Source organism: Priestia sp. D51 (assembly GCF_053345675.1).
On record NZ_JBLTIR010000003.1, the window covers coordinates 1 to 57,671 of the forward strand.

Annotated in this window: 50 protein-coding genes and 2 tRNA genes (1 of these 52 running past the window's edge); 35 read left to right on the top strand and 17 right to left on the bottom strand. The window is 39.1% G+C overall.

Features of this window, described 5'->3' with window-relative positions; translation table 11 throughout:
• Positions 1-49: 49 nt before the first annotated feature.
• The 4 genes from ACNHOZ_RS11995 (at position 50) to aceA (ending at position 3,345) form a co-directional block, all read left to right on the top strand.
• Positions 50-124 (top strand) — tRNA-Asn (locus ACNHOZ_RS11995).
• Between the two features lie 4 nt (positions 125-128).
• A tRNA-Glu gene (locus ACNHOZ_RS12000) sits at positions 129-200 on the top strand.
• A 209-nt stretch (positions 201-409) separates the two neighbouring features.
• The gene (locus tag ACNHOZ_RS12005; RefSeq protein ID WP_255899104.1) at positions 410-1,669 is read left to right on the top strand and encodes a M48 family metallopeptidase; all 1,260 of its coding nucleotides are present in this window, start codon (positions 410-412) and stop codon (positions 1,667-1,669) included.
• Positions 1,670-2,061: 392 nt separating this feature from the next.
• Positions 2,062-3,345 (top strand): isocitrate lyase, encoded by a 1,284-nt coding sequence (aceA, locus tag ACNHOZ_RS12010; protein WP_028412422.1) that lies wholly within the window; start codon positions 2,062-2,064, stop codon positions 3,343-3,345.
• 195 nt (positions 3,346-3,540) lie between these two features.
• On the opposite strand, the gene ACNHOZ_RS12015 is transcribed toward aceA, so the two are convergent.
• Entirely contained in the window at positions 3,541-3,777 is a 237-nt protein-coding gene (locus ACNHOZ_RS12015) for an IDEAL domain-containing protein (protein ID WP_028412421.1), read from the bottom strand.
• Positions 3,778-3,953: 176 nt separating this feature from the next.
• Between ACNHOZ_RS12015 and ACNHOZ_RS12020 the strand changes: the two genes are divergently transcribed.
• The 8 genes from ACNHOZ_RS12020 (at position 3,954) to ACNHOZ_RS12055 (ending at position 20,477) form a co-directional block, all read left to right on the top strand.
• A complete protein-coding gene (locus ACNHOZ_RS12020; RefSeq protein ID WP_048021925.1) occupies positions 3,954-5,933 on the top strand; it encodes a S9 family peptidase in 1,980 nt (659 codons plus the stop codon).
• 164 nt (positions 5,934-6,097) lie between these two features.
• Positions 6,098-6,715 (top strand): TVP38/TMEM64 family protein, encoded by a 618-nt coding sequence (locus ACNHOZ_RS12025; protein ID WP_028412419.1) that lies wholly within the window; start codon positions 6,098-6,100, stop codon positions 6,713-6,715.
• A 580-nt stretch (positions 6,716-7,295) separates the two neighbouring features.
• Positions 7,296-8,036, top strand: coding sequence for a 3-oxoacyl-ACP reductase FabG (fabG, locus tag ACNHOZ_RS12030; RefSeq protein WP_014461644.1), 741 nt, complete (start codon positions 7,296-7,298; stop codon positions 8,034-8,036).
• 263 nt (positions 8,037-8,299) lie between these two features.
• The gene (gene addB, locus ACNHOZ_RS12035; RefSeq protein ID WP_255899113.1) at positions 8,300-11,800 is read left to right on the top strand and encodes a helicase-exonuclease AddAB subunit AddB; all 3,501 of its coding nucleotides are present in this window, start codon (positions 8,300-8,302) and stop codon (positions 11,798-11,800) included.
• On the top strand, positions 11,793-15,530 hold the full coding sequence (addA, locus tag ACNHOZ_RS12040; protein ID WP_447697132.1) for a helicase-exonuclease AddAB subunit AddA: 3,738 nt from the start codon (positions 11,793-11,795) through the stop codon (positions 15,528-15,530). Before addB ends, addA begins: the two co-directional genes overlap by 8 nt.
• A gap of 53 nt (positions 15,531-15,583) precedes the next feature.
• The gene (locus ACNHOZ_RS12045; protein WP_034263948.1) at positions 15,584-16,768 is read left to right on the top strand and encodes an exonuclease SbcCD subunit D; all 1,185 of its coding nucleotides are present in this window, start codon (positions 15,584-15,586) and stop codon (positions 16,766-16,768) included.
• Entirely contained in the window at positions 16,765-20,157 is a 3,393-nt protein-coding gene (locus ACNHOZ_RS12050) for an SbcC/MukB-like Walker B domain-containing protein (protein ID WP_447697133.1), read from the top strand. Before ACNHOZ_RS12045 ends, ACNHOZ_RS12050 begins: the two co-directional genes overlap by 4 nt.
• A 14-nt stretch (positions 20,158-20,171) precedes the next feature.
• Positions 20,172-20,477: an HNH endonuclease gene (locus ACNHOZ_RS12055; protein ID WP_033578017.1), complete on the top strand. Its 306-nt coding sequence runs from the start codon at positions 20,172-20,174 to the stop codon at positions 20,475-20,477.
• Between the two features lie 46 nt (positions 20,478-20,523).
• On the opposite strand, the gene ACNHOZ_RS12060 is transcribed toward ACNHOZ_RS12055, so the two are convergent.
• The 6 genes from ACNHOZ_RS12060 to ACNHOZ_RS12085 form a co-directional block, all read right to left on the bottom strand.
• The gene (locus ACNHOZ_RS12060) at positions 20,524-20,742 is read right to left on the bottom strand and encodes a spore germination protein (RefSeq protein ID WP_025749935.1); all 219 of its coding nucleotides are present in this window, start codon (positions 20,740-20,742) and stop codon (positions 20,524-20,526) included.
• Between the two features lie 60 nt (positions 20,743-20,802).
• Positions 20,803-21,258, bottom strand: a complete 456-nt coding sequence (locus ACNHOZ_RS12065; RefSeq protein ID WP_255899126.1) for a spore germination protein GerPE — start codon at positions 21,256-21,258, stop codon at positions 20,803-20,805.
• Between the two features lie 12 nt (positions 21,259-21,270).
• Positions 21,271-21,447: a hypothetical protein gene (locus tag ACNHOZ_RS12070; protein ID WP_013055355.1), complete on the bottom strand. Its 177-nt coding sequence runs from the start codon at positions 21,445-21,447 to the stop codon at positions 21,271-21,273.
• Positions 21,444-22,175, bottom strand: coding sequence for a spore germination protein GerPC (gene gerPC / locus ACNHOZ_RS12075; RefSeq protein ID WP_255899129.1), 732 nt, complete (start codon positions 22,173-22,175; stop codon positions 21,444-21,446). Before gerPC ends, ACNHOZ_RS12070 begins: the two co-directional genes overlap by 4 nt.
• A gap of 89 nt (positions 22,176-22,264) precedes the next feature.
• Positions 22,265-22,540, bottom strand: a complete 276-nt coding sequence (locus tag ACNHOZ_RS12080; protein WP_029324687.1) for a spore germination protein GerPB — start codon at positions 22,538-22,540, stop codon at positions 22,265-22,267.
• A gap of 30 nt (positions 22,541-22,570) precedes the next feature.
• A complete protein-coding gene (locus tag ACNHOZ_RS12085) occupies positions 22,571-22,792 on the bottom strand; it encodes a spore germination protein (protein WP_013055358.1) in 222 nt (73 codons plus the stop codon).
• Positions 22,793-22,990: 198 nt separating this feature from the next.
• Between ACNHOZ_RS12085 and ACNHOZ_RS12090 the strand changes: the two genes are divergently transcribed.
• The 3 genes from ACNHOZ_RS12090 (at position 22,991) to ACNHOZ_RS12100 (ending at position 24,858) form a co-directional block, all read left to right on the top strand.
• Positions 22,991-24,163, top strand: coding sequence for a DUF418 domain-containing protein (locus tag ACNHOZ_RS12090; RefSeq protein ID WP_255899134.1), 1,173 nt, complete (start codon positions 22,991-22,993; stop codon positions 24,161-24,163).
• A 78-nt stretch (positions 24,164-24,241) separates the two neighbouring features.
• Positions 24,242-24,589, top strand: a complete 348-nt coding sequence (locus ACNHOZ_RS12095; RefSeq protein WP_013055360.1) for a DUF1516 family protein — start codon at positions 24,242-24,244, stop codon at positions 24,587-24,589.
• 134 nt (positions 24,590-24,723) lie between these two features.
• Entirely contained in the window at positions 24,724-24,858 is a 135-nt protein-coding gene (locus tag ACNHOZ_RS12100; RefSeq protein ID WP_255899137.1) for a hypothetical protein, read from the top strand.
• Positions 24,859-24,943: 85 nt separating this feature from the next.
• On the opposite strand, the gene ACNHOZ_RS12105 is transcribed toward ACNHOZ_RS12100, so the two are convergent.
• Positions 24,944-25,504 (bottom strand): DUF2777 domain-containing protein, encoded by a 561-nt coding sequence (locus tag ACNHOZ_RS12105; protein WP_255899140.1) that lies wholly within the window; start codon positions 25,502-25,504, stop codon positions 24,944-24,946.
• Positions 25,505-25,675: 171 nt separating this feature from the next.
• Here ACNHOZ_RS12105 and asnB point away from each other — a divergent pair, with 171 nt between their 5' ends.
• The 12 genes from asnB (at position 25,676) to ACNHOZ_RS12165 (ending at position 42,800) form a co-directional block, all read left to right on the top strand.
• Positions 25,676-27,523, top strand: a complete 1,848-nt coding sequence (asnB, locus tag ACNHOZ_RS12110) for an asparagine synthase (glutamine-hydrolyzing) (protein WP_028412408.1) — start codon at positions 25,676-25,678, stop codon at positions 27,521-27,523.
• Positions 27,524-27,837: 314 nt separating this feature from the next.
• On the top strand, positions 27,838-29,370 hold the full coding sequence (locus ACNHOZ_RS12115) for a phytoene desaturase family protein (protein WP_047751661.1): 1,533 nt from the start codon (positions 27,838-27,840) through the stop codon (positions 29,368-29,370).
• Complete coding sequence (locus ACNHOZ_RS12120; RefSeq protein WP_255899144.1) at positions 29,367-30,824, top strand: phytoene desaturase family protein; 1,458 nt, start codon at positions 29,367-29,369, stop codon at positions 30,822-30,824. Before ACNHOZ_RS12115 ends, ACNHOZ_RS12120 begins: the two co-directional genes overlap by 4 nt.
• A 59-nt stretch (positions 30,825-30,883) precedes the next feature.
• Positions 30,884-31,732, top strand: coding sequence for a phytoene/squalene synthase family protein (locus ACNHOZ_RS12125; protein ID WP_255899146.1), 849 nt, complete (start codon positions 30,884-30,886; stop codon positions 31,730-31,732).
• Positions 31,733-31,917: 185 nt separating this feature from the next.
• Complete coding sequence (locus ACNHOZ_RS12130) at positions 31,918-32,259, top strand: P-II family nitrogen regulator (protein ID WP_028412404.1); 342 nt, start codon at positions 31,918-31,920, stop codon at positions 32,257-32,259.
• Between the two features lie 37 nt (positions 32,260-32,296).
• On the top strand, positions 32,297-33,697 hold the full coding sequence (locus ACNHOZ_RS12135; RefSeq protein ID WP_034327384.1) for an ammonium transporter: 1,401 nt from the start codon (positions 32,297-32,299) through the stop codon (positions 33,695-33,697).
• Positions 33,698-33,846: 149 nt separating this feature from the next.
• Complete coding sequence (locus ACNHOZ_RS12140; RefSeq protein ID WP_255899151.1) at positions 33,847-35,361, top strand: alpha-amylase family glycosyl hydrolase; 1,515 nt, start codon at positions 33,847-33,849, stop codon at positions 35,359-35,361.
• A 57-nt stretch (positions 35,362-35,418) separates the two neighbouring features.
• The gene (locus tag ACNHOZ_RS12145; protein WP_255899154.1) at positions 35,419-36,453 is read left to right on the top strand and encodes a LacI family DNA-binding transcriptional regulator; all 1,035 of its coding nucleotides are present in this window, start codon (positions 35,419-35,421) and stop codon (positions 36,451-36,453) included.
• Positions 36,454-36,798: 345 nt separating this feature from the next.
• Positions 36,799-38,346, top strand: coding sequence for an L-glutamate gamma-semialdehyde dehydrogenase (pruA, locus tag ACNHOZ_RS12150; protein ID WP_033578027.1), 1,548 nt, complete (start codon positions 36,799-36,801; stop codon positions 38,344-38,346).
• A 23-nt stretch (positions 38,347-38,369) separates the two neighbouring features.
• Positions 38,370-39,575, top strand: coding sequence for an ornithine--oxo-acid transaminase (locus ACNHOZ_RS12155; protein WP_028412399.1), 1,206 nt, complete (start codon positions 38,370-38,372; stop codon positions 39,573-39,575).
• A 103-nt stretch (positions 39,576-39,678) separates the two neighbouring features.
• Positions 39,679-41,358, top strand: a complete 1,680-nt coding sequence (locus ACNHOZ_RS12160) for a M20/M25/M40 family metallo-hydrolase (protein ID WP_255899160.1) — start codon at positions 39,679-39,681, stop codon at positions 41,356-41,358.
• Between the two features lie 23 nt (positions 41,359-41,381).
• Complete coding sequence (locus ACNHOZ_RS12165; protein WP_033578030.1) at positions 41,382-42,800, top strand: amino acid permease; 1,419 nt, start codon at positions 41,382-41,384, stop codon at positions 42,798-42,800.
• Between the two features lie 27 nt (positions 42,801-42,827).
• On the opposite strand, the gene ACNHOZ_RS12170 is transcribed toward ACNHOZ_RS12165, so the two are convergent.
• From ACNHOZ_RS12170 to ACNHOZ_RS12180, 3 genes are all read right to left on the bottom strand, one after another.
• Entirely contained in the window at positions 42,828-44,240 is a 1,413-nt protein-coding gene (locus ACNHOZ_RS12170) for a sigma-54 interaction domain-containing protein (RefSeq protein ID WP_033578031.1), read from the bottom strand.
• Between the two features lie 104 nt (positions 44,241-44,344).
• Positions 44,345-45,208 carry an SDR family oxidoreductase gene (locus ACNHOZ_RS12175; protein ID WP_028412395.1) on the bottom strand — a complete coding sequence of 288 codons (864 nt, stop codon included), beginning with the start codon at positions 45,206-45,208 and terminating at the stop codon, positions 44,345-44,347.
• Between the two features lie 138 nt (positions 45,209-45,346).
• Complete coding sequence (locus tag ACNHOZ_RS12180; protein WP_014461618.1) at positions 45,347-45,838, bottom strand: YajQ family cyclic di-GMP-binding protein; 492 nt, start codon at positions 45,836-45,838, stop codon at positions 45,347-45,349.
• A gap of 255 nt (positions 45,839-46,093) precedes the next feature.
• On the opposite strand from ACNHOZ_RS12180, the gene ACNHOZ_RS12185 reads away from it, so the two are divergent.
• The gene (locus ACNHOZ_RS12185) at positions 46,094-46,957 is read left to right on the top strand and encodes a CvfB family protein (RefSeq protein ID WP_028412394.1); all 864 of its coding nucleotides are present in this window, start codon (positions 46,094-46,096) and stop codon (positions 46,955-46,957) included.
• Positions 46,958-46,991: 34 nt separating this feature from the next.
• Here the strand turns inward: ACNHOZ_RS12185 and ACNHOZ_RS12190 are convergent, their stop codons facing one another.
• Together ACNHOZ_RS12190 and ACNHOZ_RS12195 are read right to left on the bottom strand one after the other, a co-directional pair.
• Positions 46,992-47,123: a DUF3941 domain-containing protein gene (locus tag ACNHOZ_RS12190; protein WP_013055378.1), complete on the bottom strand. Its 132-nt coding sequence runs from the start codon at positions 47,121-47,123 to the stop codon at positions 46,992-46,994.
• 52 nt (positions 47,124-47,175) lie between these two features.
• Positions 47,176-48,036, bottom strand: a complete 861-nt coding sequence (locus tag ACNHOZ_RS12195; protein WP_028412393.1) for a DegV family protein — start codon at positions 48,034-48,036, stop codon at positions 47,176-47,178.
• Between the two features lie 255 nt (positions 48,037-48,291).
• Between ACNHOZ_RS12195 and ACNHOZ_RS12200 the strand changes: the two genes are divergently transcribed.
• On the top strand, positions 48,292-49,131 hold the full coding sequence (locus ACNHOZ_RS12200) for a YitT family protein (RefSeq protein WP_025749916.1): 840 nt from the start codon (positions 48,292-48,294) through the stop codon (positions 49,129-49,131).
• A 37-nt stretch (positions 49,132-49,168) separates the two neighbouring features.
• Here ACNHOZ_RS12200 and ACNHOZ_RS12205 read toward each other — a convergent pair whose 3' ends face one another.
• The 3 genes from ACNHOZ_RS12205 to ACNHOZ_RS12215 all read right to left on the bottom strand — a co-directional run bounded on the left by ACNHOZ_RS12205 (position 49,169) and on the right by ACNHOZ_RS12215 (position 51,017).
• On the bottom strand, positions 49,169-49,930 hold the full coding sequence (locus ACNHOZ_RS12205) for a DUF3813 family protein (RefSeq protein ID WP_255899168.1): 762 nt from the start codon (positions 49,928-49,930) through the stop codon (positions 49,169-49,171).
• Positions 49,931-49,933: 3 nt separating this feature from the next.
• A complete protein-coding gene (locus ACNHOZ_RS12210) occupies positions 49,934-50,083 on the bottom strand; it encodes a hypothetical protein (RefSeq protein ID WP_162200718.1) in 150 nt (49 codons plus the stop codon).
• A 121-nt stretch (positions 50,084-50,204) separates the two neighbouring features.
• Complete coding sequence (locus tag ACNHOZ_RS12215; protein ID WP_338705223.1) at positions 50,205-51,017, bottom strand: Cof-type HAD-IIB family hydrolase; 813 nt, start codon at positions 51,015-51,017, stop codon at positions 50,205-50,207.
• Positions 51,018-51,252: 235 nt separating this feature from the next.
• On the opposite strand from ACNHOZ_RS12215, the gene ACNHOZ_RS12220 reads away from it, so the two are divergent.
• Complete coding sequence (locus ACNHOZ_RS12220) at positions 51,253-51,561, top strand: metal-sulfur cluster assembly factor (protein ID WP_013055384.1); 309 nt, start codon at positions 51,253-51,255, stop codon at positions 51,559-51,561.
• Positions 51,562-51,592: 31 nt separating this feature from the next.
• On the opposite strand, the gene ACNHOZ_RS12225 is transcribed toward ACNHOZ_RS12220, so the two are convergent.
• Positions 51,593-52,291: a Crp/Fnr family transcriptional regulator gene (locus ACNHOZ_RS12225; RefSeq protein WP_372497415.1), complete on the bottom strand. Its 699-nt coding sequence runs from the start codon at positions 52,289-52,291 to the stop codon at positions 51,593-51,595.
• A gap of 352 nt (positions 52,292-52,643) precedes the next feature.
• On the opposite strand from ACNHOZ_RS12225, the gene argC reads away from it, so the two are divergent.
• From argC to ACNHOZ_RS12250, 5 genes are all read left to right on the top strand, one after another.
• Positions 52,644-53,687, top strand: a complete 1,044-nt coding sequence (gene argC / locus ACNHOZ_RS12230; RefSeq protein ID WP_048021955.1) for an N-acetyl-gamma-glutamyl-phosphate reductase — start codon at positions 52,644-52,646, stop codon at positions 53,685-53,687.
• Between the two features lie 45 nt (positions 53,688-53,732).
• Positions 53,733-54,968 (top strand): bifunctional ornithine acetyltransferase/N-acetylglutamate synthase, encoded by a 1,236-nt coding sequence (argJ, locus tag ACNHOZ_RS12235; RefSeq protein ID WP_255899177.1) that lies wholly within the window; start codon positions 53,733-53,735, stop codon positions 54,966-54,968.
• Between the two features lie 12 nt (positions 54,969-54,980).
• Positions 54,981-55,805, top strand: a complete 825-nt coding sequence (gene argB / locus ACNHOZ_RS12240) for an acetylglutamate kinase (protein WP_033578035.1) — start codon at positions 54,981-54,983, stop codon at positions 55,803-55,805.
• Positions 55,771-56,925 (top strand): acetylornithine transaminase, encoded by a 1,155-nt coding sequence (locus ACNHOZ_RS12245; RefSeq protein WP_028412386.1) that lies wholly within the window; start codon positions 55,771-55,773, stop codon positions 56,923-56,925. The genes argB and ACNHOZ_RS12245 overlap by 35 nt, the downstream gene beginning before the upstream one ends.
• Before the next feature lie 70 nt (positions 56,926-56,995).
• Positions 56,996-57,671, top strand: the 5' portion of a protein-coding gene (locus ACNHOZ_RS12250; protein ID WP_028412385.1) for a carbamoyl phosphate synthase small subunit. It continues 398 nt past the right edge of the window; the window shows 676 of its 1,074 coding nt (coding positions 1-676); the start codon lies at positions 56,996-56,998; its stop codon lies beyond the right edge, outside the window.

Below are 57,671 nucleotides of genomic sequence, written 5' to 3' on the forward strand. Positions count from 1 at the left end.
CCTGATAAGCGTGAGGTCGGTGGTTCGAGTCCACTTAGGCCCACCATATTCCACAGTAGCTCAGTGGTAGAGCTATCGGCTGTTAACCGATCGGTCGTAGGTTCGAGTCCTACCTGTGGAGCCATACTGGCCCGTTGGTCAAGCGGTTAAGACACCGCCCTTTCACGGCGGTAACACGGGTTCGAATCCCGTACGGGTCATCTCAAAAGCAGTTTGCATATGCAAACTGCTTTTTTTGTTTGTAAACAGAATTTAGACAAAAGAATAAACTCTATTTTTCGTTTTTCTATGATTTTCTCTTCACAATTTGCATTTCCTATAGCACATCTCTAAACGCTTGTTCTAAATTTCGAAAAAAAACCTACAATAGTAATAACAGAATACTGTTTGTACAAAAGGAGGGGAATGCGTGAAAAAAATTGTTTTGTGGTCCATCGGAGTTTTTCTTGTGTATGCAGCTTGTATATGGGTGTATTTATTTTATATAAGTGACACCTCTATTCCACAATCATTAAAAGGTACCAGCGTGGATCCGGCTACGTTTATGAATGCAAGAGAACTTATGTTAACCGAAAAATATTCAAAGATTAGAGATGCGCTCTTTTTTATCCGAATTCCATATGAGTGGTTAGGGTTTATTTTAATTTTAGTGTTAGGTGTGTCTAAGAAAGTGAATAAGTGGTCTAAAGACGTCAGCCGTTTCAGTCTTCTCCAAACTGCTATTTATGTATTTTGGTTATCTGTTCTGCTGCTGATCTACTCTTTTCCTATGGACTGGATTAGCTATAAGCTTTCAACGGCTTACCATATTACGACGCAACCTTTCCAAGGATGGATGAAAGATCTTTTTACAGATTTTTGGGTGAACTATGCCACGATGTTTTTAGTGATTGCTGTGTTATATGCATTCATTCGTAAGTTTTCAAAAAGATGGTGGCTGTATGCGTGGCTAGTATCTATTCCATTTACGCTATTTTTGACGTTTATTCAACCAGTGGTTATCGATCCGTTATATAACGATTTTTATCCATTAAAGAATAAAGAGCTGGAGACGAAAATTTTGCATTTAGCCGATGAAGCTCATATACCTGCTAAGCATGTATATGAAGTAAACATGTCTGAAAAAACGAACTCTCTCAATGCATATGTAACGGGAATAGGTTCTAATTCAAGAATTGTGTTATGGGATACTACTCTTAATAAATTGACGGAACGTGAAATTTTGTTTATCATGGCGCACGAAATGGGTCACTATGTGAAGAAACATATTTATGTAGGGATTGCTTCAGCCTTAGTTTTATCGATTGTAGGTTTATGGCTAACGAAACATTTAGCTAGCTTTGTGATTAAGAGATGGGGGAAAGCATTAAAAATCACTTCTCTTAGTGATTTAAATTCATTACCGCTTATTCTACTTATTTTTTCTGCGCTCACATTTGCTGTAAGTCCTTTAACAAATATGCAGTCGCGTCATCATGAACTTCAATCTGACACGTACGCCATGGACTTAACAGGAGATAAACAAGCTGCTATTAAAACATTTCAGGATTTAACAAAATCAGGACTGTCCCAGGTGAATCCGCCGTATTTAGTGAAAATTTTTCGATATGGTCATCCAACAATATTGGAAAGAATTTCATTTGTTGAGAAGTATGAAAGAAATGAATAAGTGATATAAGAAAAAGTAAAGGATATATGAAGCCTTTTATACGTAGGTATTAATAGAAAAGCCTCCTTGCGAGTAGGAAAAAAATTCTAAAAGGAGGTTTCATTTTCGAAAGTACTGTTATATAATAACGTATGTAAAATAAAAACTGTTTTATAACAATAGGGAGGAATAGTTATTTGTGATTGAAAAAATAGCAGTCAAACTTATCAGCGTATATTCACCTCAGCAAAGTCTTACTACATGTCCTTCAACTATTTACTTATTTCATCTACGTTCTTACTAAAACTATGGCAAACTGCTAATTTACTTCATCATGAAACAGACATATTCTCACTGCTGCGTTTTATATTTTTATGAATATAGAATTTTAAATTCATTAGGGGGTATAAAGAATGAAAGAGATTCGTGTAAAAAACCTTGAAGAGAACTGGAAAAGCGATGAGCGTTGGAAAGGAATTGAACGTCCATATTCTGCAGAAAAAGTCATTGGACTGAGAGGATCCATTGATATTGAACACACGCTTGCTAGAAGAGGGGCCGAAAAGTTCTGGAACTTATTAAAAACAGAGCCATATGTTCATGCATTAGGAGCTTTAACAGGAAATCAAGCAGTACAACAGGTAAAAGCAGGGTTAAAAGCCATTTATCTCAGCGGATGGCAAGTAGCTGCAGATGCAAACCTTTCAGGAAATATGTATCCTGATCAAAGTCTATATCCGGCAAACAGCGTGCCGCATGTTGTGAAACGAATCAATCAAGCGCTGCAGCGTGCCGATCAAATTCAGCATTTAGAAGGAGAAGGAGATATTGATTACTTTGCTCCAATTGTAGCAGATGCAGAAGCAGGGTTCGGAGGACAGTTGAACGTATTTGAATTAATGAAAGGAATGATTGAGTCAGGAGCATCTGCGGTACACTTCGAAGATCAATTGTCATCTGAGAAAAAGTGTGGTCATCTTGGCGGCAAGGTATTGCTTCCAACTCAGACAGCTGTGAAAAACTTGATTGCTGCTCGTTTAGCTGCTGATGTAATGGGTGTTCCAACACTTCTGATTGCTCGTACCGATGCTGATGCCGCTGATTTAATTACAAGTGATGTTGATCCTGTAGATCGCCAGTTTATTACAGGTGAACGCACCGCTGAAGGTTTTTATCGCACGAGAGCCGGAATCGATCAAGCTATCGCTCGTGGCTTAGCATATGCGCCATATGCTGATCTAGTATGGTGTGAGACGTCTGAACCAAACTTGGAACAGGCACAAAAATTTGCAGATGCTATTCATGAAAAATTCCCAGGTAAAATGCTTGCTTATAACTGTTCACCATCTTTCAACTGGAAGAAAAAATTAGATAAGAAAACGATTGAAAAGTTTCAAAGAGAAATCGCAAAAATGGGCTACAAATTCCAATTCGTTACGCTTGCTGGCTTCCACGCTTTAAATCACAGCATGTTTGAACTGGCACGAGGATATAAAACAAGAGGAATGGCAGCTTATTCAGAGTTACAAGAAAGAGAGTTTGCTAGTGAAATAAATGGATATACTGCTACAAGACATCAGCGTGAAGTAGGAACGGGTTATTTTGATGAAGTGGCGCAAGTAGTTTCCGGTGGGACTTCCTCTACAACAGCTTTAAAAGGTTCAACAGAAGAAGAGCAGTTTCAGGCGCATAAATAACAAAAAATCTATGAGTGAAACGGTTGTTTACTTCCACTCATAGAAAAAATCCTAACAAAAAAGATTCTTACATCTGTAAGAATCTTTTTTTATGTAGTAAACACGATTTAACAGACAGCTGTTCTTCCTGAGAAGAAAGGTTCTGCCTGTTAAACGTACATATAAATCATTAACATGAATGAACTTCTTGAAATATTAAGTAGATGTTTGAAGTAAGGATTGGTACTGTGCTGATAGCTCATAAAAAGCAGTTTCATCACGTTGATCTAATGCCGTGTTAATGTTTGTTTCTAACAGTTCTTTTTGACGCTTAAAAAGCGATTCATCAATTACCATTTCGATATAAACATCCAACATACTCACAGTATCAATTACTTTTTTCTTGCGAGCGAGGGACTTCATCATTTCCGTGTACGATTTTTCATTGTTCATACCTCATCACCTCTGCACCCTTTTTATTATTATATAGATTAAAAGAAGAAAAAACAACTAATTTTCTAAATTTTTAGATTTTTATTTTTAGAAATGATAAAGTAAGAGGGAAACGCTACTTTCGTTTTTATCGATTGGCTATTTGGTTTAAAAATGAATCCTTGGGGGCGAAGAAATTGAATCATTTAAAAAAGCGTACGGTAACGGTAGAGGATTTGTATGAATTGAAGTCTGTGTATAACCCTCAGATTTCTCCAGATGGAAAAAGTGTAGTTTATACGGTTCGAGAAACGAAAAAAATAGAAAACGGTTATGAGACGCAGCTGTTTATGTTAGATCTTGAAACAAAAAAAACAAAGCAATTGACGTATTATAAAGGAAATAATCATTCTCCCGCCTGGTCTCCTGACGGCAGGTGGATTGCTTTTTTATCAGATCGCAGTCAAACCGTTCAGCTCTATCTATTAGCAGCGACAGGCGGGGAAGCAGAAGCACTCACAGATTGTGAAAAAGGCGTTAGTAATCCCGTATGGTCTCCTTATAGTGATGAAATTATGTTTTCTACAAAAGTAGAAGAAAAAGCTGTAAGAGTTGAACAAAATCATGAGCATCCTCAGCCATACGAAGTGGAACGTTTGTTATATAAATCCGATGCTAGCGGCTATTTAAAAGGTGAATATACGCAAGTTGCGGTCGTTAAACTTAAAAATAAAGAAGTGACGTTTTTAACGGATGGACCTTATCATCACTCTGTAGGATGCTGGGCCCCTGATGCAAATTCAATTGTATTTTGCAGCAGCCGAGGGGAGAATCCGGATTTATCGTTAACCATGGACGTGTTTATTTTGCATCGTGATACTAAAAAGTTAACATCTATTACAGCAGAAACAGGATATTTTCATCAAGTTTCATGGTCACCAGATGGGTCATACATAGCTTACATTGGAAATGAACGTACATACGGATCGGCTTCAATGAATGACATATATATTTATCAGGTCTCCAATCAAAAAACAGCTTGTATCACTGCAGGTATAGACTTAGAAATAGGAGATATGGTAGCAGGAGATTTTCACTTTGGAAGAACCGCAGCGGGAATTATGTGGAGCAGTAAGGAAGAATTTTATTTTGTCGTAAGTGAAAAGGGTTCTGTAGGCATATATAAAGGAAATGTAAATGGAAAGTTAGACTCTGTGCTTATGGATAATGCTCACGTATACGGGGTATCTGTTCTTCCCAACGGTGAGGAAGCTATCGTAGCAATCAGTACATTTACACATCCCGGAGATCTTTATTCTTTAAATTTAAAAACAGAGGAACTAGTGAAGCTGACAAACGTTAATGATTCATTTTTAAAGCATGTGCAGTTAACGGAAGCAGAATCTTTTTGCGCGACTGCCACGGACGGTATACATATCCACAGTTGGGTCGTAAAAGCGGCTGCTGCCAACGATGTATCTCCAACCATTTTAGAAATTCACGGAGGTCCGCATCTTATGTATGGTCATACATTTATGTTTGAATTTCAAGTGCTTGCATCAAAAGGGTTCAATATCCTCTTTTCTAATCCAAGAGGCGGAAGAGGATATGGTCAAGCCTTTACAGATGCCGTTCGAGGAGATTACGGAGGCATGGATTATATGGATTTGATGGCAGTAACCGACGAAGCAATTAACCGCTACTCTTATATTAATGAAGATAAACTTGGCGTAACAGGAGGAAGCTACGGAGGATTTATGACAAACTGGATTGTAGGAAGTACAAATCGGTTTAAAGCAGCGGTGACGCAACGGTCTATTTCAAATTGGACGAGTTTTTACGGCGTTAGTGATATTGGCTATTATTTTACCGAATGGGAATTGAAAGCTGATATTTATGAGAATCCGGAAAAACTTTGGAACCACTCGCCGCTTCGTTTAGCGGAGAACGTGAAAACACCGCTGTTAATCTTGCATAGCGAACAGGATTATAGATGTCCAATTGAACAAGCTGAACAGCTTTATGTGGCACTAAAAAGAAAAGATAAAGAAGTAGAATTTATTCGTTTTCCTCAGTCTAACCATGAACTTTCTAGAAGCGGTAAGCCTAATTTACGAACGGCGAGACTAAAATATTTAACCAGCTGGTTTAAACGTTATTTGCAGCAGTCTAAGTAAAAGCACATGTTGTTCTAGAGGTTCTGTTCGTGTAAGTAAGGGCTGGCTATATGGCAAGCGCAACAGGGCAGGAAAGATAAAACGCTGTAAAACTTTTGTTTGGTAAAGGAAAGTAGTACAATAAGTGAAAAGTAGCACAGTTGTTTAAATAAGGAGAACATTCGATGGATTTTGAAACATTAAAGCATTATTTGACATTAGACGGCGTCCTCGAGTTATTAAAACAATATCAATCATTTGGGATCATTCCCGGACTGCTGTTGCCTATTTTAGAAGCGTTTATCCCTATCTTGCCGCTTTTTGCGTTTGTAATGGCTAATGCTGCTGCCTTTGGCTTATGGTTAGGCTTTTTAATTTCATGGATCGGGAGCTGCGTTGGATCACTGCTTGTCTTTTTGATTTTTAGAAAATACGGACAGGCGAGGTTTTTACATTTTATCAGCCGCCATGCGCAAATTCGAAAGATTATGATTTGGGTGGAAAGACACGGTTTTGGACCGCTGTTTATTATGCTTTGTTTCCCCTTTACGCCGTCTTCAGCGATTAATGTAGTAGCTGGACTATCACGTGTCAGTATGGCTCAGTTTATGCTTGCTGTATTAGCGGGTAAAATGGTCATGATATTTATGATGAGCTTTATTGGGGCCGATTTTGTTTCATTTGTGAAACAGCCTTTAAAAGCAGTACTTGTTTTAGTGATCATTTTTGTCCTATGGCTTGTTGGAAAGCAAATTGAACGAAGATTAAATGAAAAATCTAAAGTGAAACAGTATGACAAATAGTTTGTTTATATATAACAAATGGTGATGAAAGACTGCTTTTTAATAGGCAGTCTTTTGTTATACATACAGCAGAAGAGGGTATTGTAAACTATGGAAAAACCTTTTCTTATAGGAATACAGCAGCATTTTTGAAAGGTTTTTTGCCTTTTTCTTAAAGAAGTTATTTGTCTGTTTATTCGGTTGGTAGAACAATGCACATACAGAGTATCTGTCTAGTAATGAACAAGTTTTTTGTTTATCAATTGTGAAAAATATGCTAAAATAAAAGAAAAAACTGGGAATAAATTAGACGTCTATTCCTAGTTGCACCTAAGTAATGAACCCTTTGTTTTCTAGAGATATACATGTTTTTTCTCAACATGTATTATCACCTCATGTATTTCAAAACGTTTTCTTAAAAATTATATGAATGATTTTTGAGCTTGACTACTAAGATGTAAGTAGAGGGATCATTACTAGAAAAGCACCGAATGATCATTAAGACGTGCTTGGCGTCGTTTTGAGGAGGGGAATGCGCTACTAAGATTCAAGCGACTTGCTGATTAATCGTTGTTAGTAAGCGTCTTATAGCGCGGGTGACATGAGATTAAAAGATAAAGTGGCAATTATTACGGGTGCAGCAAATGGGTTAGGGTTCGAAGCTTCTCGAATTTTCGCACAAGAGGGTGCAAAGGTCGCTATGGTTGACTACGATGCAAAAGTAGGAGAAGAACGAGCAGCTCAGCTAAAAGAAGAAGGCGGAGATGTAGCATTCTTTCAAGTAAACGTAGCGGATCGAGACAGTGTAGATGCAATGGTAGAAGAAGTCGTGAAACGCTTCTCTAAAATAGATATTTTAATTAATAATGCAGGTATTACCAGAGATGGAATGCTAACTAAATTATCAGTTGAAAATTTTCAAGCGGTCATTAACGTAAACCTTACAGGCGTTTTTCACTGTACGCAAGCCGTTGTACCGCATATGATTGCTCAAGGTAAAGGGAAAATTATCAGCACATCTTCGGTATCCGGCGTATATGGAAATGTTGGTCAAACAAACTATGCGGCGACAAAAGCCGGCGTAGTGGGAATGACAAAAACATGGGCTAAAGAGCTTGGGCGAAAAGGAATTAATGTAAACGCTGTAGCTCCCGGGTTTATTGAGACGGATATGGTGAAGGCGATGCCGGACAAAATCATTGATCAAATGAAATCCACTATTCCTTTACAAAGGTTAGGTCAGCCTTCTGACATTGGTTATGCTTATCTTTATTTAGCCTCTGATGAGTCCAACTATATTAACGGCACAACACTGCATGTAGATGGTGGAATCATGATGTGAAAGTAGAAAATAACTCGCTTTTCTAAAACTTTTCAGTGGTCATTTGGCTACTGAAAAGTTTTTTTGTTGCATCCAGCATTTCACATATGTGCAAAGTGGAATTTTGTCTGCAAGTTCAGTAAAATAATAAGGAGAGAGATAGAGAGATTTAGCTGATTATCACTATAAAATTTTGACGACTGCGTCACGTGTTTGCGTGGCGTTTATCCATTTTGCACTTAAACAACTAAAAATATAGAGAAGAAAAATGAAGGGGTGAAAACGTGGGGCTACAGTTTTTATTAGGACGTTCAGGAAGCGGGAAAACGGAATATCTTTTAAATAGCATGCGCCAAGAGCTGTTAAATGCTCCGCTTGGGCATCCACTTATTTATATTGTACCTGAACAGATGACATTTCAGTCGGAGTATGCGCTTGTTCAAACACCTGGGTTAGAAGGCATGATGCGTGCTCAAGTTTATAGTTTTACACGTCTTGCGTGGCGTATCCTGCAAGAAGTCGGAGGTATTAGCCGCTATCATGTGGATCAAACAGGTATTCATATGATGCTTAAAAAAATTATCGAGCATCAAAAAAAAGAGCTTCGATTGTTTGCGAATTCTTCAGAACAAGCAGGGTTTATTGAAGAACTAGAAAAAATGGTTAAAGAATTTAAACAGTACACGGTAGATGCACCGTCTCTCGAAGAGATGAAGCAAAAACTTCAAGCAGAAGATGAGAAAGTCCTTGCTGATAAATTACATGATTTACATCTCATTTACGGAGAATTAGAAAAACAGCTGATGACAAAATATGTAGATGGAGAAGATTATTTGAAGCTGCTGAGTGAAAAAGTAGTCTCTTCTGCGTACCTTGCTCAAGCAACGATTTATGTAGATGGATTTCATCACTATACTCCTCAAGAATTAACGGTATTAGTAGAGCTGATGAAAGTTTGTAGAGAAGTGAAAATAGCGGTTACTTCTGATTATTCATATCAAGATTTTATTCCAAATGACCTGCACTTGTTTCGATTAACGAGCGAAACGTATCAAGAAATAATGGGCCTGGCGGCTGAAAACGGGATAGAGATTCAAGAGCCAAACGTATTTAATGAACAAAAAAGGCATCAAAACAGTCCAGAGCTTGCCTATTTAGAACTATATTATGATGAACGGCCAACGCCGGAATTTCAGTCAGAGCCCGAGCACATTCAGCTGCTGCCTGCTGTTAGCCGAAGAGCAGAGGTAGAAGGGATTGCAAGAGAAGTGCTGTCGCTTGTGCGTGATCACGGCTATCGCTATCGTGATATTGCCTTGATTGTTAGAAATGCAGAAGACTATCATGACTTGCTTCAAACCATTTTTCGAGATTATGAAATTCCGTACTTTATTGACCAAAAGCGAGCGATGTTTCACCATCCACTCGTTGAATTTATTCGCTCAGTCTTAGAGGTGGTAAGCGGGTCATGGCGATACGAAACCATCTTTCGGGCAGTGAAAACAGACCTTTTATTTCCTTTGTCATCTGATGTGCACCAGCTTCGCGAAGAGATGGATGAATTAGAAAATTACGTACTTGCTTACGGTATTCAAGGATCTAAGTGGACGAGTAAGGAGCCATTTACCTACAGAAAATATCGTTCGCTTGAAGACATGAACCTTGGGAAAACTGACGAAGAGCTTGCTTTTGAGCAAAAAATAAATGAATTAAAAAATATGATTGTTCCTCCTATTTATTCGCTTCAGCAAAAATTAAAACAAGCGAAAATAGGAAAAGAAAAAGCAGAAGCACTCTATCGTTTTTTAACGAACTTAGATATTCCACAAAAGATAGAAGCGCTGCGCAATCGATGTGAAGAAGAAGGTAAGCTTCAAGAAGCAAGAGAGCACGAGCAGGTATGGAAAGCAATTCTTCACTTATTTGATCAGTTTGTTGAAATGATGGGAGAAGAGAAAGTATCAATTTCTTTGTTCGCGGATCTATTTGAGACAGGGCTTGACAGCATGCAGTTTGCACTTGTTCCGCCTGCACTGGATCAAGTGGTTGTGGCAAGTTTTGAGCGTTCGCGTTTATCCGATATCAAAGCAAGCTTTGTGCTAGGCGTAAATGACGGTGTGATTCCAGCTAAACCAAAAAGCGATGGCCTGTTATCTGAGAAAGAGAGAGAGCAGCTGCTTGAATCAGGCTTATTACTTGCGCCAACTGGAAGGCAAAAGCTGTTTGACGAACAATTTCTCATTTATTTAGCACTTTCCAGCTCTTCTGAAAAACTTTATGTTTCGTATCCTCTTGCCAATGAGGAAGGGAAGACTCTGCTGCCTTCACTCGTTATTAATCGATTAAAAGAGCTATTTCCGCTCCTGAAGGAAAAGCTGTTAATGACGGAGCCTACGGATTTAGAAGAAGAAAAGCAAGTTGATTATATAACAAATCCCTTAACGAGCATCGCGCATTTAGCCAGCCAGCTGCAAGGGTGGAAACGCCATTATCCGATGAGTTCCGCTTGGTGGGATGTATATAATTTTTATGTAGAAAATTCAGATTGGAACTCATACAGCGAGAAAGTACTAAGCAGTTTATTTTATAAAAACGAAGCAAAAAGGTTAACAAAGAAAACGAGTCAGCGTCTGTATGGAAAGCATATTCAAGCAAGCGTATCGAGAATGGAGAAATTTGAAGCCTGTCCGTACGCTCATTTTGCTTCTCACGGGCTTAAGCTTAAAGAACGAAAAGTTTTCAAATTAGCAGCTCCTGACATAGGCGAGTTATTTCACGCGGCGCTGAAGATGATTTCAGACGAGCTACGGGGCGGTCAAAAAGAATGGAAGAACTTAACGAGAAAAGACTGTCAGCAGCTTTCTACGGCTGCGGTGCACGAACTTGCTCCGCGCTTACAAAATGAAATTTTATTGAGCTCTAATCGCCACCACTATTTAACACATAAGCTGCAGCAAATTATTGAACGTGCGTCGCTTGTGTTAAGTGAGCACGCTAAGGTGAGCGGGTTTGTTCCTGTTGGATTGGAATTAGGGTTTGGTCCTAGCGCGGAGCTGCCTTCTATGCAGTTTACACTGCCAAATGGCCATACGATGGAACTTGTTGGCCGAATTGACAGAGTGGATAAAGCGGAAAGCTCCAAAGGACTTTTACTGCGTATTGTCGACTATAAATCAAGCGATAAAGCATTAAACTTAGTGGAAGTGTACTATGGTTTATCTCTTCAAATTTTAGCTTATTTAGACATAGTCGTGACGTATGCCGAACAGCTTCTTCATGATAATAGAGGAGCATTGCCTGCTGGCGTTCTTTATTTCCACGTTCATAATCCAATGATCAACAGTACTAAAGCATTACAACCCGATCAAATTGAAGCCGAAATCTTCAAGAAGTTTAAAATGAAAGGACTGCTTTTAGGGGACGAGGAAGCAGTCCGATTAATGGACGAAACGTTAGAATCAGGGCACTCACAGGTTATATCGGCGGGTATTAAAAAGACAGGGGGCTTTTATTCCAATTCTTCGGTTGCGAGCGAAGAAGATTTTACACATCTCCGTCAGTATGTGCGAGGTAAGTTTGTAGAGGCAGGTACTGAGATTACAAATGGAAAAATTGATATTTCGCCTTATAAGCTAAAAGATAAAACACCATGTGCGTTTTGTGAATACCGCTCAATCTGTCAGTTCGATGAATCAATGGAAAACAACGAATATCGTCAGCTTAGTACAGAGAGTCAAAATGTTATTTTAGATAAAATTCGAGAGGAGGCCAAACGAGATGAGTGAAGATATACACATAAAACCGGCCGACTCCCAGTGGACGGATGATCAGTGGAACGCCATTGTTTCATCCGGTCAAGATATATTAGTAGCCGCGGCGGCTGGCTCAGGAAAAACAGCGGTTTTAGTCGAACGTATTATTAAAAAGATTACGATGGGCGAGGAACCAATCGATGTTGATAGATTACTAGTTGCTACGTTTACAAATGCTTCTGCAGCCGAAATGAGAAATCGAATTGGAGAAGCATTGGAAAAAGAGTTAAAAAAGAATCCATCTTCTTTACACTTGCGCAGACAGCTTAATTTATTAAATCGTGCGTCGATTTCTACGCTCCATTCTTTTTGTTTAGAAGTCATTCGAACGTATTATTATTTGATCGATGTAGACCCTGGTTTTCGGATTGCAGATGATACGGAAGCGGACCTTCTGCGTGAAGAAGTATTAGAAGAATTGTTTGAAGAGCAGTACAGTATTGAACAGAACGAGCGATTCTTTGATTTAATTGATCGTTATACAAGCGACAGAAATGACTTAGATATTCAGCTTATGGTAAGAAAGCTATATGACTTTGCAAGATCTAATCCCGACCCAAACGGCTGGCTTAAAATGATTGTGAGTCAATATGATGTCACAGAGGACTCTTCTATTGATTCACTTCCGTTTCTGTCTTTTCTTTTACAAGAAGTAACAACGCAGCTCATGGGCATTGAGTCGATTTTAAAACAGGGCTTAGAGCTAACAAAGCTGCCGGGAGGGCCTGCTCCTCGCGCCGTTAATGCAGAGGAAGACCTGGCTCAAATTCATCGGCTGCTAAGCGCTTCTAAGCATTCTTTTGCTGATTTGCATGAGGAAATGCAGAATTTGAATTTTACTCGTTTAAAGCCATGTAAAGGAGATGCGTACGACTCGCAGCTTTTAGATGATTTTGGAGAGCTTCGCAAAAAAGCGAAAACAAGCCTTGAGAAGCTTCATGCTGATTTGTTTTCTAGGCCTTTGCACGGCTACATGGCTGATTTTGAAAAAATGAAGCCCGTTATTGAAACGCTAATCTTTTTAGTTCAGCGCTTCGGTGAACGATATGAACACATCAAAAAAGAGAAAGGGTTAGTGGACTTTTCTGATTTAGAGCATTATTGCCTGCAAATCTTGAGTGTAAAAGAAGACGGGGTGCTTAAGCCTTCGTCCATTGCTCAAAAATATCGCACTCAGTTTGAAGAGGTGCTTGTTGACGAATATCAAGATACAAATATGGTTCAAGAAACACTAATTAAATTAGTGACGAGAGATAGTGAAGAACAAGGGAATTTATTTATGGTTGGAGATGTAAAACAATCCATTTACCGCTTTCGTTTAGCGGAGCCATTTTTGTTTTTGACGAAGTACAAGCGATTTACGCAAGATGGACGACAATTTGGAAAACGTATTGACTTAAATAAAAACTTCCGAAGTCGTTCTCAAGTGCTTGACGCCACAAACTTTATTTTTAACCAGCTGATGGATGAAGAAGTAGGAGAAATTGCATATGACGATGATGCTTCTTTAAAATTAGGAGCATCGTATCCAAAAGTGGAAGGAATGGAAACGGAGCTTCTGCTGATTGCAAAAGAAAATGCAGAAGAAGGAGCGGAAGAAGAATCGGATTCTTCTCTCGTCGTTTTTTCAGAAGCAGAGCTTGAAACCGCTCAGTTAGAGGCAAGAGCAATGGCGCGCAAAATCAAAGAACTCGTTCAAAACCGTTTTCAAATATATGATCGCAAGCTCGATATCATGAGAAACGTAACGTATCGTGACTTTGTTATTTTGCTTCGTTCCATGCCTTGGGCTGCGCAGATTATGGATGAATTTAAACAAGAAGGCGTGCCGATTTATGCGGATTTATCAACAGGCTATTTTGATGCTACTGAAGTGATGATTATGATGTCTTTATTAAAAGTAGTAGATAACCCGCATCAAGACATTCCGTTAGCTTCTGTTCTTCGCTCACCGGTAGTAGGGCTTTCAGATGAAGAGTTGGCTACACTGAGAGCAGAGCAAAAGAAAGGAACGTATTATGATGCGTTGAAAACGTACTTAGCGGTTTCAGATGATGAAGAACTTCGCGATAAAGTGAAATATTTCTATGAGCAGTTAAAAGCATGGAGAACACAAGCTAGACAAAGCTCTTTGTCAGAACTAGTATGGCAAATTTACCGCGACACGGGTTTCTTTGAATTTGTTGGCGGACTTCCTGGCGGGAAACAGCGTCAAGCCAATTTACGTGCTCTTTACGATCGCGCTCGCCAGTATGAGTCGACTTCATTTAGAGGTCTGTTCCGCTTTTTACGCTTTATTGAACGGATGCAGGATCGAGGGAACGATTTAGGAGCTGCTCGAGCGCTGGGAGAACAAGAAGATGTGGTGCGTTTGATGACGATCCACAGCAGTAAAGGTCTTGAATTTCCTGTTGTTTTCGTAGCTGGTCTTGCTCGTCAGTTTAACTTAATGGACTTGAATAAAGCTTATTTACTCGATAAAGAACTAGGTTTTGGATCTAAATATATTGATCCGAAACTGCGTATTACGTACCCGACTCTTCTTCAGCAGACCATGAAGAAAAAAATGAAAAAAGAAAGCATGGCAGAGGAAATGCGGGTATTATACGTAGCTTTGACGCGTGCGAAAGAAAAACTTATTTTAGTTGGAACAGTAAAAGACGCACCAGAAAAGCTCAGACAATGGAGCTCCGTTATGGGACACGAAGATTGGACGCTTCCAGCTCACGTGAGAAGAGATGCAAAATGTTATTTAGACTGGATTGGACCTTCTTTAATTCGTCACAAAAATGTTAGTCATATGGTTGAAGGAGAGGTCCAGCCGGCCGAGATGATTTATCAGCATGCTTCAAGCTGGAAGCTTTCAACGTTATTAGCAGGTGATTTAGCCGAACAGCCTCTTGAAGAGCAGCAGCATCATGAAGAGCTTTTGAACGCTCTTCAAAAGCATGAGCCAGTTACAGAATCCAGCGATTATAAAGAGGAAGTGTATAGACGCTTAAATTGGTCTTATGATTATCGTGTAGCTTCCGTTCATCGTTCAAAGCAATCTGTTTCTGAACTAAAAAGGCAGCAGCAGCTGACGGATGCAGGTGCAAGCAGTGATCTTGTTCGGGGAGCTAAAGCACCTCTTGAAAATCGTCCGCTGTTTCTTCAAGAGAAATCTCTCACAGGAGCTGAAAGAGGAACAGCTACACATGCCGTTATGCAGCAGCTTCCATTAAATAAAGCTTATACCCTCGAAATGGTTCAAGACTTTATTCAATCAATGGTTACCAAAGAATTGTTGACGCAACAGCAAGCGGATGCCGTTGATGCAAATGATGTAGCAGACTTTTTAGACAGTGACATTGCACAAGGTATTCGAACGGCTCGCACGGTTTATAGAGAGATGCCTTTTAGTTTAGGTGTCTCCGCTAAAGAAATCTATGATCATTGGGAGCAGGAAGATGAAACGATTTTAGTACAAGGTATTATTGATTGTTTATATGAAACGGAAGAAGGCCTCGTTTTACTTGATTTTAAAACAGATAATATTTCGGATCGTTTTCAAGGGGATTTTGAACGAGCAAAACCATTTCTAATTGAAAGATACCGCATTCAGTTAGAGCTTTACGCAAAGGCCATTGAGCGGATTGTGAAACAACCTGTTCAGCATCGCTATCTTTACTTTTTAGATGGTGGACATGCTGTTGAAATATAAGAAAAGAAGAAGGCGATAGTCTTCTTCTTTTTCACCAATAAGGAGAGAGTAACATGCGTTTATTACATACAGCGGATTGGCATTTGGGGCGAACGTTAGAAGGTCGAAGCCGTCTAGCTGAGCAAGCACAGTTTTTAGATGAACTGGCAGACATTGTGGAAGAAGAAAAGATAGATGCTATTCTCATGGCGGGAGATGCCTTTGATACGGTTAATCCTCCAGCAGCGGCAGAGCAGCTCTTTTACGAAAGTATGTCTAGGTTGAGCAACAATGGAAAACGTCCAATTATTGTTATTGCAGGTAATCATGATAACCCAGATCGGCTGTCGGCGGCTTCTCCATTAGCTGTTCATCAAAATATTACGCTTCTTGGTTTGCCTACTACCGATGTAGAAAGCATTCACATTCCTACATCAGATGAAATATTAAAGGTTGCGGCTCTTCCTTACCCATCTGAATCAAGGTTAAAGGAACTGTTAGCAGAAGAAAATGATGAGCTGGCTCTTCGAAATTCATACGATGCCAGAGTAAAAGGTATTTTCGATAAAATGAGTGAGCAGTTCACAACAGATACCGTTAATATTGCGATGAGTCATATTTACGTAGCAGGCGGAAGTTCAACGGACTCAGAACGTCCAATTGAAGTAGGAGGAGCTTATACGGTGGCGGCAACTAGTTTGCCTGCTAATGCTCAATATGTAGCTCTAGGACATTTGCATCGCCCGCAAATGATCAATCGCGCCAACACCTTTGCAAGATATTCTGGTTCACCTCTTGCTTATAGCTTTTCAGAGTCAGGGTACGCAAAGTCCGTGACCATTTTAGATGCTCAGCCAGGAAAAGAGGTTGAAATGACGGAAATTCCATTATCTAGCGGAAAGCCTTTGACGCGTTGGAAAGCAAAAAACGGATTGGCAGAAGTATATACGTGGCTTGATGAACAGAAAGATGCGCAGGCATGGGTTGATTTAGAAGTTCACGTAGAAGATGCACTTTCACTAGAAGAAATCCATCGACTTCGCAAGCTTCATCCAGGCTTTATTCATATTCGTCCGGTATTCAAAGCAGAAGAACTAGCACATGAAACACGTTCACAGCGCGAAGTGCCGATCGAAGAACTGTTTACAAAGTTCTACAGCAGGCAAACCGGCGGAGGGGCACCTGATGATGAGTTAGTCAAACTGTTTTTAACCTTGATTAACGATGAAGAAGTATCGGGAAAGGAGGATGAAAAATGAAACCTATTAACTTGACCGTTTCGGGGCTTCACAGTTTTAGAGAAAAACAAACTGTCGACTTTGAAGCGCTGTGTTCAGGCGGTGTGTTTGGAATATTTGGTCCTACTGGAAGCGGGAAATCCTCCATTTTGGATGCCGTTACACTAGCTTTATACGGAAAAGTAGAGCGTGCAGCCAATAATACACAAGGAATTTTAAATCACGGGGAAAATGAACTGAAAGTATCGTTTACGTTCGAGCTGGAAAACGCTAGTCATAAAAAACGCTATACTGTTGAACGAAGCTTTAAACGGACAGATGAGCTGCGTGTGAAATCAGCTTCCAGTCGATTGATTGAAATCGAAGATGAAACGTACGTATTAGCGGATAAAACAAATGATGTAAACCAGCAGGTACAGGAACTTCTTGGTTTAACAATTGATGATTTTACAAGAGCTGTTGTATTACCACAAGGAAAATTTGCAGAGTTTTTATCGTTAAAAGGGACGGAACGTCGTCAAATGCTTCAGCGTCTTTTTAATCTCGAGCAGTACGGAGATCAGCTTAGTAAGAAAATACGCTATCAAGTTCAGCAGCTAAAAACAGACCTAGATAAAATCACGGCAGAACAAACGGGATTAGGTGAAGCTTCAACAGAGAAAGTAACAGAAGCCGAGCAGCTTGTAAGTGATAGCATTGTACTTTTGGAAAAACGAGAAAAAGAAGCGGCTGATTTGCAGGAACGATACGATCAGCAGGCGTCTCTTTGGAAAGCGCAGCAGGAAAAAACACTGTTAGAAGAAAAACTAGTGCATGCTTCTAAGCAGGAAGAGGAGATTAAACAAAAGCAAGATTTGCTGACGAAAGCGCAGCAGGCAGAGCGTCTTTTTCCTTATTTAGAAACATTTGAACAAGCTGAAAAACAGCAGAAGCTTTATAAAGATAAAGTAGAAAAATTAAAAGTGCAAATTGTTCAGCAAAGTGAGGAATATAAGCGATCCAATAGCTTATATGAGCAGGCTCGCTTACAAAAAAATGAACAGCAGCCCAAATTGGTTGTTCAAAAAGAACAGCTCCAACAAGCTTCTGATCTTCAAAAACAAATTAAAGATGGGCAGCAAGAAGTAAAAGAAGCGGAAGTTTCTCTTCAGCAAAAGCAGCAGGCACTTCAAACGAAAAATGATGAATTAATAGAAGCGGATAAGCGGTATCAGCAAGGTCTGAACCTTCAAAAAGAGTTAAAAGAAGCATTAACAAAAGTGGAGATTCAACCTGATTATCGGCAGGCTGTTCAGCAAGCATTCTACCGTTATCAAGTATGGAATAATGATAAAAAAAATCTAGATGAAGGCCAAAAAACGTATAAAGAAAAAGCGGAACAGCTTCAGCATTTGTATACACAAAAACAAACACACCAAGAGAGATATCAGCAAACAATAGAACGAAGTAAAGAGTTATTTTCAGATATTCAAGGCTTGTATCACACTGTATGTGAGCGGGAAAAAGAGTTTCAGCAGCTTTTTCAACAGGCGGATCATTTAATGAGTGATCTAAAAAGACGCAAGGAAAAAGAATGGTCACATCGTCTGGCTCATCAATTAGCTGAGCAGCTGACTAAAGGAGAGCCTTGTCCAGTTTGTGGCTCTGAGCATCATCCTAACCCCGTGTTAAACCAAAAAGAAGAAAATGGTACAGTAGAATCAGCGGATCAGTTCGAAGATCAAGTCAATCAGTTGCGTGAACAGCGATTTAGCTATTCGTCGCTTAAAATGCAGCTTGAACAGCTAGCTAAACCTCTTGTTGAAAAAATACCTGATTTAGCTGGGTTTATGAACGAAGCTGGCCAAGTTCCTGCTTTAGGAGAAATGAGTACAGATGCCTTTGGTCAGTATGCTAAGAAAATAGAAGTTGAAATTAAATCTCTTGAGCAGGATTATTTGCAGGTAAGCGAAAAACAGCATGCAATTCTCGGGCAGGTACAAAAGGTCCAGCAAAGTCTTGAAAAGATTGAATTAGAGCTTGCTCATTATCAAAAAGAACAAGCTGAATTGGAAAGAAAAGTCACTCAGCAAAAACAAGCGTTACAAGCAGGAAAAGAAGCTTTCCAACAAGATTATCCTTCCTTTGTATTTGAAGAGATGGAAAAAATTAATGAACAGCTAAACGAGCGAGAAAAAGAAGAGCAGACAATAAAGGCTCGAATTGAAAAAAGCAGCGTATTTTTTGAAAATCAGCAAAAGAAAATCGAACGTCTAAAAGAAGAAAAATATGCGGGCGAAAAAGAATTTACAGAATTAAAAGCAATGCTGTCTCATAAACAATCTCTTGTTCACTCGCAAATTGAACGCTTGCGTACGCTTACAGATCAAGAAGATATTGAACAAGCGCTGCAAAAAACAGTTCACTTACTTGCGGAGTTAGAGACGAATGAACAGCAGGCGTATCAACATTGGCAGACTGTTCAAAAAGCGTATCAAACGCTGCAAATGGATGAAAAAGCAGCGAGCGAATCTCTAGAAACAGCTCATATCCAGTATAAAAAAGCAGCTGGAAAATGGGAAGAAGCGATAGGGAGTTCTTTATTCAGCGAAGAAAAAGAAGTTCAGCAAGCTTTGTTATCACATGATGAGATGAAATTGTTGGATGAAACTGTTCAGGCTTATTGGGACAACATAAAACAGATGAAGTCATCAATTGAACAGTTAAATATCCAGCTGAATCACCAGTCCATAGAAGAGCAGCAATTTGAAGAAACTCAGCAGCTGCTTCATGATATAAAAGCCGCTGTAAAAGAAGCCGTTCAGCTCAAGGGAGCAGCTGAGCAAACGTTAAAAAGCGTCAAAGAACGGCATGAGCGATTTTTAGTGCTTGAACAGGACCGTGAAGAAAAACAAGCGTTATTTGAACAGTATCAAAAGCTTCAAACAGTATTTAAAGGAAATGCTTTCGTCGAATATATTGCTGAAGAACAGCTGATGTCCGTTAGCCGAGATGCTTCAGAGCGTCTGGGTATATTAACACGTCAGCGCTATGCGATTGAAGTTGATTCACAAGGCGGCTTTATCATGAGAGATGATGCAAATGGAGGCGTAAAACGTCCGGTTTCAACTTTATCGGGAGGGGAAACATTTTTAACTTCCCTCGCTCTGGCCCTTTCATTATCTGCACAAATACAGCTAAGAGGAGAATATCCACTGCAGTTTTTCTTTTTAGATGAAGGATTTGGAACGCTTGATGGAGAGCTTCTTGATACCGTGGTTACGGCGCTTGAAAAACTTCAGTCCAATAATTTATCAATTGGAGTCATCAGTCACGTACAAGAACTTCGTGCTCGTCTGCCAAAACGTTTGATTGTTGAGCCATCCGAGCCTTCTGGCAAAGGAACTAGTGTAAGAGTAGAAACTTTATAGGGAAGGAAATCTATATGAAGAAAAAAGACAGGCGAATAGGAACATGCGAATTATGCGGAAGGCAGGATGTCTTGACGACCGTACATCATTTAACGCCAAAGGAAATGGGCGGAGCGTTTGAACCGACGGCAAACTTATGTATTCCGTGTCATAAACAAATTCATGCGTTATACACAAATGATGAATTAGCCATTCGTCTTAATACGATTTCTTTATTACAAGCTGATTCTAAAATTAGCTCTTTTATTAAATGGATTCGTAAACAGCCTTCTTCTAAATTACCTAAAACCAAAAAATCAAACAGCCGAAAATCCAGGTGAATAAAAAACCCCTTATCCGCTTTAATAGCAAAGATAAGGGGTTTTTTTAAGCATTTGCCGCTATATTTTGATCGAATAAATCTGGATCTAACGTATTTGTTCCTGAAATGCCGTTATTGGTATTAACAAAGTTACCTGTATTTAAAGAACCGGAGCCTGAGGCTGTTTTAGCAGCGCTTTTTGGAGAAACATAGAACGTATCTCCAAACGTTACGACACCGCCTCCGACGCTCATGATACTAACGGGTCCAATTATTGCTGGCATGAAGTTCACACCCTTTTTTTCGTGATATTAGTTTAGTATATGAGCAGTTTCTTAAAAGGTTCACTCACTGCCGCTAGCTTCTGAAGCAGCTTTCTTTGAAGCTCCTGTTTCAGCTTTCTTTGAAGCTCCTGTTTCAGCTTCCTTTGAAGGTTCATCGTTGATCAGTTCACGAATATGTTTAATGCGAGCTTCTGCATAAACATTGCACGTTGAGCCCACATGAATAACTGACGAGAATGAACATCCTTTTATATCAATTCTGTTAACGCGTATCAAAGGTATTTCATTCCATGTTTGAACGGGAATAGGTTCGTAATCGCCATGGGGAATAGGCTCACTAAAGATAGCATAATCATCAAAATTTCCTTCTCTGCCGTAGAAAAACGGGTATTGTCTCCGATCAGCTAACGCTTTATTGAGTAGGTGAATTTCTGTTGAATCTCCAATTTGGCAAAAAGAGCTCGCCGACAAGGAATTAATTTCTATATAATTAACAGAAGATGTGCGTGAAAGCATACATACGCTCCTTTATGATAACGATAGTGGAACATAAGGGCCGATAATCAAAGATTCCGCTGGCGTATCAAATGTTGAGGATAGAGAGATGTAATTTGCATCACCAATTAAAAAAAGAGAAGAAGAAGATACGCCTGTAATACTAACGTCTCCAACAAGCAATTCACGGTTTACAACGTTAAAGTTCATGAAGGGGGTCCACCTTTCTTTAAGGATTCAGGTAAATACGTTAAAAATGCGTCAATTCCTTTTTTCATATCTTCATAAAGTTTACCGATAATTTGCGGTTTAATTTGTTCAAAATTCCGTTCCATTTCTTCCGGCTGAACTTGCTGTATATAAAAAGTAATCCGCTGCTGCAGCTGCTTTTTAATATCTTCTAAAATAAACTCGTAGTACGATTCATCAATCATCATCGAGCGCTCATCAAGCACATGTTGAACCATAGAAAATCCATGTTGATTAAGTTCACCTAAAATCGTTTCATGAATATCAGAGACCCACTGCTTTTCTAGCTGGCGATCCAATGGTTTTAAGCTGGGATTTTGCGGTCCAGGACCTCCGGGTTGTCCCGGCTGCTCACCTTGAGGCTGCTGACCTTGAGGCTGCTGACCTTGTGGCTGAGCTCCTTGCGGAAATGTTACTTCTGGTTTCTCATTAATAATGATATCTTCTAAATTATCGGGTGTAAGAGGGTTCAATCCAATATTTAATGTTCCATCTAAAGAATCAATTTTTAACTGTTCAAATTTATATTCAATTTTATCAATTTTAATAGGTGGCTGTTCACCTAACTCTTTTATTTTTTGCTGAAGTTCTTGTACGTTTTTTTCAAGCTGAGCAATGCGTTCTTCTTGCTGCTGAATATACGAAGACATTTGCTGAACATACTGATGAACCTGCTGAATATAGTTCATGTTATCCACCTTCAATCACCTCGATTCCCTTATCTCCCGATAAAGAAAATAGTTATATATATACATATGGCGATGAAGGTTGTAACATGTCAGTCGTTGTCTCGAGCTGGGGGAGTTAACGACTGTGAAAAAGGAGCGGGTGCAGTGCCAGCACCGGTTCCGGGAGTAAAGGTAGAGGGAGAAACAGATCCAAGAATGCCTTTTTTTGTTTCAGTAGGTGCAGCGCCTGTAAACCCTCCTGTATTAAAGAGATTTGAGTTCGGTTTAATAACACCTACGCTTCCAATTTGAAGTACCGAAGAGTTACTTACGGCACTGATTTTCATACTTTGAATACAGATACTTTGATTTACATAAAAGTTCATAAGCATCCTCCTGTATGAGCTTCATTTCTATTAGAGATTTCCAGCGACATTTTGATCATTTACGTCATTGTCCGACGTATTCGTTGAGCTCTGCTGATTCACAACATATAATCCGTCGCCTGTATTAAACGAACCTGCGCCAGCAAATGTTTTAGCAGTAGAAATAGGGGCTATTGTATAAACATCTCCAATATGAAAGACGCTGGCTGAACCAACACTGTTAAGATTAACAACACCAACAATGGCAGGCATAGGCAAACACCCTTTTAATTTAGTCTAGTAACAGCATATGAAGCCTAGATAAAAAGGTGATTAATGCTTTTTCCTTATCTATATGCAGATAGTAAGTAAAACATTAAAAAGAGGGATGGAAATAGTAAACATTGAAGAAAAACTTTTGCGTTCGATATAATGTGAAAGCAATAATGAAATCATGTAAGGTGTGGAAGAATGAAACGTTTCAAAATGAACGCAGCTGATAAAGAACAGCGTATTGAAGCAGCAGATGTATTAAAAGGAATCGCGCTTATTGGTATTTTGCTGATGAACATGCCCGATTTTTATTCGCCTGCTTCCTATTACGACAATAATTTGATGAATGGTTCAAGAATGAGTTATGTTGCTAATGGATTAGTTGATGTAGTTGTAGGGCGGACAGGATACGCGCTGCTCGCTATTTTGTTTGGATTTGGTTTTATGAAAATGTTCCAGCGTACATATGAAAGGCAAGTAAGCTTTACTCCTTTTTATGTACGAAGAATCACGGCTTTGCTTCTCGTTGGGGCTATTCATGCTTTATTTATTTGGCACGGTGATATGATTGTGATGTACAGCTTCTTTGCTTTGATCATGCTATTTTTTCAAGAAGCAAAGAAAGAAGTGTTATTAGCATGGGGAACTGGAATATTTAGTATTTACGCTGTGATTATGATTGTTATTTTAACGGTAGCGGCTTTTGCTAATGAAGGAGAGACAGCAGCAGGAATTCACCAGCCTATTATTGACCAAGCGCTTCAAGTATATGGACACGGAAGTTTTGCGTCAATATTTCATCAGCGCTTGCTGGATTGGTACTACGCGTATAATTTAAATACGGTTCCTTTTCTGTTTTTATCGCTATTTCCACTGTTTTTATTAGGCGGTTTTATGGCGAAAAGCAATTGGTTCGAAGAAATAGAAGAATATATAGTGGAGACAAAGTGGCTTTGCCTTATTTCATTTATCGCGTATACAGTATCATCCGTACTGCCGTATGCTTTAGATCACAATGTAGCTACATCCTATATCCACGATACAATCGGAGGAACGGCAGGAGCTATTTTTATTGTAACGTTGGTCACATTAGCTATGCGAAGTGTATCTATTCAAAAAATCATGCAGCCATTTGCTCTTTTGGGGAGAATGATTTTGACTAACTATATCGTCCAGTCCATTGTATGTACATTTCTTTTTTACTCATATGGATTAGGATACTATGGGCATATTTCAATTGTAGAAGGTTTGTCTATTGCGGCGATTATCCTTTCTATTCAACTGCTGGGAAGCTGGATATGGATTAGCCTATTTTTAGATGGGCCCCTTGAAAAACTCATTCGGTATGCTACTTATGGACGAAGTCGCTAAAAATCCTTTTCCTTCCTTTTATTATTGGTGAAGGAAAGGTTTTCATGATATGATATTTTCAGAAAGGACGTGAGATGAATGGCTCCACTACATATTCATGTAACGCTTTGGACATTATTGATTATCTCGTTTGTGGTTTCGTTGATTTTACATCGAGCAGGTAAAGCTAAAGGTCAAAAAATCCTACATATGGTGGCGAGACTTCTATACTTATTAGTGTTAGTATCAGGTCTGCATATGTTAGCAGCTTGGTACCATTTTCAAGGCGCAGCGCTCATTAAAGGAATTGCCGGAGTGTTAGTGCTTGTGGGAATGGAAATGGTCCTTGTTCGTACTGAAAAAAGAAAACGTACAGGCGTTGCTTGGGCAGTTCTTGTAATTGCGCTTATCTTAGTATTCTATTACGGATATGTCGTGCTAGGATAAGAAAAGAGGATAGGGCAAGAGTATTTTAGTTCAAAGAAAAACCGAAGTATTAATCAGAATTCTGATTAATACTTCGGTTTTTTTTTCGTTGTCATGGTGAAAGTAAATTTAATGCGTGTAGGTGCTTCTAGCTGTTGATTGGAGGGCAAGGCGAAGACTCCTGCGGGAAAAGTGGCACAGGTGAGACCCCGCAGGAGCGTAGGCGACGAGGAGGCTCATCGGCCGCCCGCGGAAAGCGAAGCCTTGCACGGAAACCAATAGCGGTTTAAAAGCAATCAATACGAACTCATATATCCAATTTTTTCTTTTTAGATTAGGTTGATGAAGTTATGTCTCAAACTCTTTTCTTTTGCTTTAACCTAAAAAAAGATTCATTGAACGTTCTCCATCGTTAACGGTATATTCAAATCGATCTAGGTATTGCGTGCCTCGTTCGAATAAATGCTGAACGGCACAAATTTTTTCCTCATTGTCATAAATGATAAAATTAGCACCTTTTGTATCACCGTCTGTCGGTAAAAAACATAATGTGTTGTGACAGTAAATACAATCATAAAGAGAGAATTTTAATGAATTTAAGTGCTGAGTGAATGATAAAAAGGTCTCTTTCGGTAGTGATTGAAGAAGCTGTTCGTATGCATAAGGTAGCTTTTTAGTCAGTCTTAGCTTATCCCCATTTCGCAATAAATACGTTCCATCGTGAAGCTTTATTTGACGGTCATCAACCATAATGGCTTTTTCCCAGCGTGTATCAATAAGAAGTTCTAATGTCTCATCCATTACTTCATGAAGCATGGAAGCTTCGTCACTTTCATCTTCAAAGAAAATCCACTGTGAATCAACACATTCAACCGTACCAATCACGAAGGAACGCGGCTGATTGTTCATAGCTTGTTGTTTAGAATAATGATTCATAATCAAACCTCCGTGTGAAATTTATCCATATTTTTTTATTGCCTAAAAAAGCTCTCTTTATAACTGAAAAGTAAAAATAAAATATAAGGACAATTCAACTGTAACTACTGCGTGCATACAATGGCATTATTTCATTCATAAACAAGAGCGTGAAAGAAAGGATGATAAACGATGTGTGGTATAACGGGTTGGGTCGATTTAAAGCGATCGCTTTTAAATGAAACAGCAACAATAACAAAAATGGCTGACACTTTATCGAAAAGAGGTCCTGATGACACCAACGTATGGACACAGCAGCATGTTGCTTTTGGGCACAAACGCTTAGTTGTAGTAGATCCTCAAGGCGGAAGACAGCCGATGACGCGAGAAAAAAATGAACAGCTCTACACGCTTTGCTATAATGGAGAGCTTTACAACACGGAAGATATTCGGAAAGAATTACTAAAAAGAGGTTATCAATTTCAGGGACATTCAGATACGGAAGTACTTCTAACATCTTATATAGAATGGAAAGAATCATGCGTAGATCATTTTAACGGTATCTTTGCTTTTTCGATCTGGGATGAAGCCAATGAAAAGTTATTTATAGCACGCGACAGAATGGGAGTGAAGCCCTTATTCTATCGATCTTATGAAGGTGGAATTCAATTTGCATCAGAATTAAAGGCGATATTAGCTCATCCTGAGGTAAAAGCAGAAGTAGGATTAGATGGATTAGCAGAAGTGTTTGGCTTAGGACCTTCTCGTTCTCCCGGCCACGGCGTATTTAAAAACATAAATGAATTACGCCCGGCTCACGCGCTCACGCTTACGCGTAACGGATTGAAGATTTGGCGATACTGGAACGTAAAAAGTGAGCAGCATACAGATAATTTGGCTGAAACAACAGAAAAAGTTAAATTTTTAGTGCAAGACGCGATTGTAAGACAGCTAGTGTCGGATGTCCCGGTTTGTACATTTTTATCAGGTGGAGTCGACTCAAGCGCCATTACAGCAATTGCTGCAAATGCGTTCAAAGAAAGCGGCAAGGGCTCCCTTCATACGTATTCTATCGACTATGAAGACAATGATAAATTTTTTAAAGCAAATGAGTTTCAGCCAAATTCTGATGGAACTTATATCAAGCTCATGTCCGATACGTTTCAAACAAATCATCATCGCTGCATTATTTCAACGGAGGACCTTGTGCAGCATTTAACAGAGGCTGTAGAGGTGAGAGATCTTCCTGGAATGGCTGATGTAGATTCATCGTTGCTTTGGTTTTGCCGTGAAATCAAACAAGATTTTGTCGTGAGCTTATCAGGAGAATGTGCAGATGAAATTTTTGGAGGATATCCGTGGTTTCACCGAAAACACGATTTGTCTTCGGATACTTTCCCGTGGATGCGCTCATTAGATGCTCGAATTGATTTGCTGCAAAGTTCATGGAGAAAGAAATTACAGTTAGAAGATTATGTACGTGCAAGATATGAAGAAACGTTAAAGGAAGTGCCTGAATTAGAAGGTGAATCGTTAGAAGATGCGCAGCGGAGAAAGCTGTTTTATTTAAATCAGGTTTGGTTTATGACAACTTTATTAGATCGTAAAGATCGTATGAGCATGGGAGCGAGCTTAGAAGTACGCGTACCTTTTGCAGATCATCGCCTTGTGGAATATGCATGGAATATTCCATGGGAGATGAAAATGACGGGCAATAAAGAGAAGGGGATTTTACGCAAAGCGCTTGAAGGAATTTTGCCTCATGACGTTCTTTATCGCAAGAAAAGCCCTTACCCTAAAACGCATAACCCAGCTTATACAAAAGCTGTAACTGTATGGCTTCAATCTCTTTTACAAGATAAACAGTCACCTCTTTATGAATTTTTTGATAAGCAGCAGTTAAAGCATATTATTGATACAGGCGGAGAAGGATTTAAAGCGCCGTGGTTTGGTCAATTAATGACAGGGCCTCAGCTGCTAGCTCATCTAGCTCAAATTCACGTCTGGTTTACTCACAATAATATTCAAATTGTTGAATGACAGGACCCTCTCAGTACAGAGGGTTTTTTTATGAAATCAGTCATCCATTTCTCTTTTTTATACGTTTAAGTAAAGAAGAAGACCGCAGTCTATTTTTGTATAACTTTACATAGATATAAAATAAAAGCTTGAAAGCACCGAATAAAGGGAAAGTGTACTGAAACCCTGGAAAAATGGTACAAACGTCATATTTTCATGGTTTAGTTATTGGTAATTTTATGATTCGAATAAAGACAAGCAGTTTATCGTTGTGTTTAATAATAAAGCTTTGTATAATGTTTGTATAACTATTGTATAAGATTAGGAGTGTATGTATGCAAAAAAACGTAATCGTGATTGGAGCAGGTCCAGGAGGACTAGCGGCAGCAATGCTGTTAGCAAGTCATGGCTATAAAGTAGATGTATATGAAAAGCAAGGATACGTGGGCGGGCGAAATTCAGCGATTAAAATGTCAGGTTATACGTTTGATATGGGTCCTACATTTTTGAGCATGCCACAGATTTTTGAAGAATTATTTCAAGCTGCTAATCGCAATGCGCATGACTATATGGACTTAAAACGTCTAAATCTCATGTATGAGCTTATCTTTGATGATGCACAGATTCAGATGACGGATAACCATAAAAAGATGAAAGAAGAAATCGAACGTTTATACCCAGGAAACGGGGAAGGCTATGAGCGCTTTATGAAAGACACCGAAGCAAAGATGGCGGCTTTGCTGCCTTTATTGCAAGGCCAGATGGATCGTTTTCATCACTATTTAAAGCCTGAAGCAATTCGAGCACTGCCGCATTTATCCTTAGGTAAAACGCTCTATGATGTACTTGGCAAGTATTTCACTGATGAGAAATTGAAATTAGCTTTTACTTTTCAATCGAAGTACTTGGGAATGTCCCCTTGGGAATGTCCAGGAGCCTTTTCTATTTTATCGTTTATGGAACATGCTTACGGTATCTTCCATCCGATAGGAGGAGTAAATCAGCTATCTCAAGCAATGGCAAAAGTAGTGGAAGAACATCAAGGGCACATCCACTTAAACCAAGGTGTTCAAAAACTATGGATTGAAAATAAGAGAGTAAAAGGAATTATTCTAGAAAATGGAGAGCGAATAGGGGCAGACGACGTCATTATCAATGGAGATTTTGCTCATGCCATGACGAATTTAATAGATGAAGGTACGCTTAAAAAATATGCAGTTAAAAAACTTGAAAAGAAAAAATACTCTTGTTCCACTTTTATGATTTATCTAGGCATAGACAAACAGTACAAAGATCTGCCTCATCACACGATTGTGTTCGCTGAAGATTATAAAAAAAATGTAGAAGAGATCACAAAAACGTTAGCTCTTTCAGAAGACCCTTCCATCTACATTCAAAACCCAAGTGTAACAGACCCAACTTTAGCACCAGACGGAAAGTCTGCTCTTTATATTTTAGCGCCGGTTCCAAATAATTTCAGCGGTGTAAACTGGGATGAAAAACAAAAAGCTTTTCGAGATGCAGTATTAAAAATTGTAGAAAAGAAAACGGGTTTCAAAGATTTAGAGAGTCATATTGAAGTTGAAAAAATCATTTCACCAAAGCAGTGGGAAGAAGACGTGCTGGTCTATAAAGGAGCGACATTTAACCTTGGACATCAGCTCACTCAAATGATGGTACTGCGTCCGCATAATAAATTTGAAGAATTAGAAAATTGCTGGCTAGTTGGAGGAGGAACTCATCCAGGGAGCGGTCTACCAACTATTCTGGAATCATCCCGCATTACGACAAAGCTCATCTTAAAAAGAGACGGGCAATTACTGAATGAGCCGTTTAAAACCATGAAGGAAATGGAGAGTGCATTATGAGAACAGCAATTGTTGGAGGCGGCATAGGCGGTTTAATTACCGCTTTGTTATTAAGCAAACGAGGTTTTTCTGTTGATATTTTCGAAAAAGAAAACAAGCTGGGCGGCCGGCTGGCGTTTGTAGAAAAAGACGGTTATAAAATTGATGAAGGTCCCACGATTGTCTTGCTGCCTTTAATGCTTGAACGTATTTTAGATGAAGCGGGCATTTCTGCTTCTCAATATGAACTAATACGCTGTGATCCACTTTATGATATTCATTTTCCAGACGGTACGACCTATACAAAAAAAGCGACTGAAAAAGATCAGTTAGAGGAGATTAGCCGTTTGTTTCCAGGCGAAGAGCAAAACTACCGGCGTTTTATGACTGAATTAAAAAAGCGATTTGAATTAGGAAGTAATGCATTTTTGGAAAAAACATTTGTAAATAAACGAGATTTTTGGACATGGCAAAACATTAAGGCATTAAAAAAAATGAATGCAAATAAATCAATGAGAAAATTTGTTTCAACGTATTTCCATGATGAACGTCTAGTAGATGCCTACTCGCTGCAATCTCTCTATATTGGAGGGAATCCTTATTCGGCACCAGCTATTTATTCCCTTGTTCCCTACAGTGAGCATGCTCATGGCATCTATTACGTAAAAGGGGGATACGCAAGTCTTGTGCCACTTCTTGAAAAAGCGCTGATAGAGCAAGGTGTAAGCATTCATTTGAATAAGGTGGTTCAAGAGCTTTCTATATTAGGAGACAAGACAGAAGGGGTTATTGTTGACGAAGAACTTCACCCATTTGATCAAGTGGTTTTAAATGGCGACTTTCCTAATATGGCGAAAATTGTTCAAAAAAAAGAAAAGAAGTATGTGCCTTCGTCCAGCTGTCTGCTGCTTTATCTTGGTTTGAAGAGAAAATATGATCATCACAATGTGCATCAATACTTTATGGGCAATGATTTGGCTAAACATATGGAAGCAGTGTTTAAGCATAAAACGATTCCTGAAGATCCCGCTATTTATACATTTAATCCCTCTGTTATTGATCCATCCCTAGCTCCCGAAGGAAAAAGTGTGCTATATGTACTTGTACCGGTTCCATCAGGTGGCCACATTGATTGGAGCAATCAGCAAGATTTTGTTGATGGAATCATTCGAACTTTGGAAGAAAAAGGGTTTGGGGAGCTGCGTAAAGAAATAGAATGGGTAAAAGTACGCACGCCAAATGATGCTCAAGCATTTGGACTTTACGAAGGCGGAAGCTTCGGTATTGCTCCTGAGCTGTTTCAGTCAGGCGTATTCAGACCTCAGTACCAGCCGTACGAATATAAAAATGTTTTTGCGGTGGGAGCATCTATACATCCAGGCGGAGGCGTGCCAATTGTTATGCAAGGAGCAAAAATGTTGGCTGATCATCTTATTGAACAATCGTCTATTCAAACGGTTGCAAAGCTCTCTTAAGATCTTGTGAAGCCATAAGGAAATGATGGTTTATCCTTTAATAGAGAAAGGGGTCCTATATGATGAACATTTCGTTAGACAAAGCGTACACTCAGTGTGAAGAAATTATTAAAGAAAACTCAAAAACGTTTTACAAAGCTTTTTCCATGCTGCCGTCAAAACAAAGAAAGGCAGTATGGGCGGTATATGCATTTTGCCGTCAAGTCGATGATATTGTAGATGAAAGAAGTAATCCTGAAATAGAGCTGCAGCAATTCGAAGGAGAATTTGCTCGGTTTAAAAATGGAGAACTATTAAACGAAAGCGCCATGTGGGTAGCTCTGCGCAATGTATTTGAACAATATGAAATGAATGTTCAAGCATTTGACGATATGATTACCGGTCAGCGAATGGATTTAGTAAAAAAAGAATACGATACGCTTGATGAAGTGAAAACATACTCCTATCATGTAGCGAGTACGGTAGGGTTAATGCTTTTACCGATTTTAGCTCCAACTACTCATAAAGAATTAGAAGAAGAAGCAGTTGCGTTAGGCATTGCGATGCAGCTGACCAACATTTTAAGAGACGTGGGGGAAGACTTAGAGCGAGGGCGCATTTATTTACCGAAAGACCTTATGAATTCTTACGGATATACGCGCACGCTATTAGAGAACCGGTGGGTCACTTCTGAATTTATAGAAATGTGGGAGCACCTGGCCAAAGAAGCAGAAATGTATTATATAAAAGGGCTTCAGTCGATTCATAAATATCCCGTGGCTTCTCGTTTACCTCTTACAGGAGCGGCGCATTTATACCGAGCAATTCTTGATAAAATTCGAAAAGAACATTATGAAGTATTTACAGAAAAGCATTTTGTCACAAGTCAAGTGAAAAAGCAAATTATGACATCTATTTCTACGGGGTAACGCAAAGGAGCTACTTTTCCTTTGCGTTACTTTTTTTTGAAGAGATATGAAAGCGTTAACTATTATGTAAATAAGAAAAAAGTCTCATTTTTATCACATATTAACTTGAATATTCAGAAAATTATCTATATGATAATATATATAACATTAAATGTTAATAAAACTAACATGGAAGAGGGGTTACAATGAAAAAAGTGGAAGCTATCATTCGTCCAGAAAAATTTCAAGCACTGCGCGTAAAATTAGAGGAAGTAGGAATAAACGGATTAACAGTCTCAGAAGTGGCAGGCTGCGGTCAGCAAAAAGGAGAGCAGGGACTGTTCAGGGGACAAAGTTTTGAAATCAAACTAGTACCTAAAGTCAAAGTAGAAATGATTTTAGAAGCAGAACAAGTTGATGAAGTCATTAAGATCATTCAATCAATTTGTTCTACGAACCAAATAGGCGACGGAAAGGTTTTTGTCTATCCGGTAGAGGATGCTGTACGAATTAGAACAGGAGAAGCAGGTGTAGAGGCTATTTTATAAAAAGAGAGTGTTATTTTAATAGAGGGGGAGTTAAGCGTTGAAAAAGAAAATTAGTGCGGTTTTGTTTATTAGTTTGTTGGCGGCAACACGCGTTAATGCAGCTGATCCAACTGTCGAATCAGTCAGTGCATCAATTGATATGATGTGGGTAATGTTTGGGGCAGTGCTTGTGTTTTTAATGCACGCAGGGTTTGCGATGGTTGAAACAGGCTTCACTCGTTCGAAAAATTCGCTTAATATCTTAATGAAAAATATGCTAACGGTAGCTGTATCTTCCGTATTGTATTTTGTGATTGGTTTTGCCCTTATGTTTGGAAATTCAAAAGGAGGGTTTATCGGTTCAAGCGGTTTCTTTTTAAATGGAGAAAGCGATCAAATGAGCTTTTTTGTCTTCCAAATTGTTTTCGCAGCAACGTGCGCTACGATTATTTCAGGAGCGGTAGCGGAACGTATGAAACTATCCAGCTATATGATGCTCACGATTGCTATGGTAGCTGTGATTTATCCAGTTGTAGGTCACTGGGTATGGGGAGGAGGGTGGTTGTCCAAACTAGGCTTCGTAGATTTTGCAGGATCGACAGTTGTTCATTTGACCGGGGCTCTTGGTGCGGCTGTAGCAGTTACTTTTCTAGGAGCACGTCTTGGAAAGTATGGAAGCGATGGAAAAGTCAATGCTATTCAAGGGCATAACATTCCGCTTGGCGCATTAGGTGTATTTATCCTCTGGTTTGGCTGGTTTGGATTTAATGGAGGAAGTACATTAGCAGCGGATCCTGCTCTTGTCCCGGGAATCATTGCAACAACATTAATGTCTGGGTCATGCGGAGTCCTGTCTTCTGCTTTATACACAAAGTTTCGCTACAAACGTATTGACGCTAGCTTAACATTAAACGGTGCCTTAGCTGGACTTGTAGGGATTACAGCTGGAACAGCAAACGTATCGATCCCGGGTGCGATCGTCATTGGGCTGATTGCAGGAATTATTCTAGTAGAAGCTGTGCATTTTATCGATAGCAAAATGAAGTTAGACGATCCAGTTGGCGCTATTACTGTTCATGGAATTTGCGGTATTTGGGGGACGTTAGCAGTGGGGCTGTTTGATACAGCTAACGGTTTATTTTATGGTGGCGGCGTACAGCTATTAGGTATTCAAGCTCTTGGAATTATAGCTGTGATGGGCTGGACAATTGGAACGGTTGGGTTATTCTTATTTGTTCTCACGCGTTTTTCTTCCATTCGAGTATCAAGCGAAGAAGAAATTGCTGGTTTAGATTTTGCTGAACACGGTTCATCCGCATACGAATTTCGTGAAAGTTTTGTAGCGACAGGAGACGGCAATCTTCATCCTGAATTTGGTGTTGGATTGATTGATCGATTAAATAAAGTGGGTAAAGTATCGGATAAACCTCATATATCGAACGTAAATGAGACGATATAGCAGTATACAGATAGAAAAAAGTGATTAAAAGTAAAAACTTTTAATCACTTTTTTTGTTTTTATCAACTTATTTAACAATAATGTAAGCGTTAACGTTATAATGGAAACAAAAGTGAGTTTGAAACAGTTCGTCTATAGGAGGGGAATAGATGAAATGGAAAAGGACAAGTATGCTACTTATACTATTATTGCTTTTTGGAAGCAGCGCCTCAGCGCAAGATCATAAAGATATACGTGATGAGGTGATATACTCATTGATGATTAACCGTTTTTATAACGGAAGTGAACAGAATGATCGAAATGTTAACTATGAACGCTCAGATGCCTATTATGGAGGCGATTTACAGGGAGTAGCACAAAAGTTAGACTATATTCAAGAGATGGGATTTACCGCTGTTTTATTGACTCCTTTTATGGAAAATGATGAGACAGGCTATCATGGATATGCGGTGACCGACCATTATAAAATAGACGATCATTTTGGAACGTTAAAAGACTTACAAAATCTTGTGAAGAAAGCACATGAGCGCAATATGAAAATTATGGTCGAATTTCCTTTGACAATCAGTAACAATCATACCTGGATAGCAGATAAAGGAAAACAAACATGGATAAGTAATGAATCCGGTACGGATAACGAAGTAATTAAAGCATTGCCTCACCTTAATTTAAAAGAAAGCGCCGTGCAGAAATACCTTATTAAAAATGCTGCCTGGTGGAGCAAACAAGCAGATATTGACGGATATTACGTTAAAGATATCGATCAAGCTCCTTCTGCATTTATTTCATCCTTTTCTCAGACGTTAAAAAGCATGGATCCTTCCTTTCTATTAATAGGAGAAATAAACGGGCATTCATTAAAAAAAAGTGAGCAGGCTGATTCATTAGGAATGGATTTGCTTGTAGATAGAACGCTAGCCGAAGCCACTGCTGCTACGTTTAGCGTTACTAATCGTCCGCAGAAAATGTTGTATGACAAGTGGGAAAAAGGAAGTAATTTGCCTTTAGCCAATTTTTTAGATGATGTTCATAGCACACGTTTTACAGCAAAAGCATTAAAGAGTGAAAACCATCCTGGAGCCCGAACAAAGCAAGGGCTTTCCTACCTTTATACTGCGCCGAGTGTACCGATCGTTTTTTATGGAACAGAAATTGCGCTGAATGGGGGAAAGGGAGCAGAAAATTATGGCATGATGAATTTTTTAGCTAATCCCGATATTATAGATCATTTAAAAAAACTGGCTGAACTTAGAGCGAAATCGCCTTCTCTTCGAAAAGGAAGCTTTACCATTGTGTCTGAGCAAAAAGGTGTGGCCGTGTACAAGAGAAGGTATAAGGACGAAACGACGTTTGTGGTGATTAATAATACAAAGGAAACGTCAGCCATTAATGTCCCGCTTAAAAAAGTTGGAAAAGAAAATGAACTAAGAGGGTTAATAACGGAAGGAATTATACGACCAGTTGACGATGTATACAACATTTCATTGGAGCCTGAGACGACAAATGTATATAAAGTAGTGAAAAAGTCAGGGCTCAACATAGGATATATCGCAGCGGTTGCCGCTGTTTATACGGGATTTGGCATCTTTTTGTACAAAGCATCGTCAAAAAGAAGAAAAGAAAAGAAAATTTCTCAATCTCATAAAAAGGACAGCGCGTCGTAGTTGTCAAACTATATTGGATAAGTAGTAATGAAGAAAACATAATTAAGAGGTGGAATTATGGGTGTAACAATAAAAGATGTGGCAAATTTAGCAAATGTAGCCCCTTCGACGGTATCTCGCGTCATTGCAGACAGCTCAAGAATTAGTGAAAAAACAAAACAGCGCGTGCGATCGGCTATGAAAGAACTTGGTTATCACCCAAATATTATTGCGCGAAGTCTAGCAAATCAAACGACAGAGGCAGTCGGCCTAGTGATGCCGAGCTCAGCAGACAAGGTGTTTCAAAATCCATTCTTCCCAGAAGTGCTAAGAGGAATCAGCACCGGAGCTCACGAAAACAAAAGAGCGATTTATATGTCCACTGGAGAAACGGAAGAAGAGATTTTTGCAGAAGTTGTTCAAATGGTACAGGGAAGACGAGTGGATGGATTAATTTTGCTGTACTCCAAAGTTGATGATCAAGTACTTTCTTATTTGCAAGAACAGAGCGTTCCGTTTGTAGTTATTGGAAAGCCGTTTAAGCATAGTGAAAGCATCACGTTTGTTGATAACGACAATTTTAAAGCTGGAAAAGAAGCGACGGAATATTTAATTGAATCTGGTCATGAGCGTATTGCTTTTATTGGTGGAAGTCTTGAATTAGTCGTTACCATTGACCGTTTAACAGGCTATGATAAAGCGATTCAAAAAGCAAACATTCCTTACCGGGATGAGTATGTGATTCATGAAGAATTTCTACAGAAGGGAGGAAAAGAAGCTGTTTGCGAACTTTTATCTCTAAAAGAACGTCCAACGGCTCTAGTAGTAGCAGATGACCTAATGGCATTAGGCGTTTTAAATACATTGGATGAAATGGGAATTTCGGTTCCTGAAGACATCTCTATTGTCAGTTTTAATAATGTCTTAATCGCTGAAATGGCTAGACCAGCTCTTACATCAATTGATATTAATATTTTTGAACTTGGTTATCAGGCTGTAAGCTGCTTGATTAAGCAGATTGAAACGCCATATGCTGTTGCAGAACAAGTGCGCGTTCCTCACAAAATGATTAAAAGACAGTCCTGCAAAACCATTCAAATGATGAAAAGATAACGTAATACACAAATAGAAAGAGGCTGAGACAAAAGTAGTGTAGTTGAAGGAAGATCCGAACGAGTTTGATTCTTGATGGAGAATCAAACTCGTTCGGATTTTTTCGTTTTTAGATTGAATTGATTTAGGTATGTCTCAACATCCTCTTTACGCAAAAAAAATTGGCATTTTAAGCGCCAAAAAAATATACATATGCCAATTATTTTTTCTTTTATCAAAAAGAAAGAATGATATAAGTAGTGAAAGCCTTGATGATAAAGAGGCTGTAAAGTTTTATTAAAAGTTGGCACGCTATTTGCATAACTATAAAGTAAACAAAGATTTGCATACTAGGAGGCATATATCATGGTAGTTTCTTATTCTCATGAACCATTTACAAATTTTAAGGACGAAAACAATAAACAGGTATTTCAAGAAGCATTAACATATGTGAATACACAGCTTGGCAAGACGTATCCACTTGTAATCAACGGTGAAAAAGTGGAGACCGAAGAGAAAATTACGTCTGTTAACCCAGCAAACATAAAAGAAGTAATTGGATATGTATCTACAGTAAATAAAGATCTAGCAGAGCAAGCAATGCAGTCAGCTCTAAAAGCTTTTGAAACGTGGAAAAAGTGGAAAGTAGAACACCGAGCAGATATTCTTTTCCGCGCAGCGGCCATCATTCGTCGAAGAAAGCATGAATTTTCTAGTTATCTTGTAAAAGAAGCAGGAAAGCCTTGGAACGAAGCAGATGCTGATACAGCAGAAGCAATTGATTTTTTAGAGTACTATGCACGTCAAGTCCTGACATTAAAAGACGGTTCCCCAGTACAGAGCCGAGACGGTGAGTATAATCAGTACAATTATATTCCGCTTGGCGTAGGTATTATTATTTCACCATTTAACTTCCCGTTAGCTATTATGGCTGGAACCGCAGTAGCAGCTATTGTAACCGGAAATACGATTTTATTAAAACCAGCTGATGCCACTCCTGTAGTAGCAGCGAAATTTGTAGAAGTAATGGAAGAAGCAGGATTACCAAAAGGCGTATTAAACTTTATTCCTGGTGCTACACCTGAAATTGGTGACTACTTAGTGGAACATCCAAAAACACGCTTTGTTTCATTTACCGGCTCGCGTGCAGTGGGTTGCCGCATTTACGAAAGAGCAGCAAAAGTACAGCCGGGGCAAAAATGGCTAAAACGTGTTATAGCTGAAATGGGCGGAAAAGACACGGTGGTTGTAGACAAAGATGCTGATCTTGATTTAGCAGCTTCTTCAATCGTATATTCTGCATTTGGTTTTGCAGGGCAAAAGTGCTCCGCAGGTTCTCGTGCTGTTGTGCATCAAGATGTATATGATGAAGTGCTTGAAAAAGCAGTTGCGCTAACAAAAACATTAACTGTTGGCAACCCGGAAGAAGTTTCGACTTATATGGGACCTGTTATTCACGAGGCTTCGTACAATAAAGTATTATCGTATATTGAAATTGGAAAAGAAGAAGGGCGTCTCGTTGCGGGAGGAGAAGCAGACAATTCAACTGGATACTTTATTCAGCCAACTATTTTTGCGGATGTAGATGAAAAAGCTCGTCTCATGCAAGAAGAAATTTTTGGTCCGGTAGTAGCATTCTCTAAAGCGCGAGATTTTGATCATATGATGGAAATTGCAAACAATACAGAATATGCATTAACAGGCGCTTTATTATCAAATAACCGCGAGCATATTGAACGCGCCCGTGAAGAGTTCCATGTTGGAAACCTGTATTTTAACAGAGGATGTACAGGAGCGATTGTAGGGTACCAGCCTTTTGGCGGATTTAATATGTCAGGAACGGATTCAAAAGCAGGGGGACCGGATTATCTAGTTCTTCACATGCAAGCAAAAACAACATCTGAAACATTCTAATTGGAAAATAAGGAGGAATAAATATGACAACTGAAACACAAAAAACGGTGAAAATTATTGAGCAAACAGAAAAGTTTGGGGCACATAACTATCATCCGCTGCCGATTGTAATTGAAAAAGCAGAAGGCGTATGGGTACACGATCCAGAAAATAATAAATATATGGATATGCTAAGCGCGTATTCCGCTGTTAACCAAGGACATCGTCATCCGAAAATTATTGAAGCATTAAAACGTCAAGCTGATAAAGTAACGTTAACGTCACGAGCGTTTCATAATGATCAGCTTGGTCCATGGTATGAAAAGATTTGTAAATTAACAAATAAAAATATGGCTCTTCCAATGAATACGGGAGCAGAAGCGGTTGAAACAGCCATTAAAGCTGCACGCCGCTGGGCTTACGATGTGAAAGGTGTTGCTGAAAATCAAGCACAAATCATCGCATGTGTGGGCAACTTCCACGGTCGTACAATGACAGCTGTTTCATTATCATCCGAAGCAGAATATCAACGTGGTTTTGGACCGATGCTTCCAGGGCTTCAAACGATTCCTTACGGTGATTTAGAAGCGTTAAAAGCCGCTATTACACCAAATACGGCCGCATTTTTAATTGAGCCAATTCAAGGCGAAGCAGGTATCGTTTTACCTCCAGAAGGCTTCTTAAAAGCTGCAGCTGACTTATGTAAAGAACATAATGTGTTATTTATTGCGGACGAAATCCAAGTCGGCTTAGCGCGTACAGGCAAAATGTTTGCTTGTGATTGGGAAGGCGTAGAACCAGATATGCTGATTTTAGGTAAAGCGCTTGGAGGAGGAGTTTTCCCTATCTCTTGCGTAGTTGCTAACGAAGACATTTTAAGTGTCTTTAACCCTGGTTCTCATGGTTCAACGTTTGGCGGAAACCCGCTTGCTTGTGCCGTATCATTAGCTGCTTTGGAAGTAATTGAAGACGAGGAACTTCCAGCGCGTTCATTAGAATTAGGTTCTTATTTCAAACAGAAGCTCCAAAGCTTAAGCAATCCAGTTGTGAAAGAAGTGCGCGGCCGCGGTCTATTCATCGGGGTAGAATTACACGAAGAGGCTCGTCCTTATTGTGAAAAATTAAAAGACCAAGGTTTGCTTTGTAAAGAAACGCACAGTACGGTTATTCGTTTTGCTCCGCCGTTAACGATTTCAAAAGAAGAGTTAGACTGGGCAATTGAACGAATTGAAAAAGTATTTGCTGAGTAATCGGTTTAAAATAAATAAAAGTAGTACGATATGTATATATCGTACTACTTTTATTCATATGCAGCTAAAGGAAGTTTTTATTTGATAGGCAGGAGGAATAGAAGTGTATACCCAACTCTCACGGCTAAGCATTGAAGAGCAAGTTGAATGTTTAACACAAGCGTTAGTGAAAATCAAAAGTATCAATGGGACAAGCGGCGAAGTAAAGATTGCTGATTTTATTAAAAACACGCTTCAAAGTTTTCCTTATTTCAAAGACAATCCGCTTCACGTTTGGGAACAGAAAATTAATGGCGATACGCTAGGCAGAAAAAATGTATTTGCTTTTATTCAAGGCAGCCAAAAAAATGCTCAAACAATTATTTATCACGCTCACTTAGATACGGTTGGCATTGAAGATTTTGGTCCATTAAAAGACATAGCGTTAGATCCAGAAGAACTTCAGCACTATTTCTCTATGCATAACATTAATGAAGATGTACAGCGAGATGCTCGTTCAGGTGAATGGATGTTTGGAAGAGGAGCCGTTGATATGCAAAGTGGAATTGCTGTACATTTAGCCAATGTGCTGCATTTTACTAAGCATCCAAATCAATTAGAAGGAAACGTCCTTTTTATGGTCAACCCAGATGAGGAAAGTCAGCATGCTGGAATTATTTCTGCTGTTTCTGAACTGAACCGTTTGAAAAAAGAGAAAAATCTTTCATATGTAGCAGCGATTAATACCGACTTTATTACACCTCTTTACGATGGAGATTCCACGCGCTATATTTATACAGGAGCTGCTGGGAAACTGCTTCCATGTTTTTATATTTACGGAAGGGAGGTACACGTAGGAGATACGCTTGCTGGTATAGATCCTAATTTGATTGCATCTGAGATTACGGGAAGCATCCATAACAATATTAATCTAGCTGAAAATATTGAAGGAGAGCTGGTACTGCCACCTTCCTGTCTGTATCAACGAGATAATAAAGAGGCTTATAATGTGCAAACCGCCGTAAGCAGTCATTTGTATTTTAACTATTTCATCTATGAACGAACGGCAAAAGAAGTGATGAGTCAATTAATTGGATTATCAATCGAAGCATGTGAAAAAGTAGAGAAAAAACTTTCTGATTATTACGAACTTTTTGCACGAAGAACGAATTTACCAAAGCGAAACTTGTCTTGGAAAGTGGATGTTGTGAGTTTGGAAGATTATCTGGAAGAATTGGATCAAAAAGGGATAAATGCTCAGGCTTGTATTGAACGAGCTTTCGAACAGTATGCGCATTTAGAACTTAGAACAAGGTGCTTTAAAGTAATTGAAGAACTTCAAAAGTTAGATCCGCATCAAAGTCCGCGCGTAATTGTCTTTTTTGCACCGCCTTACTTGCCTCATAATCACTTGAAGAAAGACGAAAGCAGAGATCAGCAGCTTCTTTATCCTTTACAAGCGGCTGTGGAGAAGGTTGGAAAACAGACGGGAGAGACGTTTCAGTTTAAAAAATTTTTTCCCTACCTAGCGGATGGCAGCTTTTTATCTCTTCATGAGACAGATGAGGAAATCGATGCTTTTACACGTAACTTTCCGGGGTGGGGGATTGCAGGGGCGATTCCTTTCCGTGAAATTCGGGAGTTAAATATTCCGTCCATCAATATAGGAGTATATGGGAAAGACGGACATAAGTGGACAGAGCGAGTGTATAAGCCTTATTCGTTCGGCGTCCTTCCTAAGCTGATTCAAGAAACAACTGTTCAGATGCTAAAAAGTAGGCATGCTTGTACAAACCACATATAAGAAAATGAAGAACGGAGGTACCGATGAATAGACATACAGAACAAAACCAATTACAGAGAACAATGAAAAGCAGACATTTATTTATGATTGCGTTAGGAGGCGTGATTGGAACAGGCCTATTTTTAGGTTCGGGTTTTACTATTAGCCAGGCAGGGCCGGGAGGAGCCATTCTTGCTTATATAATAGGCGGCTTCCTCATGTACTTAGTTATGCTTTGTTTAGGAGAGCTAGCGGTAGCAATGCCGGTTTCAGGTTCTTTTCAAGAATACGCTACAAGGTTTTTAGGACCTTCTACAGGCTTTATGATTGGATGGCTGTACTGGTTCAGCTGGGCAAATACGACAGGGCTTGAATTTACGTCAGCAGGAATTTTAATGCAGAGGTGGTTTCCTGATGTACCTATATGGTCATGGTGCTTGATTTTTGGCGTCATTACGTTTTTAATTAACGCTCTTTCTGCTCGAAGCTATGCTGAAACTGAATTTTGGTTTTCGAGCATTAAAGTTACCGCTATCATTCTATTTATTTTAATTGGAGGAGCTGCTGTTTTTGGTTTTATCGACTTTAAAGGAGGAGAATCCGCACCGTTTCTTTCGCATTTTACCCAAGGCGCAGGTCTTTTTCCAAATGGGATACTGGCAGTTCTATTAACTTTAGTAACGGTTAACTTTTCGTTTCAAGGAACGGAGCTTGTCGGCATTGCAGCAGGAGAAAGTGAAAGCCCTGAGAAAACGTTGCCGAGATCCATTCGAAACGTCATTTGGAGAACGCTGTTTTTCTTTGTGTTAGCTATGTTTGTGTTAGTCTCTATTCTTCCATATAAAACAGCGGGAGTTATTGAAAGTCCGTTTGTGGCCGTATTAGATCAAATTGGCATTCCATATGCAGCGGATATCATGAACTTTGTCATTTTAACAGCTGTGTTATCCGTGGCGAACTCCGGGGTCTACGCTGCTTCTCGTATGCTTTGGTCACTGTCAAACAATAATATGGGACCAAAACCTTTGAAGAAGTTGTCTTCAAAAGGTGTTCCAATTAACGCATTAATTGTGACGATGATTATTTCAGGGTGCTCGCTGATTACAAGCGTCGTGGCTGCCGAAACCGTATATCTTTGGTTTATTTCGATTTCAGGAATGGTGACCATTATTGTTTGGATGTCCATTTGTGCCTCTCAATTTATGTTCCGCCGTCGTTTTTTAGCGGAAGGAGGAGACGTAAAGGAGCTTAAATTTAAAACGCCGCTTTATCCGTTTGTGCCTATTCTAGGTTTTTGTTTGTATGGACTTGTATTAATCAGCTTAATTTTTATCCCAGATCAACGAATTGGTCTTTACTGCGGGGTTCCTTTAATTGTTGTACTCTACGTGTATTATCACATAGGAATCAAGAAAAATATTAATCAAAAACAATCGGATTCACCGGTTTATAAAGCAAAATAAAAAAGAAGTGCACAGTGCACTTCTTTTTTATTTAGATCGGATGCTTAATCGTTTCATACGATACTGCAAGCTTTGTCTAGTCAGCCCTAGTATCTTAGCGCTTTTTGAGATGTTGTGGTTGTGTTGTTCAAGCGTTTGTTTAATACATTCTGCTTCAAACGCTAACAGCTGTTCCTTTAAAGGAAGAGAAGGGTGAAAAGCGCTTGGATAAGAGGGTGCTTCACCGCTTGTTTTATCTTCAAAATGTTCATGCTGCTTTAGCTGGAACTTTGTTCTGTATTGAAAAGGAAGGTGAGAATAGTGAATAACATCTTCATCCATCACCAAGTTCATTGCACCTTCAATAATGTGTTCTAATTCCCGTACGTTTCCTGGCCAGTCATAAGAGAGAAAAGAAGACATGACTTGGTGATCTACGGTTTTTACATTCATCTGAAACAAATCATTGTATTTTTTGATGAAAAACTTTGTTAATTCAATAATATCTTCTTTTCGTTCACGAAGAGGAGGAATAAAAAGCGTCACGACGCCAAGTCGATAATATAAGTCTTTACGTAATCGATTTTCTGCAATCGCATCGATTGGGTCTTCATTCATGTTCGCGATGACTCGAACGTTCACCGGTTTGTCTACGGTATCCCCAATTCTTCGTACGGTTTTTTCTTGCAGTACTCGAAGAAGCTTAGCCTGCAGATTTGGATTCAACGAGTTGATTTCATCTAGCAGTAATGTGCCTCCTTGCGCTTGTTCGAAAAGACCAGGATTATCCATTGCACCTGTAAAAGCTCCGCGTTTCGTACCGAACAAAAGGCTTTCAATTAAATTATCCGGTAGCGCAGCACAGTTTTGTGAAATAAAAGGAGCAGAAGAGCGGCTGCTGCCATTATGTATGCTTTGAGCAAACAGTTCTTTCCCCGTGCCTGTTTCTCCAATAATTAAGACATAAGAAGGAGTTCTAGTGGCGCGTTTGGCGTCTTCAATCACATCGTGAACGGCTTGACTGCTTCCGATGATGCTATCAAACGTAAAGCGTGTGTTTCCTTTTTGCCTAATGTTTTGCCGGATTAGACGCTCCAGTTTCGTCACGTCCTGAGCAATTTCAACCGCTCCTTGAATGACACCGTTTTTTAAAATAGGGAAGGTATTATTAATCGTCGTGATTTCTTGTCCTTGATTGTTGAAATACGTTTGTTTGACGTTAACCGTTTCTTTTCCTTTTTGCAGCGCCTGTACAAGCGTGCTTTGCTGATTTTCTTTGAACATAAACACATCTAACAAGTTTTTATGTAAAACGTCTTGTTCATCCATCAGCTCCATCTTTGTCATCTTTTCATTGTAAATAATCGTTTTTCCTGTTTCATCGACCGCATGGATACCGGCATCGACTTTATTTAAAATGGTTTCATATATATGTTTAAGAGTGCTTAATGTATCGGTCATTCAAATACTCTCCTTTAGCGGTGTTCATATCTCTATTTAAACAAAAATAGCTGAATTCTGATAGTGTTTCCATAGAAAAATAAATGAATGACCGAAGAGAAATGTTATCCGTTTACAATGGATCCTCCATTAATGTGAAGGACTTGCCCGGACATATAAGAAGAATCAGAGCTTGCCAAATATACATAGGCCGCTCCGAGCTCAGAAGGCTGTCCTGCTCGTTTCATAGGTGTGTTAGACCCAAATGTTGCAACTTGCTGTTCGTCGAACGTAGACGGAATAAGAGGTGTCCAAATAGGTCCTGGAGCTACGCCGTTTACGCGAATGCCTTTTGTTGCGAGTGAAGCTGACAAAGAACGTGTGAAAGCCACGATAGCACCCTTGGTTGAAGAGTAATCAATTAATTGGTCATGCCCATGATAAGCTGTCACAGAAGTTGTGTTAATAATCGCGCTTCCTTGTTTTAAATGAGGCAATGCAGCTTTGGTTAAATGAAAAATTGAAAAAATATTCGTTTGAAACGTACGGGTAAGCTGTTCAGTGGTGATATCCGTAATGCTTTTTTGAGGATGCTGTTCAGCTGCATTATTGACTAAAATGTCTATTTTTCCGAAAGTCTGAATGGCCTTTGAGACGACTTCTTGACAAAAATGCTCATCTCCTATGTCACCAGCAAGCAACAAACAAGAAGCCCCCATTCGTTCAACTTGTTTTTTAGTTTCATTTGCATCATCATGTTCATTCAGATAGGTTACGACAACATTTGCGCCTTCTTTCGCGTAATGATAAGCGACAGAACGTCCAATTCCGCTGTCTCCTCCGGTGATAACGGCTACTTTATTCTGTAATTTTCCGCTTGCCTTATAGTCTGGAGCGATAGAGGTAGGGACTGGATGCATATCTTTCTCAATACCTGGCTGAGTTTGCTGATGCTGAGGAGGGAAGTTTTGTTTTTGATTTTGATTCATTAGTATACACTCCTTAATTAATATGAGTATGTAAGCGTATACTAGTATTTGTTAAGAGAGTGTATCTATGCATAGGGATAAGCCTAAACGGATAAAAAAGGCTTTAAAAGAAAAAATGAATGCCGGGGGCATCCATTTTTAGCGGTAATTAATAAATTGTACGTCAATAGGTAAATCAGCGCTGCGAATAGCTGAAATAATTTGCTGCAGGTCATCACGATTTTTACCGCTTACGCGAAGCTGATCATCTTGAATTTGGCTTTTTACTTTTAAACCGGTATTTTTAATAATTGTATTTAGCTTTTTAGCGTTGTCTTTGTCGATACCTTGAATTAACTTAGCGCGCTGTCTAACCGTTCCTCCAGAAGCATTTTCAATTTTACCGTAGGAGATATTGCGTGTAGGTACGCCGCGTTTGATGAGCTTAGAAATCAGTACGTCTTTTAACTGTTCAAGCTTAAATTCATCATCAGAAATAAGAACAAGCTCTTCGTTTTCGAGCGAGATTTCGCTTTTACTGCCTTTAAAATCATAGCGGGTTTTAATTTCCTTTGTTGCCATGGTAATGCCGTTTGTTACCTCTGATAAATCAACTTGTGACACAACGTCAAATGAACTATCTTTAGCCATAATAACCTCCATATGTAAAGAGTTTGTTCTTTTATTATAAATAAAACACAAACTGTATACAACTGATATTGAATAGAGAGCCGGTAATTGATACAATACAAGTTATGCTTTTTGTTGTAAGCTATAGAAGCAGCTTTTTTAAACAATGCATGCATTTTAGTTGATTTGAAATTTGAAATGCTGTTTGATGCAAAGTGAGAAGGTATGTGGTGAAGGAACAATCACTACTAATTTATATAAAGGATGGATAGAACGATGAATGTAGAAGCTGGGATGAAAGCGTATTTAACAGTAAACCGGGAAACGCCGATTGGTTATATGTTAGCAGAAGGTGAAGAAGAAATTTTGCTACATAAAAATGAAACAACAAGAGAGCTTGCTGAAGGAGAAGAAGTAGAAGTTTTTTTATACCTTGATCAGCACGACCGCTTAACCGCAACGATGCACTTACCTCTTGTTGAAGAAGGTGTCTATGAGTGGGTTGAAGTCGTAGATGTTAATCCGGGTTTAGGCGTGTTTGTAAATATCGGCATGAACAAAGATATGTTAATTGGTTCAACAGACTTACCTGCGTTAGAAGAGCTGTGGCCAGAAGTTGGAAACAAAGTTTATTGTACGATGAAGATTTCAAAGCGCGGTAAAATGTACGGGAAAATTGCTACAGACGATGTGATGAAAGCAATGGCATTAGATGCTCCACCTGAACTTTTTAATCGTGAAGTGAGCGGATATATCTACCGCGTCCTGCGCGTAGGTTCATTTATTATGACAGATGAAGGATATGTTGGATTTATTCACGAAAGCGAAAGACGTAAAGAACCGAAGCTTGGTACGCATGTAACTGGCCGCGTCATTAATGTAAAAGAAGACGGAACGCTAAACGTATCGCTTCTTCCGCGCAAACAAGAAAGCATGGATGAAGATGCACAAGTACTATACGATTACATGGAAAGCCGCGGTGGCGTTATGCCATTTTGGGATAAAAGCTATCCAGAAGATATTCGTGAGCGCTTTAATATGAGTAAAGCTGCGTTCAAACGTGCGCTTGGTAAACTAATGAAAGAAGGAAAAGTTTATCAAGAAGAAGGATGGACATATTTTAAAAAAGAAGAAAACTAAAAGGAGAAGCCGCTGAAAACTCAGCGGCTTCTTTTTATAAGTGATCAGTTTTTTTAGAAAATGAATGTTTTCCAAGCTCACGGTTATGCTTAGCTTGCAGATTCTTTTCGTGAAGCTTTGCGTTATTATCTTTTGCTTTTTTATCGTTATCGCTCGTTTTTGGCATTGTGATACACCCCTTTTTGATCGTACCTTTAGAATGCCCTGACCTCTTTAAATTATTCGATGGTTTCGTTCAAAAAGAAGACTGCAATTGTCCCTGGGCCAGAATGAGAACCTATGGCTGCACCAATAATATTAATAATAAAATGTTTGGTGCCAAAACGTTCTTGAATCATCTCTTTCAGCTGAAGAGCTGTTTCTAAATCATCTCCATGGCTAATTCCAATGGTTTGAGAAGAGAGATTTTTTCCTCGCTCTTCCATCACGTCAAGCATGCGTTTAAATACTTTTTTACGGCCGCGGATTTTTTCGATTGGAATCAATTTTCCATCTTCCACATGAAGCAGCGGCTTAATATTAAGCAGACCTCCTACAAAAGCAGAAGCTTTGCTCACGCGGCCTCCTTGAGCAAGAAAATCCAAGTCATCAACCGTAAAAATATGCTCCATATGCAGAGCGTATTGCTTTATTTTTTCTGTCATTTCTACTAGCGAGAGGTTTTGGTGTAATAATTGTGCTGCATAATAAGTAACTACTCCCTGGCCAAGAGATGCACATTTCGTATCGATTATTTCTAATTGGAAATCGGGATACTTTTCTAGGAGTTCTTCTCGAATCATCATTGCTGTTTGATATGTACCGGACAATTCCGAAGAAAAAGCTAAATAAATGCACGAATCACCTGATTTAGCTATGTTCTCAAAGACTTCATACATAGTAGTTGGAGCCGCTTGAGACGTTTTTGGCATCTTGCCTTTACGGATGGCTTCGTAGACAGAAGCTGGTTCAATCGTTTGTAGATCTAAAAATTCTTGATTATCCAAGCTTACGCGAAGCGGTAAAAAGCCAACGTTATTTTCTTGAAAAAAGGATAAAGGCAAATCGCTTGCACTATCGGTTAAAAGTTTAATTGACATAAATGTCACCTTCCTAATTGCATTTATAAAATATGAAATGAGTTTGATGTATAAACATTGAAAAGCGTTATATACGACATAGTATTAGTGTATAAGCACTTTGAGGAAAATACAATTTTTGAATAAGTTTTTTTAATTCTGCCAAATCGTACATACTATATGTACTAACTATTTTAAAGATGCTGACTTTATTCATTTTATAAATGGGTATAAGGAAGTAAGAAGTTTTAAAAAGCGGAGGTCGGTCATTTGAATATGTGGCTTGAAACAAAAAAAGCGATAGTCGTCTTAGTAGGAGCATTATTGAATGCGCTTGCGCTCAACTTGTTTTTGATACCTGCTAATGTATATTCGAGCGGCTTTACGGGAGTAGCACAGCTTGTTTCGAGTATCGTGACAGATTACACTCCTTTTACTATTTCCACTGGAGTGCTGCTGTTGTTGTTAAATATTCCTGTAACTATTTTAGGATGGAAAAAAGTGGGGAAGTCATTTACTGTTTACAGTTTTATCAGCGTTGCTGCAACAACTTTGTTTCTTGGAATTATTCCTATTCAAGCACTTTCTAAGGACATCATCCTTAATGCAGTTTTTGGAGGCGTTATTTTAGCGGTAGGGGTAGGAATTACGTTAAAATTTGGAGCTTCAACTGGTGGGCTCGATATCATTGCCCTGATTTTGTCCCGAGTAAAAGACCGACCAATTGGCACTTATATGTTCATATTAAATGCAATTATTATCGTGCTAGCAGGTCTTTTATATGGTGCTGAGAAGTCACTTTATACGCTTGTGACGCTTTATACGACCACTCGCGTCATTGATGTTATTCATACGCGTCATGTCAAACTCACAGCAATGATCGTAACGAAAAAAGGAGTGGAGCTAAGAAAGGCGATTCATGCCAAACTCGTGCGAGGGATTACGGCGGTACCGGCTAAAGGAGGCTTCACAAACGAAGATAAAGAAATGCTAATGATTGTTTTAACTAGGTATGAATTATTTGACTTGGAACGAGTAATTAAAGAGGTGGATCCTAAGGCATTTACTAATATAGTTCAAACAACGGGAATCTTTGGTTTGTTTCGCAAAGATTAAAAAGAGTCCAGGTATTCATTACCTGGACTCTTTTTTATTAATGTGTGCCTTTTAAGTCATTAGAAAGTTCTTGAAGCTGAGCTTGTTCTTCAGGAGAAGCATTTTGCTGCGCATGAGACAGCATATCAGCTGCAATGTTTTCATCAGAAGCTGCAGGCGTATGAGCCTGAGACGTTTGATGATTTTGACCAGCAGCTCCCAATGTATTCTGAAGCTGTTGAAGCTGAGCTTGTTCTTCAGGAGAAGCGCTTTGCTGTGCATGAGACAGCATATCAGCTGCCACGTTTTCACTAGACGTGTGAGCTTCACCGTGAGCGTGAGACTGACCGCCTTCTAAAGTGCTTTGAAGCTGTTCAAGCTGGCTCTTTTCTTCAGGAGAAGCATTTTGCTGTGCATGAGACAATATATCAGCTGCCACGCTTTCACTGGACGTGTGAGCTTCACCGTGAGCGTGAGACTGACCGCCTTCTAAAGTGCTTTGAAGCTGTTCAAGCTGTGCCTTCTCTTCGGAAGAAGCATTCTGAACGATATGAGACAGCGTATCGGACGTAATGTCTGCACTTTTCTCGCGCCCATGTGATTCTCCATCTGTATCATACGCTTGATGCAATGAGTTTTGGAATTGCTTCAGCTGCTCTTGCTCCTCAGGAGAAGCGTTAGAAGCAATACTATTTAATACGCCTTCTGAAATATCAAGTTCACCGTTGCCGTGCTTTTGACGATGAAGCTGATCTTCTGAATGGCCGGATACTGCGTTTCGAATCGCATCTTTTACTTGACCAAAAAGTGAATTTTTCATAAGTTACTGTCCTCCATGAGGAGTTTGGCGCTGGTGAGCTTGAAATGCTTCTGCCTCCGCCATAGTCATATGATAAGGAATTCGTTCATCATGTTTTTGAACTGCGTCTGCACCTTGTTTCACAAAACGTTTTGATCGATTGCCTCTGCCCATCATAAATTCCTCCTCGTAATATAAATAAAACCGACACCTTAAGAAGTGTCGGTTATAGTGTGTGCTAAATAAAAAAAATGATAGCGATAAAAATTTACCTTGCTTTTCAAAAAAAGCTAAGTTATAAATTTAACGTTTTTTCCAAATAATAAGCAATACCATCATTTTCATTCGATTTTGTTACTTCACGCGCTAGCTGCTTTAATTCGCTAATACCATTTTCCATGGCGATACCGTGTCCTGCAAATTTAATCATTTCAAAATCATTGTCTTCATCTCCAAATGCAATAATTCGTTCGCGAGAAATTTGATAATGATTAGCTACGCGCTCAAGACCTACAGCTTTATTAAGTCCTTTTTTTACAATTTCAACGACATGCCAAGGTGCTCCCCAGCGTCTATGTTCTAGTACTTCTGCATGAACATCTGAAAGGTGAGAGCGTATATCTTGTACATGTTCTTCATCTGCGTGAATTAAAATAGACGTTGGATCGTGCTGCAGCGTATGACGCAAATCACCCGTTTGTAATTTAGGATCCCCTAGGCTGAGTACATCCATTAATTTTCGATCTTCAAAATGAAGATACACATCATCTTGTACTTCTGCCATGATATTGTTGATGCGATAGTCTTGCATAGCTGTCACAATGTCATGAACAGTTCGGCGATTTAAAGGTTCGTGATGCGTGCCAAAATCAGGCTGAAGGGGATGATGGACAAGCGCTCCGTTAAAGTTTACGATAGGCGTGGATAAATCTAATTCGCTGTAATACATAGCACTGGAACGATAAGGTCTTCCAGTTGCAATCATTACAATATGTCCGTCTTGTTTGGCTTTTTCTAATACCCGTTTTGTTTTAGGTGAAATGGTTTTTTCATTCGTTAACAATGTTCCATCCAGATCTAAGGCAATTAAGTGTTGATCGTTTCTCATATAGGGCTCCTTTTAAATTGAAGTAGTTATACGATTATATTGAATTCTACTAATATTCATGCTTGTATTCCCATATTTTACACAACTTTTCCTTATGAGCAAAGCAGAACGATTGACATGCAAAAGTTGTCTTGTTACGGTGTAAGACATAGTTATTGATTGCTTACGATAAATTGTTTAAGGGTATATTTAATACGTGAAGATAATTACGGAAGTAAAAGAAAGGAGAATGAATATGGATAAACAGTTAGAAGATAAAATCATGGAATCACTAGAAGAAGTAATTGATCCAGAGCTTGGCGTTGATATCGTAAATTTAGGCTTAGTTTACGGGGTGGAAATGGAAGAAAACAACACGGTTATCGTGACGATGACGTTAACTTCTATTGGCTGCCCGCTAGCGGGTGTGATTGGCGAACAAGTGAAAAAACAATTAATTTCTCTTGAAGAAGTAGAAAATGTAGAAGTGAATATCACATTTAACCCGCCATGGGATAAAGATCGCATGACTCGCTACGCTAAAATTGCATTAGGTGTTCAATAAGAAAAAAAGCCATCAACGATGGCTTTTTTTCTTATTCAATTCTGCACAATTCCACAGGGCAGTCTTCACAGTCTATTTCTTTCTTTAAAAAAGAGAGCTTATGAATGATAATTTTTCCATCTGTCATTGAGATTACTTCATTTTTTCGCAACTCAGCGAGCATACGATTGACCACTTCTCGGGATGTCCCGCATAGATTAGCGATCTCTTGATTTGTCAACGTTACGTTTAATAAAATACCATTTGGCTTCATTACCCCAAAACTATTGGACATGCGAATCAGAGTAGAATAGAGAGCTCCTTTTTTTCCATTTAGAATTAAGTCTCTAAACTTTGTCTGCATTCGCTTAATTTGAAGTCCCATCCACTTCATGTACTCCATGGAAAGAGCAGGGTATTGTGCTAGTTCGTTTTCTAACACCCGTTTTTGAATGCTGATCGCTGTACAAGGTTCAATGGCTTTTGCTTGAAGCATATGGGGAGTAGATCCGCAAAACAGCATAACTTCCCCGATTAAGTCTCCTGAACTTGCCAGCTGAAGCGTCAGTTCGCGTCCTTCCGGCGTCACTTTACTTACTTGTACAGCTCCAGAAGTAATAAAAAATAAATGAGTTGAAGGTGAACCTTCTTGAAAGAGAAAGTCACCTTTTTTAAACGAAATTTTATGATCAAAGTCCATAAAAAATTGCTGCAGCTCATTTGAAAAAGAATCCGCTGTGATGTTCATCATGTTATCACCTTTTACTCAAAATTTTTGCGACTGTTACTTATTAATCTATTAAGTTAGAACAGTCTGTATATCCTGTACGTCCACTAGCCGTATGAAGAAATGTCATACGGATGATTTTTATCGATACTCTTATTATACACAAAAACAACCAGTGTTTTCCAAAACTATCTGTGAACAATTTCTAAACAAAAATAGAAAGATAGTTATAAAAATAAAAACTTATGAATAAATAAAAATGTTTAAAAATATAGAATAAAGTGTTGGTTTTTTTAAATATTCATTTGATTTTATTTTTATACGGTATTATAATGATAAATAATTCAAATAGATACGTGGAAAAAGGAGTTTTAAAATGAAAGAATACAAGGTAGGAATTGTTGGAGCAACAGGGTATGGAGGAGTAGAACTGATTCGTTTGTTAGCGAATCACCCGCATTTTCATGTTTATGCAGTTTATTCATCCTCTCAGGATGGGATGGAACTAGCAGAAGTTTATCCTCACCTTTCTAATACTGTATATACACTGCAAGATATAAACCCTAAGAACATGGCCAAAGAATTAGACTTAGTGTTTACAGCAACTCCGTCCGGTGTTTCTAGCAAACTTGTACCTCAATTAATAGAAGAAGGAATAAAAGTGGTAGATCTATCTGGAGATTTTAGATTAAAAACAGAAGCTCTTTATGAAAAGTGGTACAAAAAGCCTGCTGCAGCCGAAGCGTTTTTACAACAGTCCGTGTATGGGTTAGCGGAATGGTTTGCAGAAGAAGTTGAAAGCAGTACGTTCGTTGCGAACCCGGGTTGTTATCCAACAGCTACACTGCTTGGGCTAGCTCCTCTCGTTAGTAAACAAATGGTGAAATCAAACTCTATTATCATTGATGCAAAGTCCGGAATTTCAGGAGCAGGACGTGGTCTTTCGCAAATGGTTCATTATGCTGAAATCAATGAAAATATGAAAATATACAAAGTTAATCAGCATCAGCATATCCCAGAAATTGAATCTATTTTAGAAAAGTGGGATGAGGAAATTGGCCATGTTACGTTCAGTACGCACTTAGTTCCAATGACGCGAGGGATTATGAGTACGATATACGCTGAACTTTCTGAAGAGAGCTCAGTACAAGAGCTTCATCAGCTATATGTAGATACATATCAAAACTCCCCATTCGTTCGCGTTCGAAAAGCTGGTGAATTTCCGTCTACTAAAGAAGTAAGTGCATCAAATTATTGCGATATTGGTATTGCATTTGACGAACGAACAAAGCGTGTCACGATTGTTTCTGTCATTGATAACTTAGTTAAAGGGGCAGCCGGTCAGGCCATTCAAAATGCCAATATCATGATGGGATTTGAACAGCAAACGGGTATTGGACTACTGCCTGTCTTCCCATAAAAGCACAGCATCACTAATCACGATAAAAGCAGGAGGGAACGTATAGTGATTACGGTTAAACAAACGAAAGAAAAGATAAAGAAAATAGAGAACGGTACAATTGTAACGCCGCTAGGTTTTTCAGCAGATGGCGTTCACGCTGGTTTACGTTATGCTAAAAAAGATTTAGGAGTTATTGTAAGTGATGTGCCAGCTAATTGCGCAGCTGTTTACACGCTTAATGCCTTCCAAGCAGCGCCTTTAGCTGTTACAAAAGAAAGTGTAGCAGTAGAGCAGAAGCTGCAAGCGATCGTTGTGAACAGCGCATGTGCAAATGCATGTACTGGAGAACAAGGATTAAAAGATGCATACCAAATGCGAAATACATGTGCAGAAAAGCTTAATATTCTACCTCATCATGTAGCGGTAGCTTCTACAGGGGTAATTGGAGAGCTTCTAGATATGGAAAAAATCATGAAGGGCATTGGGTTATTAAGTCCTTCGTCGAACAAAGAAAAAGCAGAAGAATTTCAAACGGCTATTTTAACAACAGATACCGTAATGAAGTCAGCTTGCTATCAAACAGCCATTGACGGCAAAACGGTTACGATTGGCGGCACAGCGAAAGGATCAGGTATGATTCACCCGAATATGGCTACGATGCTTAGCTTTATCACAACGGATGCTAAGGTTGAAGCTTCAGTACTACAAGATGCGCTGGGTTCTATTACAAATAAAAGCTTTAATCAAATTACAGTAGATGGTGATACGTCTACGAATGATATGGTTGTTGTTTTAGCAAATGGAAAAGCTGATCACCAGTCGCTTACACCAGATCATCCTGAATGGACGTCATTTTATGAAGCACTGCGCTTGACGTGTGAAGATTTAGCCAAACAAATTGCACGCGACGGTGAAGGAGCAACAAAACTAATTGAAGTAAACGTATCTGGTGCTCATACAAACGAAGAGGCAAATGTGATTGCTAAACAAATTGTAGGCTCGAACTTAGTGAAAACGGCCATGTATGGAGCCGATGCCAATTGGGGACGAATTATTTGTTCAGTTGGCTACAGCGGCGTAGCGCTTAATCCAGAAGCAGTGAACGTTTCGTTAGGTGATATCCAAATGCTAAAAAACAGCCAGCCTGTTTCATTTAGTGAAGAAGAAGCAAAAGCTTATTTAGAAAATGATACGGTTGAAGTCTATGTTGACTTGCAGCAGGGAAATGGAATTGGCAAGGCGTGGGGCTGCGATTTGACTTACGATTATGTGAAAATCAACGCCAGTTATCGAACGTAAGGAGAGAGTGAAATGAGCAGTGAAAAAATCGTCGTTGTAAAATGCGGAGGCAGCATTATCAATCAGTTAACAAGCGCTTTTTTTGAAAGTATTCAGCAGTTAAAAGCGAGTGGATATCAGATCATTGTTGTGCACGGAGGCGGGCCTGATATTCAAGATACGCTTACCAAGCTTCACATTGAAACGGAATTTGTAGATGGGCTTCGAAAAACGTCCAAAGAAGCATTAGAAGTTGTGACGATGGTATTAGCAGGCAAAGTTAATAAGCATCTTGTAAAAGAACTACAAAAAGCGAATTTAAAAGCAGTAGGACTATCAGGAATTGATGGATCTTTGCTTAAAGCAGAGGCTATCGATGTTGAACGTCTAGGTTACGTTGGAGAAGTAAAAGGCGTAAACGATACATTATTAAAACAACTAACTGACAGTCAGTACATTCCGGTTATTTCTTCCATTGGAGCCGATGAAGAAGGTAATAGCTATAATATTAATGCTGACGTGGCAGCCGGAGCCGTTGCACAAGCAGTAAATGCTGAAAAGCTGATGTTTGTGACGGATGTAAAAGGTGTATTAAAGGATGGAGCATTGCTTCCTGAACTTACAAAGTCAGAGATTGATGCACTTATTGAAGAAAAAGTAATTTACGGCGGAATGATTCCAAAAGTGACATCAGCGGTAAATGCGTTATCTCCTTTACTTGAAGAAGTTCATATTATTAGCGGAACTGATGGATTTTTAGATAAGGAAGGAAAGCTGATTGGTACAGCAATTAAATATAGTGGAAAAGGTGGAGAAGATAGCGATGAGTTCATTGTTTCCAACATATCAACGGTTTGATATCCATGTGGAAGAGGCGCAAGGAACAAAATTAATAGATAACAAAGGAAATGAGTATTTAGATTTTATTTCAGGTATCGCTGTCTGTAACGTAGGCCATCGTCATCCTGATGTTCAAAAAGCGATCGAAGAGCAGTTAAATAAAGTGTGGCACGTGTCAAATTTATTTCATCAATCGATTCAAGAAGATGTAGCAGGTAAGCTTGTGGAACATTCAAACGGTGATGCAGTATTCTTCTGTAACAGCGGTGCAGAAGCCAACGAAGCGGCGATTAAATTAGCGCGCAAGTACACGCAAAAACATAAAATCATTACCTTTACAAAATCATTTCATGGACGTACATTTGCTACCATGACAGCTACAGGGCAGGCAAAAATTCATGATGGCTTCGGTCCTCTTGTTAATGAGTTTGTTTACGTGCCATACAATGATGAAGAAGCATTAAAACAGGAAATGGACGACAGCGTAGCAGCAATTATGGTTGAAGTCATTCAAGGAGAAGGCGGAGTTGTTCCAGGAACCGAAGCATTTTTATTAACTATTCAAGAGCTGTGTAAAAAGCACGAAGCACTGTTTATAGTCGATGAAGTGCAAACTGGAATCGGCAGAACAGGAAAACCATTTGCCTATCAGCATTTTAATGTGTCACCAGATATTATTACAGCAGCTAAAGGGTTAGGAAGCGGAATGCCGGTTGGTGCGATGATTGGAAAAGGCTATCTCAAAGAAGCGTTTGGACCTGGTACTCACGGAACAACCTTTGGAGGAAATCCAATTGCATTAGCTTCAGCTAAAGCAACTTTAAACATTATTTTTAACGAAGCATTTTTAGCAGAGGTTGCAGAAAAAAGCCTTTATTTTACCAACGCTTTGAAAAATAGCGTAGCAGATTATTCATTTGTAAAAGATGTTCGCGGAAAAGGTTTTATGATTGGAATTGAATGCGGAGAACATCAGTCGGCATTGCTTGCAGCAATGCGTGAAAAAGGATTGCTAGCACTGGGAGCAGGACCGCATGTAGTACGATTGCTGCCGCCTTTAACTGTAACAAAAGAAGAGTTAGACCAAGCGATTCATATCATTGAAGAAGCGTTTAGCCAAACAAAAATTACTTCATAATACAAATTTTTTTGAATACTTTTGTATAAAAATTCTGTTTTATAAATAATTATTCGAAGAGGGATGCACAATGAACGGATATTTACACTTAGCAAACGGCGATTCGTTCGCCGGACACATTGAACATACAGCAACGCACCAGGCAGAAGGAGAAATTGTTTTCTTTACTGGAATGACTGGTTATCAAGAAGTTGTGACTGATCCATCTTACAAAGATCAAATTATCGTCTTTACGTACCCTTTGATTGGGAACTATGGTATCAATGAGAAAGATTATGAAAGCAAAAAGCCTCACGTAGCAGGCGTTGTCGTATACGAATGTTCAGATGAAGGGTTCCATTACGAAGCGATGTACAGCTTCAAACAATATTTAAAGAAATGGAACATTCCGCTTATTACACATGTGGATACGAGAGCGGTCGTAAAACGAATTCGAAAAGAAGGTACGATGCAATCTGCCTTTTCGGCATCTGCTGAGCCGCCAGCATTTACTGCTGAATGCGATGGATATGTAGTAAAAGAAGTGTCAACAAAAGAGCCTGTTACTTACGGAAACGGTGAAAAACACGTTGTATTAATGGACTTTGGCTATAAAAAATCAATTTTACAAGAGCTGCTAAATCGAGAGTGCAAAGTAACGGTTGTTCCTTATTCTACAAGCTCTTCAAAAGTAAAAGAGCTGCAGCCGGATGGCATTGTCTTATCAAACGGACCTGGAGATCCAACTCAAGTAAGCAGTCAGCTGG

Bases quoted from the DNA above. Each gene is read 5' to 3' on its own strand.
- aceA (WP_028412422.1), top strand. From the start codon at position 2,062: ATGAAAGAGATTCGTGTAAAAAACCTTGAAGAGAACTGGAAAAGCGAT.
- ACNHOZ_RS12080 (WP_029324687.1), bottom strand. From the start codon at position 22,540: ATGAACTTTTATGTAAATCAAAGTATCTGTATTCAAAGTATGAAAATC.
- ACNHOZ_RS12105 (WP_255899140.1), bottom strand. From the start codon at position 25,504: ATGAATCATTATTCTAAACAACAAGCTATGAACAATCAGCCGCGTTCC.
- ACNHOZ_RS12065 (WP_255899126.1), bottom strand. From the start codon at position 21,258: ATGCTTTCACGCACATCTTCTGTTAATTATATAGAAATTAATTCCTTG.
- ACNHOZ_RS12055 (WP_033578017.1), top strand. From the start codon at position 20,172: ATGAAGAAAAAAGACAGGCGAATAGGAACATGCGAATTATGCGGAAGG.
- ACNHOZ_RS12175 (WP_028412395.1), bottom strand. From the start codon at position 45,208: ATGAATCAAAATCAAAAACAAAACTTCCCTCCTCAGCATCAGCAAACT.
- ACNHOZ_RS12190 (WP_013055378.1), bottom strand. From the start codon at position 47,123: ATGCCAAAAACGAGCGATAACGATAAAAAAGCAAAAGATAATAACGCA.
- ACNHOZ_RS12170 (WP_033578031.1), bottom strand. From the start codon at position 44,240: ATGACCGATACATTAAGCACTCTTAAACATATATATGAAACCATTTTA.
- ACNHOZ_RS12060 (WP_025749935.1), bottom strand. From the start codon at position 20,742: ATGCCAGCAATAATTGGACCCGTTAGTATCATGAGCGTCGGAGGCGGT.
- fabG (WP_014461644.1), top strand. From the start codon at position 7,296: ATGAGATTAAAAGATAAAGTGGCAATTATTACGGGTGCAGCAAATGGG.
- ACNHOZ_RS12245 (WP_028412386.1), top strand. From the start codon at position 55,771: ATGAGTTCATTGTTTCCAACATATCAACGGTTTGATATCCATGTGGAA.
- ACNHOZ_RS12180 (WP_014461618.1), bottom strand. From the start codon at position 45,838: ATGGCTAAAGATAGTTCATTTGACGTTGTGTCACAAGTTGATTTATCA.
- ACNHOZ_RS12200 (WP_025749916.1), top strand. From the start codon at position 48,292: ATGTGGCTTGAAACAAAAAAAGCGATAGTCGTCTTAGTAGGAGCATTA.
- ACNHOZ_RS12015 (WP_028412421.1), bottom strand. From the start codon at position 3,777: ATGAACAATGAAAAATCGTACACGGAAATGATGAAGTCCCTCGCTCGC.
- ACNHOZ_RS12145 (WP_255899154.1), top strand. From the start codon at position 35,419: ATGGGTGTAACAATAAAAGATGTGGCAAATTTAGCAAATGTAGCCCCT.
- ACNHOZ_RS12155 (WP_028412399.1), top strand. From the start codon at position 38,370: ATGACAACTGAAACACAAAAAACGGTGAAAATTATTGAGCAAACAGAA.
- ACNHOZ_RS12185 (WP_028412394.1), top strand. From the start codon at position 46,094: ATGAATGTAGAAGCTGGGATGAAAGCGTATTTAACAGTAAACCGGGAA.
- ACNHOZ_RS12115 (WP_047751661.1), top strand. From the start codon at position 27,838: ATGCAAAAAAACGTAATCGTGATTGGAGCAGGTCCAGGAGGACTAGCG.
- ACNHOZ_RS12210 (WP_162200718.1), bottom strand. From the start codon at position 50,083: ATGGGCAGAGGCAATCGATCAAAACGTTTTGTGAAACAAGGTGCAGAC.
- ACNHOZ_RS12195 (WP_028412393.1), bottom strand. From the start codon at position 48,036: ATGTCAATTAAACTTTTAACCGATAGTGCAAGCGATTTGCCTTTATCC.
- ACNHOZ_RS12070 (WP_013055355.1), bottom strand. From the start codon at position 21,447: ATGAACTTTAACGTTGTAAACCGTGAATTGCTTGTTGGAGACGTTAGT.
- ACNHOZ_RS12165 (WP_033578030.1), top strand. From the start codon at position 41,382: ATGAATAGACATACAGAACAAAACCAATTACAGAGAACAATGAAAAGC.
- ACNHOZ_RS12025 (WP_028412419.1), top strand. From the start codon at position 6,098: ATGGATTTTGAAACATTAAAGCATTATTTGACATTAGACGGCGTCCTC.
- ACNHOZ_RS12140 (WP_255899151.1), top strand. From the start codon at position 33,847: ATGAAATGGAAAAGGACAAGTATGCTACTTATACTATTATTGCTTTTT.
- ACNHOZ_RS12120 (WP_255899144.1), top strand. From the start codon at position 29,367: ATGAGAACAGCAATTGTTGGAGGCGGCATAGGCGGTTTAATTACCGCT.
- pruA (WP_033578027.1), top strand. From the start codon at position 36,799: ATGGTAGTTTCTTATTCTCATGAACCATTTACAAATTTTAAGGACGAA.
- ACNHOZ_RS12130 (WP_028412404.1), top strand. From the start codon at position 31,918: ATGAAAAAAGTGGAAGCTATCATTCGTCCAGAAAAATTTCAAGCACTG.
- argC (WP_048021955.1), top strand. From the start codon at position 52,644: ATGAAAGAATACAAGGTAGGAATTGTTGGAGCAACAGGGTATGGAGGA.
- ACNHOZ_RS12220 (WP_013055384.1), top strand. From the start codon at position 51,253: ATGGATAAACAGTTAGAAGATAAAATCATGGAATCACTAGAAGAAGTA.
- argB (WP_033578035.1), top strand. From the start codon at position 54,981: ATGAGCAGTGAAAAAATCGTCGTTGTAAAATGCGGAGGCAGCATTATC.
- addA (WP_447697132.1), top strand. From the start codon at position 11,793: ATGAGTGAAGATATACACATAAAACCGGCCGACTCCCAGTGGACGGAT.
- ACNHOZ_RS12095 (WP_013055360.1), top strand. From the start codon at position 24,242: ATGGCTCCACTACATATTCATGTAACGCTTTGGACATTATTGATTATC.
- ACNHOZ_RS12085 (WP_013055358.1), bottom strand. From the start codon at position 22,792: ATGCCTGCCATTGTTGGTGTTGTTAATCTTAACAGTGTTGGTTCAGCC.
- ACNHOZ_RS12090 (WP_255899134.1), top strand. From the start codon at position 22,991: ATGAAACGTTTCAAAATGAACGCAGCTGATAAAGAACAGCGTATTGAA.
- ACNHOZ_RS12125 (WP_255899146.1), top strand. From the start codon at position 30,884: ATGATGAACATTTCGTTAGACAAAGCGTACACTCAGTGTGAAGAAATT.
- ACNHOZ_RS12050 (WP_447697133.1), top strand. From the start codon at position 16,765: ATGAAACCTATTAACTTGACCGTTTCGGGGCTTCACAGTTTTAGAGAA.
- gerPC (WP_255899129.1), bottom strand. From the start codon at position 22,175: ATGAACTATATTCAGCAGGTTCATCAGTATGTTCAGCAAATGTCTTCG.
- ACNHOZ_RS12205 (WP_255899168.1), bottom strand. From the start codon at position 49,930: ATGAAAAATTCACTTTTTGGTCAAGTAAAAGATGCGATTCGAAACGCA.
- ACNHOZ_RS12215 (WP_338705223.1), bottom strand. From the start codon at position 51,017: ATGAGAAACGATCAACACTTAATTGCCTTAGATCTGGATGGAACATTG.
- ACNHOZ_RS12045 (WP_034263948.1), top strand. From the start codon at position 15,584: ATGCGTTTATTACATACAGCGGATTGGCATTTGGGGCGAACGTTAGAA.
- asnB (WP_028412408.1), top strand. From the start codon at position 25,676: ATGTGTGGTATAACGGGTTGGGTCGATTTAAAGCGATCGCTTTTAAAT.
- ACNHOZ_RS12225 (WP_372497415.1), bottom strand. From the start codon at position 52,291: ATGATGAACATCACAGCGGATTCTTTTTCAAATGAGCTGCAGCAATTT.